The sequence below is a fragment of the Flavobacterium humi genome, from assembly GCF_004745595.1.
GTDB lineage: Bacteria > Bacteroidota > Bacteroidia > Flavobacteriales > Flavobacteriaceae > Flavobacterium > Flavobacterium humi.
This window is the reverse complement of the sequence record NZ_SRLH01000004.1, coordinates 1-56,198: the sequence shown is the minus strand read 5'-3', so window position 1 is coordinate 56,198 and position 56,198 is coordinate 1. Positions and strand designations below refer to the sequence as shown.

The window sequence follows — 56,198 nt, the reverse complement described above, 5'->3', positions numbered from 1 at the left end:
AGGATTATGAATGGTGTCTATCAGTAGGTTATTGCCGGCTTCGATGTCTTTTCCTAAAAAAGTATACAGCAATCCTATCAACAACCCGCAAATAGGCAACAAAGCGATCAGCCAGAGATGGTTTTCCCTAAAATTTGTAACCCAATCCAGGGAAACTAAAAAACCGGCAGAAGCCGAACCTACGCAAATACCGATAATAGAACTGATTAAAATCCATTTTACAATATACGGTACGGCAGGATATTTCCTGACAAAGGATAAAAAACGGATTTGTTTTTTAGAGCTGGACGATTTTTTGTGTTGATTGTAAGACATACCTATCCCGATTAAATGAATTCATTTATTAATCAGGCGTCATCAGCTTTTTAAGGCGGTTGGGTTAGGAAGAGCACCATTTCCTATTTGGATTACAAAGCTATGTTTTATTTTTACATTGGCAAAAAAATTAAAGGATCAGTTTTTTGGGGTTTCTTTTTTTGCTTGCTTCACGATCTTGTTCTTCCCGATCTTGAGCGCGTGTTTCTGATGGGCTTCATCAATGGAATGCGAAGTCTGGAGTTTTATTTCCTTTTTGGAAAGCTCACTGAGTTTTTGATAGTATTTGTGTACGATCATCATTTCCTCTTCTGTCATGCTTTCGATATCTACGAGCCTGTTGCTGGCATATTCGTGGGAAGCGACCAACTCGTTGAGTTTAAGCTGTATGGCAAGCGAATCTTTGTTTTGGGCTTTTTGGATTAAAAACACCATCAAAAAAGTAACAATGGTCGTTCCGGTATTAATGACCAGTTGCCAGGTTTCGGAATAATCGAAAAAAGGCCCGGAAACGGCCCAGATCAAAACAATGCAGAAGGCACAGGCAAAAGCAGTGGTGCTTCCTGTGGCTTTGGTAACACGTGAGGCAAATTCCTCGAACAATCCTGCGAGATTCTTATCTTTTGTTTTCATTGGATCTAAAAATTAGGTTCTGTATGTAAATTAGAGGCCAAAACAATGGCAAATCATGTGCTAAACCTAAAAAAAGGAAGCAACTATAACGTCATTTCCTTTTTTTATGCCTGTACCGAAATACGTGGGTTAATGTCTGACATATAACTCAATGTTTCCGTTTGAATCTTTAAGTTTCAATTCATTTACGGTAAGGTTCATAATGTCCTGAACGGTAGTCCCACCGTCAACAACTCGTGTTAGGTTATTATGTGACCTGGAGTAAATACCCTGGTTAACAGTTAAGGCGCAAGCAGTTACAGCCGAACTGTAATCTCCTTCATTTACTGTATTGTCCAGTTTAAGCTCCATATAATCCCTTGAACAGCCGCTTTCGTTTTGTGGGGCATCAATTAGTGTTTCGGTTCCGTTAACAAGAGTCCCTACTTTACTAATGTCCCATTTTCCTGATATAGGCGCCAGGGTTTCTCCTTCGTTACTGTCATTATCGCAAGAAGATGCCAATAATCCGAGAGTTAATCCTAGTACCAGTAAAAAGCTTCGATTTCTCATGACTTTGTTTTTAAAAATTAGTATGCTCTAAAATTAAAAGTAATGGCTTGGGGACGTGTTACAGGATTTCGGGTTTTAGTTGCATAATTAGCAGGGATACCGTGTAGAGGGCTTGTGGAGATTTCTTTTGCAGGTGGTAATTCTAACGTTGCGGGTGCGAGTTCTACCGTTGCATATGGTAGTTTTAACGTTGCAGGTGCTAGTTTTAACGCTGCAGGTACGAGTTCTACCGTTGCAGACGCCAATTCTAACGTTGCAGGCGGTAATTCTACCATTGCAGACGCTAATTCTAACGTTGCAGGTGCTAGTTTTAACGTTGCGGGTGGTAATTCTAACGTTGCGGATACGAGTTTTACCGTTGCAGGTGGTAATTCTAACGTTGCGGATGCGAGTTCTACCGTTGCGTAATCTTGTCATGTTGACGAAGGAAACATCTCCGTTGGTTTTTCTTCTTGTACTTTGCCTTGATGAAAACCGAAGCATGAGGTTCAGTGAACACCGATGAAAATAAATGTTTGGTGAACTAAAGTACCAAAAATCAAGCCTGATTGTTTTTTACATAAAATCTACGGAAGGATTTTCTTCTTGTACTTTGCCTTGATGCAAAGTACCAAAAATCAAGCCTGCACATCACAATCCTGAAAACTACCAAATCATTCCACTCCGCGTTCCGAGCCGCTCGTCATGCTTCCTCGGCTAAGCGGAACGCTGCCGCTTCATGATTTGTTGTTTTCTACGGATTATGCTGTGAGGGCGATGTGGAATGCTTGGAAAGATCGGGGAGGTTTACTTCTTGACTCTTTGCTCTTTGCTCTTTGCTCTTTGCTCTTTGCTCTTTGCTCTTTGTTCTTGCCTCTTGCTTCTTGCCTCTTGCTGCCTCACAACACGTATTAGTACGTAAAAATTTCCACACAGGGGTTTATTATATTTGCTTTACAAACAAACCATCTAGTAACTAAAACCGAATTTGTATGCCAGCAGGAGGCCGTGTAACAGGTAGAATTTTAAATTGTGTTCCTTCTTTTGATAAAGAAAATGACTGGACGCTTGATAAGGCAATTGCCGAAGGGCTTGTAAATATGAACTTTCCCCAGAGTTTTGACCTGCGGGAAGATTGGTGGGAAATTGGGGACCAGCTAGATACTTCGGCCTGTGTTGGCTGGGCTTCGACGCACGGATTGCTCCGATGGCACCTTGTGAAGGCAAACAGGATTAGTAAAGAAGACCAATTATCTTCCTGGCTGACCTGGATGGCTGCTAAAGATACCGATGCGGATGAGACCACTACTTCTGCCGATATTTATACCGGTGTATGCCTGAAGGCGGCCCTGGATGTATTGCGGAAATATGGAGCGGTCCATGAAAAAGACCTGCCGTTGGATCCTGAGGAATTCAGCGTGAAATTCCAAACTACAGAATTCTCCGATTTGGCTTCCCAGTTGAGGATCAAAGGATATTACCGGGTTATCAATAATGACGACTGCAACGTGGATTTCCTGCGCATGTGGATATCGAGCCAGGGGCCTGTACTGGCTTTGGTAGATACGGACAGCCAATGGGTCAGGACTTCGGAGCATAAATTTGAAGTGTATGACACGGAAAGTGTAGACGGCGGCCACGCTGTTGCTATTGTTGGGTATACCGAAGATTATTTTATCGTACGTAACAGCTGGGGCACGGATTTTTGCGACAACGGGTATGTGTATTGCTCTAATGAGTATATTACAAAGGCTTTTTGTGAGGCGTATGGAATAGTTGTTTAGAATAGGTTTTTCCTTTGTACTTTGTCTTGATGCAAACCGAAGCATGAGGTTCAGTGAACACCGATAAAAATAAATTCACAGTGAACTAAAAGAAACAAAAAATCAAGCCTGATTGTTTTTTACTTAAAATGTACGGAAGGATTTTCTTCTTGTACTTTGCCTTGATGCAAAGTACCAAAAATCAAGCCTGCACATCACAATCCTGAAAACTACCAAATCATTCCACTCCGCGTTCCGAGCCGCTCGTCGTACCTCCTCGTCTTCGCGGAAAGCTGCCGCTTCATGATTTGTTGTTTTCTACGGATTATGCTGTGAGGGCGATGTGGAAGGCGTGGAAAGGTTGGGGAGGTTACTTCTATGTTCTATGTTCTATTCTCTTTGCTCTTGACTCTTCTACTCTCATTTACTATACTGCGTTTTCAAATCGTATATGTCCCGTTTGAGTTCCAGGAACATTTCTTTGACGCTTTCGGGTTCGGGGGATTGCTGTTTGCTGTCATCACGCCCGATGTGGGCTACATATTCCCAAATTTCCAGGATATCCGAAAGCTTGATTTCATAGGGAGAATATACGATGTTGTCGGGTTCGACCAAAACGGCTTCAGCATTTTTGCTATGCAGGCGCTTATAAGTAATTCCTTCGCTTAAGGTAATCAGTATGTAGGTTTTGTCTTTTTTTATCTCGCCCAGGTTCTCGATATATTTCCCGACAATAAAAGTGGAATCCGTGTGGGGTGGCATCGAATCGCCCCCGATAGGAAACGCCCTCATTTTTCCCGGCCCTAAAAAGGGTAATGAGATTTGCTGCAGGTTTTCTATGAATTCGGCATCGGCATAACCGGTTAGGTATCCCGCCCGGGCTTTATGAGGGATTATCTCGATTAGATTGTCCCCGTTTTGGTCTACGGTTATCGGCAGGACAATCCGGTTGTCTTCCAGCTGGAGCAGGTTGTCTATGGAAATTTTCCGTAAATCTATGGTAAGGAGCAAATCAATGCTGATATGGTAATAACGGGAAATGAGCAGTAGTGTTTCTGCCGGCGGGACATTTTTTCCATATTCATACTTCTTGTACCGGTCTACGGGCAATTTCATCCCGTCAGCCACTTCCTGCTGCGACAAATTCCGCTTGTTCCTTAGCCATTTCAAATTGTCAGAAATATACAACATATGTTAAAGGGATTTTAAGTCACTACAAAAATACTTATTTTAAGGATGCAACGTCCTAATTTTGTAAAATATATTCATCATCAACATTTTAAAAGAGCGATTGCCGTCATTTTGTATGAAAAAACAGGAATATGCGATAGTAGATATTGAAACCACGGGAGGCAACGCCAGTGGCAGCCGCATTACGGAAATTGCCATTATCATCCACGACGGGACAGAGGTGATTGACCGCTGGGAAACATTGGTCAACCCGGAAAAAGAAATACCACTTCCTATTTTTGCCCTGACCGGCATTAATAACGAAATGGTACGGGATGCACCTATATTTGATGCTGTTTCGGAAAAAATAATGCAAATGCTTACCGGCAGGGTATTTGTGGCCCATAATGTCAATTTCGATTATTCTTTTGTAAGGCACCAGCTGGAAGAAGCCGGTTTTAAGTGGACGGCGAGGAAACTCTGCACCGTGCGGGCGGCAAGGAAAATAAAACCCGGGCTGGCTTCGTACAGTTTGGGAAAACTTTGCCATTCCCTGGATATCCCCATAAAAAACCAGCACCGTGCCGGAGGTGATGCCGAGGCTACAGCCATATTGTTCTCGCGGTTGTTGGAATGGGACAGCGAGGACGAGATTGGGAAAATGATTAAAAAAACCGCCCAAGACCAGCGCCTGCCTCCTAATTTGCCTCCCGAAGATTTTGAACAACTGCCTGAAAAACCAGGTGTATATTACTTTCATGACCAGGTAAAAAAAGTGATTTATGTAGGCAAGGCGGTCAATTTAAAAAAGCGTGTGGCTTCGCATTTCAGCGGGCATAACGTGAAACCGCAACGGCAACATTTCTTACGGGAGATACACGGGATTTCCTTTGAGGTTTGTGCCACGGAACTCATGGCCCTTTTATTGGAATGTTCCGAAATCAAGAAATTATGGCCCGCCTATAACAGGGCGTTAAAACGCTTTGAACCGAAATACGGGCTTTACGAATACGAAGCTCGCAGCGGTTACAAACACCTGGCCATTGGAAAGCTGGGTAAGTTCCATTCCTGCCTCGAGTCTTTCAATACGCTATATGATGGGATAAACCTGCTGCGAAGCCTGGCGGAACAATTCAAGATAGACAACCGGTTCTGCAGTTACGGCAGTATAAGCGAAGGCGAAACCTTCCAAAACAATACCCTTGCCGATTTGCCGGAAGTAAGCCATCATAATACGCAAATTGAAAACGCCATTGATTTTTTGCGGCATAAGAGGTCCAGTTTTGCTATTATTGATAAAGGACGGTCTGCGGAGGAACGCAGTTGCATCTGGGTGGAAAAAGGCCATTTTTACGGTATGGGCTATATTACTTCAGATGACGGGTTTGCCGAACCTTCGGCGGTAAAGGACTATGTTACGCCTTACAGAAGTAATCAATACATCATGCATTTGATCAATAATTATGCTGAAAAACATCCCGGAAAGGTAAAGAACATGCCGTTTGAAAAATAAAAGGACATCGCTTCCACAGACAAGGCATTCGTAAGACAAAATAAGGAAAATATGATATTATTTGACGACACAGCACTATTTACGCAAGGGACCGGTGGCAAAAAAACATTCGACCTTCCCGATGCCGACCTGATGCTTATTGACAACTTTTTTTCCAAAGAAGAGTCGGATCGTTATTACAACAGCTTGCTCCACAATACGGTTTGGCACGAATATGAAATGCCCATGTACGACAAAGTAGTGACCGCTCCGCGCATGGTAGCCTGGTATGGGGCTAATGACAAAACCGGTAAGGAGTGGCCGGCGGAACTGCTTGAGATCCGGGAGCGTGTCCAAAAAGAAACACAGATACAATTCAACGCGGTTTTGCTCAACCTGTACCGCAATGGCAAAGATGGCGTGGCGTGGCACAGCGATAAAACGCCCAGCAGCAACAAAAACATGATTATTGCCTCAGTTACTTTTGGGGAAACCCGGCTGTTCCGTTTGCGCCATAAATCCCTGAAAAACATACCGCAGGTAGAAATTCCCCTGCACCATGGCACTTTTTTATTAATGGCCGGAAGCACAAACAGTTTTTGGGAACATCAGGTACCTAAAACCGCCAGGGATGTATTGCCGAGGATCAATTTGACTTTCCGCCAGGTGGGCGGGCCAAACCTTGTTTTATGAACCTTTTTCGGGCATAAGACAGAAAACAAAACAGCCCATCAAAAAAATCCGCTGGAAAACCAAAAGGGCATTTTCTTCCAATCTTTTCGGTATATTTGCGAGTGCCCATCATTAGGCATTAAACCGATGCGACTAACTTTAATAATCAATAAAACAATTTAAAAACATGGGGATTTTCTCTGCACTACTTGGAAACGCCGGAGCTGTCAATCCGGACGAGCTTAATAAAAAATACAACCAGCTGCTTGCTGACAACGAACAGATCGAACTGGGCTTCAAATTGATCCGCGATACATTCATCTTCACCAATAAAAGACTGATATTCATAAACGTACAGGGAATTACTGGTAACAAAACGGAATACAAATCGATTTCTTATAAAAGCATTTCGAGGTTCAGTATCGAAACGGCCGGTTCTTTCGAACTTGATGCGGAACTTAAAATCTGGATTTCCAGCGAAGCGCAGCCGAGTATCCGGGCACAGTTCAACAAATCAGTGAATGTATATGAAGTGCAGAAAGTCCTGGCACACCATGTCCTGTAAACGCTACTAAAAATACGTGATCCCGTTTTGATTCTGATAATCATCGGATGCAAGTCAAAACCCGAAAGAGATTCCTCATGAAGAAAATCGAAAAAAAAGAACTCCCATACGAAAGGGTATTGTTTTTTAGTGATGCAGTGGTGGCCATCGCCATAACGTTATTGGCACTGGACTTGAAGATAGACATTCCCGCCGGGCAACCGTTCAATTTTACGGACCTGATCAGACCCTGGCATAAATACCTGGCCTTTGTGCTTTCGTTTATTAATATTTTAGGGTTTTGGAATACACACCACCAGCTCTTTACCTATATCAAAAAAATGGACGGGCGCCTTATCTGGTACAACCATGCCTGGCTGTTTTTTATTGTTGTATTGCCTTTCTCGACCAGTATATTGAGCGACCATATAACCGATACCGCCGCGGTGTTTTGCTATTCTTTGAATATTTTCCTGATCTCGATTTTGCAGAATTTCCTTTGGGATTATTCGGTTTTGGACAGGAAGGGTTTTATAGATCCCGAAGATATAGACGAAGAACACCAAAAGCGTTACCAGGTGATGTTCAACCTGGACATGCTAAACGGGCTGGTTTCGGTGATTGTTTGTTTTTTCGCTCCCTTGACTGCATTCATATTGCTTTTCTTTAAAATACCATTGCTGATATTTGCCTCTTTTTATATTGCTTCGAAGAGAAGAAAGGAAAAGAAGAAACGGTAAATTAGCATTAAAATTTAATGATTAAATGAGTTTATTTTAAAATTTACAACAGAAATGACAATACATGTACTCCTGGTTTTTATCATTATAATAGCGAATGGCCTTATTTCTTATAAAGGTTTTAAGGAAAGGTCGTTTTTAGAAAAATACAAGTTTGAAGTAGATTCCATTCTGGTCCGCAAAGAATATTTCAGGCTGGTATCATCCGGGTTCCTGCATGTTGATTGGATGCACTTGCTTTTAAACATGGTGACATTTTATTCCTTCGCAGAATTATTATCGGTCACAATTGGGGTTTTCCCTTTCCTGCTGGTATATTTCGGAAGCTTAATTGGCGGCAACCTGTTCTCTTTATTTATCCATAAAGCATATGGTGATTATTCCGCTGTTGGTGCTTCGGGAGCGGTATGCGGGGTTATTTTCGCCACTATCGCAATGGTACCGGGAATCGAAACGAGTTTGTTTATTTTACCGATTTATGTTCCCGGCTGGCTGTTCGGATTGCTATTTGTCGGGATTACACTGTACGGGATTAAATCCAAAAGAGACAACATTGGCCATGAGGCACATTTAGGAGGCGCGTTCCTGGGAATGATTATCGCAATTATCCTTAATCCCGGCGTAATTTCCGTAAATTACATTCCCATCCTTGTTGTTACGATACCTACTTTGTTATTTATCATACTGATTATCAACAAACCCCACCTGCTTCTTATAGAATCTGATATTTTCTTTAAGACGAAGAAAAAATACTATTCCATTGAGCATCGGTACAACGAACAAAAAGTAAACCAACAAAAAGAAATTGATGAGATACTAGAAAAAATCGGGAAAAAAGGAATAAACAGCCTTACGGCAAAAGAAAAAGAAAAACTAGAGGAATTCTCTAAATAAAACAAGCAATTACAATGGACAATACAAGAGTATACAAAATGGTATTTGCCAGCGTTTATCCACTCTACATCGCCAAGGCAGAGAAAAAGGGCCGTACCAAAGCAGAAGTAGATGAGATCCTGTTTTGGCTCACCGGCTACGATACCCAAACCTTGCAGCAGCATATTGACAATAAAAGCGATTTTGAAACCTTTTTTGCCCAAGCACCACTGCTTAATCCTAATGTTTCCAAAATTACCGGTGTCATTTGCGGATACCGCGTAGAAGAAATCGAGGACAAACTCATGCAAAAAGTCCGTTACCTGGACAAACTGATTGATGAATTGGCCAAAGGAAAAACCATGGATAAGATTTTAAGGAAATAAGCAGATACTTGGAGTCACCATACTTCCTTTTTTCAAACCTTCCCTTCCAAACTTTCCGTATATTTGTAGGTATCATCCCATTGGTTACCACGATTAAAAAGGAATACTAACTATAAAATCGATAATCATGTCAACAAACAGTGTAACATTACACCGGGTCATCAAAGTAGCTCCCGGGAAAGTTTACCGGGCGTTTACAGAAGCCGGTGCTATGGCTTTCTGGCTCCCGCCGTATGGTTTTTTATGCACGGTGCACAGCATGGATGTCAAAACAGGGGGAAGTTATAAAATGTCTTTTACCAACTTCTCTACCGGTAACAGCCATTCGTTTGGCGGGGAATATCTTGAGATCAAACCCAATGAATTTATAAAGCATACCGACCGGTTTGATGATCCGAACCTGCCGGGAGAGATGCTAACATCGATCTGGTTTAAAAAAGTGTCCTGCGGCACCGAGCTTACCATCATCCAGGAAGGCATCCCGGCAGTTATCCCAACCGAAATGTGCTATTTGGGATGGCAGGAATCTTTAGAGAAACTGATTAAATTGGTAGAACCTGAAATCCCGGATGCGTAAAAACGTGGCAATACTATAACTTGTAAAAAAATGAAAAAACACAGCATACTGCTACTTACTGTTTTGATTTCTTTCGGTTTCGGTTTTGGGGCCAAGACCATAATGGTCAATTCGGCTGCGGAAGAAGAAACGTTTAAAAAAGTGACGGGAATCGGAGGGATTTTCTTCAAATGCAAAGACCCTAAAAAAATGCGGGAATGGTACCAGGCACACCTGGGGCTCAAAACAAACCAGTATGGAACAGTCTTCGAATGGAGGCAAGCCGCTGACAATACCAAAAAAGGCTATTCCCAATGGAGCCCTTTTTCGGAAAAGACAAAATATTTTGAACCTTCCGTCAAAGAATTCATGATCAATTACCGAGTGGCAGATTTGGAGAGGCTGATCGGGCAGCTTAAAAAAGAAGGCGTTACCATAACTGATAGCATTGAAACGGTCGAATATGGCAAATTTGTCCATATCATGGATATCGAAGGCAATAAAATCGAGCTTTGGGAACCCAACGATATCGAATTTGAGAAACTTGGCAAAAAAATAGGCAGCAGTACGACAAAATAAAAGGTTTCGGTACCAATCATATAACCATCAATACAAAAAACGCCTTTGTATAACCCAAAACTATGAAACATTTCTTATTACTTTTCACGCTATTCATTACAACTCTTTCTATTGCCCAAAACAACCGGAAGGCTTTTACGTTACACATTGCGGCAAATGAAACGCAAGATTATAAAGCTGAAATCCCAGAGAGCCCTTATTTTGTCAAGGAAAAAATACTACAGATTTATTGTGGTGAAAAAATATATGTTGAATGTGAAATTACCGCAGATACTATCTCAAAAATGAAGGTTGTGGAGCAAAATATCAACCCAAAAAGAACAATCGAAATTGAATTTACCCAAGATGCAGAAGACAGGAAAAACATCACTACAATGCTTACCGTACAAAATCCATTTGAGAAAAATTTAAATTATAATGCATTGATGTTCACTCCAAAAGGCCAAACCTGGACACCTACAAGCATAATCCCCATTAGTGCAAAATTATTGAACTTTGAAACCTGGCCTCATGCCATCATCACGCTTGTTTTAGATCAATGGCGTTTTGAAAAATAAATAGTAACAATCCTCAATACAAAAAACACCATGGCCTTCAATGAAGATACAGTACAACGGATCCGGGAGTTTTTCCAGCAGAAAAACGCCAATTTCTACGAGAAGAAAATGTTCAAAGGCATTTGTTTTATGGTCGATGACAAAATGTGCTGTGCTACCCATATCGACAAAAAAACCGGTGAAGATTTCCTGCTTTGCAGGATTGAGGACGAAGCCTATCTCAAAGCCCTTACTATGCCTCATGTCCTTCCGATGGAATTTACCGGAAAAGCAGCTATCAAAGGGTATATTTTTGTAACCGAAGAAGGCCACAAAAGCACAAAAGACCTGTATCATTGGCTGCAGCTCTGCCTTGATTTCAATCCGATGGCCAAAGCCGGAAAAAAGAAATAACCCTCTATTAGAAGCCCTTAAATCTTATAAAGATCCTTATTAATCCTGTAACGGGTTCTTTATCAAAAACCATACATTTACCTGATATACAAAGAATAACGTTTTATCAAAGTAAGTAACCATGGCCAAAAAAATCATCATAGCCGGAGGTGGATTCGCTGGGCTGAACCTCGCGAAGAGATTATCGCATATGCCTCAATTTGAAGTAACACTTGTGGATGTGCATAATTATCATTTTTTCCCTCCTTTGCTTTATCAGGTGGCAACGGCTTTCATTGAACCTTCCAATATCAGTTATCCTTTCCGGAAGCTTTTCCAAGGCTACCAAAACGTCCGTTTTTTTATGGCGGATTGACAAATGTTATTCCGGAAACCAATACGATAGAGACACAAAACGGCAACTTACACTACGATTACCTGGTACTGGCCATGGGAACGGAAACCAATTTCTTCGATAATGACAATGTCATGAAGAATGCATTGCCTATGAAAACCATTGAGGATGCCCTAAATATCCGCAACCATATTTTACTGCAGTTGGAAGAAGCCGTCAGGGCCGACACTGTAAGCGACCAGGAAGAATTAGCCAATATTGTAATCGCAGGAGGCGGTCCAACCGGTGTGGAAATGGCCGGAATGCTGGCTGAAATGGCACTCAATATTACTGTTAAAGACTATCCTGAAGCCGGGGCCAAATTAGGAAACATCTACCTGGTAGACGGGCTTCCTGCCCTGCTTGGCCCCATGAGTACCAAAGCTCAGGAAGAAGCCTGCAAAGTGCTGCTGAAACTCAATGTCAAGATAAAACTCAATACGCTGGTCAATGACTATATCCATAACGAGGTCATTCTTTCCACCGGGGAAAAAATAAAAGCCGCAACGCTTATCTGGACCTCCGGGGTCATCGCAAGAAAAGTGCCCGGATTATCCCCGGAAACCATTACAAAAGGCCGCCGGATTTTGGTAGATGAGATCAACAGGGTAACCCAATACGGCAACATCTTCGCTATTGGGGACCAATGCCTGCAGGAAACGGACAAAAACTACCCCAAAGGGCATCCGCAGCTGGCCCAGGTTGCCATTCAGCAGGCGCGGCAGCTGGCCGATAACTTAAACTATCTGGAACAAGGAAAACCGGTACAAGCGTTTGCCTACAACAATAAAGGCAGTATGGCCATCATCTCAAAATATAAAGCTGTCGTTGATTTGCCGAAAGGTTTTTTCAGCGGTTTTTTGGCCTGGGCAGTCTGGTTGTTCATCCATATTATCCCACTTGTCGGTTTTCGGAACAAATTAAAATTGGCCTTCAACTGGTTCTATAGTTTCATTACCAATGATCCTACGTTGCGGTTGATCATCAAATCCGATAAAAAATAATCTTTCAGCAATATTCTTACAACTATAGCATTAGCGTTTCTTTTTGTAACAAACAAAGACATCTATCGTCTTATGAAAAAAGAGGGATGGCAAACGATTTAAAAGACTTCAAAATTAATGTGCGGCTAAAGCTGGCTTCCTTATGGACAGCAGTTATGTTTTGCTATATATACGGGGATTATTTCGAATTATATGTACCCGGCAAGACACAAGGACTGCTAAACGGACACAATATGCTGGACAGCCCTACCAAATTATTTATGGCCACTTTTATATTGGCTATCCCGGCTATGATGATTTTCTTATCGCTGATACTCACACCCAAATGGGCCAAATGGCTTACTATTGGCATCGGTATTTTCTTTACGCTATTTACTTTATTGGTGGGTATATCTTCTCTATCGGAATGGAAGACATTTTATGTATTTCTCTCTTTCCTGGAAAGTATTATAACAGCCATCATTGTTTTCCAGGCATGGTCCTGGCCAAAATTGACGGGAAAATAACCCCGAAAATCAAATAATCCTAAACTCCATATGGTTCAATTGGGGAGAGAACCAATCGATTTGCAATACTTCTTGAATGAATGATTTCAGCCCATGGAAAGAATTCGGCTTGACCGCATAAAATGTAGCGCCAAGTGCCAGTGCTTTCTTTATGGATTCCGGATTGTCGCAGGTAGAGAACATGATTACTTTCAGCTCTTTCAGGTCGCCTTCATGGGTCCGTATTTCTTCCAGGCACTCAAATCCGTTTTTCATTGGCATATTGATGTCCAAAAGCACAACTTCAGGCATCGGATTGGGCTGGACTTGCAGCATATCCATCAGTTGTTTCCCGTTTTCGGCCTGAGTTAAAACAACGGTGCCGTCCACTTCCGTCAACGCATCAGCAAACATCGCCCTATCGTCTTCATCATCATCAACTAAATAAATATTTCTCTGGAAATTTTGGTCTTGGGTAATCATCGCTATCCATTTTTATATTGCATAAACATAAGACAAGAATTTAAAAATCTGCAAATGCTTATTAGGTATAAACTTCTGTAAATCGATAAACGATCGTAGTACATCCGTGTAATTAGTTCACTTCTATAAATATAACTCTTTTATGGCAGAAACAGGCATAAAACCGGGTTTATTTGCCTTTGGATAAATCCCATCAGCCAGATTGGGTTGCTATCAGTAGCATTTTGTAACTATTTAAAATCCTGGTTTTATGCCTTTCTCGACAAGTTTTCGGTATATTTGTTATCCATCTGTAAACAAAAACAAGCAATCATGGAAGAATCCAAAAACAAAAATATGGAACCGGCAAACGATGCCATGCCTAAAGTAACGGGAATTGGCGGAATTTTCTTTTTTTCAGAAAATCCAAAAGAAACAAAAGAATGGTATGCTAAAAACTTGGGGCTAGAGGTAAACGACTGGGGTTCCACCTTCCAATCCAGGGACTTCAATAACCCCGAAGAGGTACATTCGCTGCAATGGGCTCCTTTTAAAAGCGGAAGCGATTATTTCGCACCCTCAAAAAAGGAATTTATGATTAACTACAGGGTTCATGACATGGAAGGGCTTGTGGCCAAATTAAAAGAAAACGGAGTGACAATCTTAGATGAGATGCAAACCTTCGAATACGGAAAATTCATCCATATTATTGATTCCGAAGGAAATAAGATCGAACTTTGGGAGCCGGCATAGCAAAACACTGCTATATTTTCAGTATCCGCACAGCAACCGATCAAGATTTAGTATCGAAAACTTAATTTTAAATTCATTGCACTTCGGTAAAAAGATATAGCTTTGCAGTTCAAAAAACAGGTATGATAAATGCTTCGGCCCATGGTTGGATTGATAAGTTTTTCTTTGAGCAGAACGCTCAGCAGCAAGCGGTTATCAATGACTCGAAGGTATTCTATGAAAAAACCAGGCAAACCGGTTTTTTGGTAGGGTATACCACCCATTTTGTGACGGGAAAACCGATGGCAACCAAAGGATGGACCACCGAGGAATTTTCGAAAATAGCGCTTTTGAATACCTTGTTCGGTGTGTACCAGCTTACGGAAAACAACCGGGACCATATGCAATTCCTGCAGAAATGTGTGGCTTTTTACAATGACCTGCACCCTAAAAGCTCTAATTTCCTGTATAAGATCCTTCCGCAGGATTCGCTTTCGCATTCGCTGGAAAAAATCATCAGTTCCCGGGTGCAAACCAATGACAACATCATCAGCAAGAATTTTTCACACATCCTGACCAATGCCTTGTTGTTTATAGATGTCCTGGCGTTCAAAAAATATTTGAAAGAAGGGAATATCCCGGAAAAATACCTCAAGAAAACCGAAGAAATCATTGTAAACATCGTCTCGCTTGCTTTACAAACCAAGGAAACCAAGACGAAATACGACGAATTGCTCCAAAAATTATTTGAATCTTCCGTCCGTTATACCAAATTCAGCAAACTGGGCATTGTGTCCCTTGAGAATTTGGACCTCTCCTATTTTAACGACGATTATGAGAAATTTTATCTTATCGATATGGCCGGAATGGCGATGTGGAATGATGAAAAGATAGAAAAGACGGAAGAGCACTTCCTGTACAAATTGGCGGAGAAACTGGATATTGAACACTCTTTTGTGCAGCAGAGCATTGCCGATATCGATGTGTTCCTGACCACAAACAAGGAACAGATTCCTTATTTTAATTTTTCAAATCCTGTCAAGCATTTTTACGACCAGACCACACAAAGTGTTCACACATTGATTTCCAGGAATAAGAACAGGCTGCTGCTTGAAATTTCACAAAGCCGGGAACTGATGGTCTTACTGGCCAAATCCACCACCCGCGACCTGAATCCGGAAGAAAAGAAAAAAGTACGCAACCAGATCCTTGATATTTGCAAAACCATTCCGTCACTGACCATTTTCCTGGTTCCGGGCGGCAGTTTGCTGCTTCCGATCTTAATTAAGTTTATCCCACAGATGCTTCCTTCCGCGTTTAACGAAAACCTTGATTTGGAGCAGGAATAATTATATTTCCTCTTCCAGCCAGGCTTTCATCATCCATACGGTTTTTTCCTGTTCTTTTATGAAATCGCTCATCATTGAGTTGGTTCCTTCATCATTGATATCAGCGGCTTGATTCAAGATAATACGCTCTATTTTAAGCAATTGCGACAAAGAACTGACAATTAAACCAATAGCTTCCTCATCGTTGTGGATGTTTTTGCCAACGGCGAGTTTGTTCATTTTGATGTAATCCTCAAAAGTATGCAGCGGCACGCCACCCAGCGTCAGGACACGTTCTGCAATCAGGTCGATTTTCAACTGGCTGTCGTTGTAGAGTTCTTCAAACTTCAGATGCAGGTCAAAAAAACGTTTCCCGCGGATATTCCAATGCAGCCCGCGCAGGTTTTGGTAATACACCTGAAAATTCGACAATAAGATATTCAATTCCGTTACCAGGATTTCAGTTTCTTCAACAGGAAGACCTAAACTATTAATTTTCATAACTTTACTTTTAATACTACAAAATTATCGTAAAATAAGAAGCATTTAGCATAAATTAAATTGATAGTTTTTATATTTGTATAAAAATTTACTATCTGATGACCATTACTCAACTTCAATATGTCCTGGCTGTTGCGGAATATAAAAATTTTACGCTTGCCGCCGAAAAATGCTTTGTCACACAGCCTACACTGAGCATGCAGATCCAGAAAATCGAAGAAGAACTTGACATCCAGATTTTCGACCGAAGCAAAAAACCGATCCAGCTTACCGAAATCGGGCAAAAAATAGTGACCCAGGCCAAGAATATAGTGAACGAAGCCGACAGGATACAGGATATTGTCGATTTGCAGAAAGGATTCATTGGCGGGGAATTCAGGCTGGGGATCATTCCTACGGTCATGCCGACGCTTTTGCCGATGTTCCTGAACAATTTCATCAAGAAATACCCAAAGGTAAAACTCATCATTGAAGAATTGAATACCTCCGAAATCATTACAAAACTTAAGAACGGGCATCTTGATGCTGCTATTGCCGCGACTCCTTTGCAGGAAGAAAAGATCAAGGAAATTGTATTGTACTACGAACCTTTTATGGTGTATGTCCCTGAAAACCATGCTAAATTTTCGAAAAGCGAATTGGAAGTGGATGATTTGAATGTAGACGAAATCCTGCTTTTACAAGACGGGCATTGCTTTAGGGATGGTATCCTAAACTTATGCAAACGCAATGCACAGAGCCACGAAAACAAATTCCAGATTGAAAGCGGCAGTTTTGAAACCCTGATAAAACTGGCCAATGAAGGTTTGGGAATTACACTTTTGCCCTACCTGCATACATTAGATTTAAAGGAATCCGACAGCCAGAAACTAAAACATTTCACAGAGCCCAAACCGGCGCGTGAAATCAGCCTGATTTTCCCTAAAAACGAACTTAAAATCCATATTATTGAAGCATTGCGGCAAACCATATCGGGTGTTTTGAGAGGTGCCATCGCTTTCCAGAACGTCGAGATCATCAGCCCGCTGCATAAAAAATAAAAGGAACCGCCTGGCTCCTTATTTTATAGTTTAGTTAAACAGTTACATTAATCGTTAACAATGTACAGGCATTGTTTGAGTTCGGGTTTTTCATCTGTAAAAAACAACAGCCATTTCTTGAGGTGTTCCATTTCATAAGGCAATAGGTTCTTAACCGCTTTTTTCAGCTCTTTCATAAAAAGCTTAGAATCAAAACTTACTTTTTCAAGTATTTTTTTGGTGTAGTCATAGATCATTCTAGGCATATTAAAAAAATTAAAGTGAGACTATTTGAATAATAACGCCTGGTAAAAATAAAACAAAAAGTGGTAAAAAAATAGCTAGAATAACGACAAAATGCACTTTTTATCGACGAAATGCATTTTAAGGTCTTTTTTAAAAGTAAAGTCTTACTGCATTCAAAAAATATTTTTTAAGAATGTAATCCATTGATTACCAAAATGTAAAGAGTACACAAAAGAAAAGGAGCTATACAGCTCCTTTTCTTTTATACATTCAGGTAAATTTCACATTTTTTAAGTTCCGGTTTCTCTTTGGTAAAATTCAGAACCCAAACCGTTAACTCTTCCAGTTCATAAGGTAAAAGCATTCTTATGGCTTTTTCTAACTCCTTACAAAACAATACAGGATCAAAACTAACTCTTTCAAGAATTGATTTTGTGTAACTAATCATTTGTCTTGACATTGGCAATAAATTAAAAGTTGTGGTATTATTTGTTCTCTCAAATTTAAGATAATATAATGTATTTAACGAATAATTTATCATAAAATTGTCCTAAATGTTCTTAAAGGCAATCATCATTTCCCTTTTGCCGGGAGGCCCGGGCACTTTTTTGACCACAAAACCTACGGCTTCCATGGAGCGTTTGATAACGCCCCTGGCGGCATAGGTAACCAAAATACTATTGTTTTTTAAGGAATCGTACATTTTTTGGAAGATTTCCGTGCTCCATAATTCAGGCTGCACCTGATAACCGAAAGCATCAAAATAAATCAGGTTGAACGCTTCCTTATCCTCAATATCCTGAAAAAACTGGCGTCTTTTTGTTAAGGAAAAATAAGGATTGAAATGTGTTTTTTCTTCCCAAGGGCATTGGTGCATTTTCCGGAATTCCGCTTCCTGGGAAACCGCCTGCAGCTCTTCGAGGTAATTCATGGCAAAAGCTTCCCCTTCTTCTACAGGATAGGCTTCGACACCCGTATACTCTATGGTCAGCTTGTTTTTCTGAGCCTCCAAAAAGGTAATGAAAGCATTCAGCCCGGTTCCAAATCCTATCTCTAAAATGGAAACGGACTTTTCCCCGAGTAAGGAAAGCCCGTTTTGTATAAATACGTGGTACGCTTCCCGGATGGCTCCGTTTTTGGAATGGTAACTTTCGTTCCAGTCTACCAAATGAATGGTTGTGGACCCGTCACGTGTTTTTATGATTTCTCTTTTCAAGTATGCTATTTTATGTATAGTTTTTTGATCCTGGCGATCGGCCCGCCGCATTTCACTTGGTGGCATTGGATACAAGCATCAACACTTTCGTTAAAATGGGCTTTGGCATTTTTCGGGTCCTCGTAAATCAGTTCCTGCGCTTTGATGAAAGCAGCCGCATGCTCTTTGAAAAAAGCATCGTTTTCCTGCTTATCGGTCATAACAGCCTTGTGGATTTTTAGAAAATGGTTTGGGAATTTCCCGATCGTATCCCCTTGTATGATCCTTTGTTTCAAGCGTTCGTTATCAGCGTACATCTGTTCCATTAGCATTGACATCTCCGACATCTCGTACATTTCGAACTTCTTCCCTCCGGAAGATCCGGTTTCTTTTTCCTGTACTTCTTCCTGTTTCTTATTGCAGGAAAAAGCCAATAGCGAAACAAGGCATAATACTATTGTTTTCCTCATGATTTTTTGATTAAAACACCTGTAGCCTGAAATGCGTAAGTAATTTTCGGTTTCGTGATCTTATTGATCTCCTCTTGCGATTTCCCGGCATCTTTCGCATAATGCCTTAATTCTTCAATCGATACCACATCAATATAAGCAACACCATTTACGATGGCTTCTTCATTATCGGCATTCAAAGGCACAAAAAAACCGTAATCTTTAAATCGTACAAAGGACTCATTGCTGTCAGTCAGGTCCATAGACATCCAGCAGCCTTTTTTCTTGCATACTTCCTTGATGCTTGATTTGAATTGCACTTTTATGGTATCCCCTTTTTTCAATGATTTGTATTTTTTCAGCATTTCTGCATTAGTCAACACTTTTGAAGCGGTAAACTTATCGCCAAACAAAGCATAATCTTTAGTATTGACAGCTGCAGTACCGGCTTTTACTTTTTTGGAAGAAACCTGTGAATGGGCACCGAAGCTTATAAAAAGTACCATCAGGAAAGCAAATACGTTTATCTTTTTCATTTTTTTGGTGTGTTTAAAATTATTAAGGGCAAATCTAATAAGAATTTATGGAGTTTGTAAATTTCCTGTAACAGAAATCAAAAAATATTAACAAATATGTAATATTCCCTATTAAGTTTTATTTTTTTAAAAAAAATTAAGAATAACATGTCAGAAATTAGGCAGAATATAAATTTTTGCCATGATTTTTACTAAATTAGCAAAAAAATATTGTCTGTAATGAGTTTAAATATTCAAAGCGAAATCGATATAATGAAAGTAGCTTCTTCAAAAATCAATGAGGTAGATTTTGAAAACCTTACTTTTGGTAATGTTTTTACAGATCACATGTTAGTATGTGATTTTAAAGAAGGCGCCTGGCAAAAGCCGGCCATAAAGCCTTACGAGCCATTTTTACTGGATCCTTCTGCAAAGGTTTTCCATTATGGCCAGGCTATTTTTGAAGGTATGAAAGCGTACAAGACAGAAGACGATTCGGTTTGGCTGTTCAGGCCGGACGAGAATTATATCCGCTTCAACAAATCGGCAGAAAGGATGTGCATGCCGGAAGTTCCCGAAAGTGTTTTCCTTGACGGATTGAAAGAACTTCTGAAAATCGAGAAAGACTGGGTAAAAAAAGGCAAAGGGAATACCTTATATATCAGGCCGTTTATGATCGCTATCGGGTCAGGTGTGGTGGCACAACCTTCCACACAATACAGGTTCATGATCATTTTATCTCCTGCAAGAGCCTATTATTCAGGCGAAGTGAAAGTACTTGTGGCAGATTATTACAGCCGTGCCGCAAACGGAGGGATTGGAGCTGCAAAAGCGGCCGGTAACTATTCCGGGCAATTCTACCCGACCAAATTAGCCAATGAGCAAGGGTTCCAGCAGGTTATCTGGACAGATGACTCGACGCATACAAAACTGGAAGAAGCCGGTACTATGAATGTGTTCTTTAGGATCAACGATACCCTATATACTGCTCCGACAAGCGAACGTATTTTGGACGGAGTAACCCGTAAAAGCCTTATTGACCTGGCCAAACGTGAAGGAATCCATGTAGATGTCCGTCCTGTTTTGGTTTCGGAATTAGTGGAAGGCGCCAAAAACGGTACCCTGAAAGAAATCTTCGGAGCCGGTACCGCAGCAGTCGTAAACCCGATTGTGGGCTTTTCATACCAGGACACTTATTATGAGTTGCCAAAAATTGAAAATTCGATGGCTTTGGCCTTAAAAGAAAAATTAACCAATATCCAATACAAACTGGCTGAAGATACTTTTGGCTGGACGGTTAAGGTCTAGTTTTCAATAAAACAATACTATTTTAAGGAGAAATGAGCCAGTCTTATTTCTCCTTTTTTATAGAAATATTTTAGGGTGCTAAAATTTCTTCAAAATTAGGCTTGAAATAATGAGGGCCTTTGAGCACTTTGCCGTCTTCACGGTAAATCGGTTTTCCGTCTTCGCCCAACTTGCTCATATTGCTTCGCTGGATTTCATCAAAAACCGCTTCCATTTTATGTTGCAATCCATGCTCGAGGATCGTGCCGCACAAAATGTAAAGCATATCGCCCAGGGCATCTGCAATCTCAACAATATCATCGTTCCGGACCGCTTCGAGGTATTCTTCGTTTTCTTCCTTCATCAGGTTAAAGCGAAGCAGGTTTTTATTTTCGCCTAAATCCCCGGTAGGCTCATTATTGATTCCAAGCCCGAAAGCACTGTGGAACTCATGGACGGCTTTAATCTGTTTTTGCATAATTCTATTCGATTAATTTAGAATGCAAAGTATTAAAATGAAATTACAAATGATTATTTTTACAGAAAAAATTTATGTTCAGTCAGGGTCAGCTTATTTTCGCGGCGGTTTTTGTCGTTTGTTTTATTGCCATCATTGTATTTTCCTACCGGAAAGATTTAAAACTCCACAAACAATACTATAAAGGCAGCGTATGGATTTTAATTGCTTTTTTGTTATTTATTGCCATTTTATTTGCGATTAAATCAATCATGAAAGAATAATTGAAAATTAGAGGTGGATGAATGTTTTTAATTAACATTTTTTTATAAATTTACATACCTACTATCTACAAAACATGAGAATTGCAAAATATCTTTTTTTACTGCTGCTCCTAATTTGCGGGACCGTTTCGGTTTTTGTCGCTACTAAAGATGGAAAATATACCGTCGAAAAAACCAAAATCATAGATGTTCCCAAAGACATCGCCTTCAAGTACACCGCCGATTTGAAAAACTGGGACAGCATCAATCCCTGGAAAAATGAAGCCACAAAAATCAATCATACCGAAAATATTGATGGGGAAAAGATCCTGCAGAACATTTCCATCAACAATATTGACAATGAGATGGTCCTTACCTTCAAAGATACGCTCGGCAAAAAAACGGCCGTTACCTGGACAAAAGAAGGAACACTTGATTTTAAGGACAAATTCCTAAACATTATCAATCGAGGGACGCATCATAATTTTGACAAGATGTTCGAATTGGGTTTGTCTAACCTGAATGCCGCCCTAACTTCGGAAGTGAACAGTTTCAGCGTGAAAGATATTGCCTTTGTAGACCGGGACACGGTTTTTTACATCCAACGCCCCTTGAGCTGTAAAGTCGATGAATTGCCGGCCAAAATAAAAAAGATGCTTCCAAAGCTCAACCAACTGCTTAAAAACACCAACACTCCTTCAAACGGCGCACCGTTTATCATTTACCATTCCAGGGACACCCTTAACAATACCATTACATTCTCTGTGGCAATCCCAACAAAACAAAAAGTATTTACCACTCCTGAAAGTGATATTTTCAATGGCCAAACCAATCCGTTCCAAGCGGTAAAAGCAACTCTTATCGGGAATTATTCGCATAAAAAAGAGGCTTTGTCCAAAATCTTCGCCTTTATGGAAAAGAATAAACTGGAGCAAAGCCCTATTCATAAAGAGATCGAAATCATCCCGGTAAATAGCTTAAACAGCCATTCGGCGGCAAAATGGACCACTGAGATTTTCATTCCGGTACGGCCTAAAAAGCCGGTGGTAAAAGCGAAACCTGTCGGGAAAGATTCCTTAAAGGTCGCTACAGCCACTCCTTTGAACAAACCAAAGGTTTCCTAGCCTATTCGCCTTTTTTCAGCAAATACCTTACAACCGTTTCAGCGGCATGGAGCCCAAACAATCCCGGCATCCAGCTGTTGGTACCGTAAAATGATTTTTTGAAGTTTTTGCCATCGGTCATTTTCAAACTGGTTTCATCTGGTTTTTCTACGGAAAAGACAGCCTTTACCCCTGAAGAAATGCCTTCTTTTTTAAGGCGTTTCCTGATGGTTTTCGCCAAAGGGCAAACATCTGTTTTACTAATATCTTTTACCACAACCTTACTGGCAAGAAGCTTCCCTCCTGCTCCCATGTTGCTTATGATTTTGACTTTTTTGCGCTTGGCGGCAAGGATCAGGTTGAGTTTTGGGGTGATACTGTCAATACAATCCAGGACGTAATCATAATCCGGGGTAACGAGCTCGAATGCTCTTTCCGGGGAAAGGAATTCCTCAATCCTTGTCAGTTGCAGTTCCGGGTTTATGTCCATCAGCCTGTCGCCTACTATCTTTACTTTCGGCTGACCTACAGTTGAATGCAACGCCGGCAATTGCCTGTTTACATTGGTAATATCCACCACGTCACCATCAACAATAGTCATTTTCCCCACGCCTGCCCTGGCAATGAATTCGGCAGCAAATGAACCTACACCGCCCATTCCCACAACCAATACATTCGATTCTTTTAACCTTTCCAGGCCTTCTTTCTTAAATAATAATTCGGCTCTTTCTGTCCACTCTGCCATAGTATGTTCTATTCTTAATTAATTTATTTTAATGGATATTGAAGATGGTTCTAAAATTAGCCTGAACATTCTCTTCAATATTTATTTTCTTGATGGACGCCGCTTTTTCATACACGTCAAAAATCGTTTCTTCAATCGTATCGGTTTCCAGCAAAAACCTAGAATTGGGCACTTCTTCAAAAACCGAAGCCAATTCCGGGTTCCTCAATAAGTATTTTCCAAAAGACAAATAAAAGCCATTGTCCAAAAGTGATTTCGCCACCTGGGCGTTTTTTGAAAATCCGTGAATGATCATCGGGACTTCCATTTTGAGCCGTTTTTTAATTTCGATGACTTCCTGATAGGCTGAAACGCAGTGCAAAATTACAGGTTTTTTATACTTTTTGGCAAGTGCCAGCTGTTTTTCGAAAACTTCAATTTGAACGGCCAGCGATGTTTCAATGCGTTTATCCAGGCCGCATTCGCCCAAAGCCAGGCAATTCCCTAATGGAAGTTTTTCTTCCAGGACCGCCAAATACTCGCCGGTTTTCTCCACATTAATATGCCACGGATGGATTCCAATAGAAAAATAAGCCGCCTCAGGATCAAACGCATCCGGATACTGGTTTACAATTTCCAGGACATTTTCCTGAAAGGTACTTTTGTGTGTATGAAGATTATAAAACATCGGCTTATAAAATTTTGGCAAAATTAGTTTAAAAGTTGGAAAGTGGCAAAGCTGTAATTTCGTAACTTTGGAAATCACTCTACTTTTTTATGCTTCAACACGCTTTTAACCGCTACATTGACAGTTTCAGGGGTTTTTCGAGAGAAATCTGGATCCTGACACTCATGACTTTTATCAACCGCGCCGGAACGATGGTTTTACCTTTCCTGTCAAAATACCTGAAAGAAGACCTTCATTTCAGCTATAGCGAAATCAGCTGGATCCTGGTTTGTTTCGGGGCCGGTTCGATGATTGGTTCGTGGTTGGGCGGGAAACTCTCGGATAAGATCGGTTTTTACCGGATTATGATTTTCAGTTTGTTTACCAGTGGTATTGCTTTTTTCATACTGCAGTTTATAACCAGTTTCACAGGATTATGCATCAGCATGTTCGTTATTATGGTCATTGCCGATATGTTTCGCCCGGCGATGTTTGTTTCCCTCGGTGCTTACGCCAAAAAGGAAAACCGTACAAGAGCCCTGACTTTGGTACGGCTGGCCATTAACCTGGGGTTTGCCGCCGGTCCTGCTATGGGAGGTTTGATTATTATGAATATTGGTTATAAAGGACTGTTTTGGGTAGATGGCGCTACCTGTATTTTAGCGATCCTGATCTTTTGGCTGAATGTGAAAGAAAAGAAAAAATCAAAATTCACAGACAAAGAGCACCCGGGAGAAATATTGACCCATTCGGTATTTAAGGATAAGCCTTTTTGGATATTCTTAGGATGCTGCACCATTACGGGGATCCTTTTTTTCCAGTTGTTTACCACCATCCCTTTATATCACAAGGAGCAATTCAACTTAACGGAATTCCAAACCGGGCTGCTGTTGATGATGAACGGCCTGCTTATCTTTTTCCTGGAAATGCCCATCGTAAGTTATGTGGAAAGAAAACACCTGAATAAAGTCCGAATCGTTATATACGGTGCATTGTTTATGGCAATCAGTTTGTTTTTAATGCTCATTAATACCTGGGCCGGGATTTTGATCATCATGATGTTGTTTATGACTTTTGGGGAAATGTTCGCTTTTCCATTTTCGAATTCATTTGCCATGAGCCGCGCTCCAAAAGGGCACGAAGGCCGGTATATGGCTATTTTTACCATGAGTTACAGTTTGGCGCATATTGCCAGTGCTAAAATGGGCCTTGAGATCATTGGTTATTTCAACCGTAAATACGAACATATATATGGCCACAACTTTGGCTATGAGGTGAACTGGGCCTTTATGGGATTCCTGGGGATCGTTGCTGTATTTTTAGGTGTTTGGGTATATAATTTGACCAATAAGGAACCGGAAAATCATTTGGGCGAGGCAGCTTAAAAACTTCTTTTAATAACAAAAGCGATACTTTACCGTATCGCTTTTTTTTTAAAATCATGCAAGCTTTATTTTATTTTGGCCATACTGATTTTTTCCAGTGTTACTTTTGCATCGCCAATTCCTTTCTTCTTTATAATAATTTCGAAGTCATTATCCGAACGCAACAAATCATCTGAAATATAATAGGAGAAATTAAGTTTTACACCAGTTTCCGCTATTTCATGGTTTTCACCGGTCCCGTGATCGTGGCTCACACCAAAGAATGTCATCACTCCCACATATTGGTCTTGTTTGCCCGGATAACGAAGATAAATGGTATAATAGTCTTTCGGTTCTTTGTACACCACAACATCCAAATTCAATACGATCTTAGCATTGGCTTCGCTTTTAAATGATTTATTAGTGTTTTTGGCCAACTTCTCCGTTACTTTATGGACGAAGGCATTTTCTCCGATTATTTTCCCTACTTTTTGTTCCCAAATAACTTCCTTATTCGAATCCTGGAATGAAACTTTACTTTTCGCAGCAGCTAAAGCCGGAGTTTCCGATGATCCGTAAAGCAGGTTATCGTATTTGTAATCCAGGTTGAAAACCATGGCGTACATTTCTTCCATAGTATAAGTAATATGGTCTCCGTTTGGCGCTATAAACTCATACGGCCACGGGTTTGCCTTGAGTTCTTCTAACGTAGGGCGCTGGCCATATGAGGAAAGGTCCCAGGATTCCCAAATACGGTCAACCATACTGTGGTGCAGCCAGAAGATTGGGTCGAATCCTGCCGACGGCACATTGGCCATTAAACCTGAATATTCCTTTTGGTATATTTGATTGTAATACGACTCGCTCGGGTTTGCATATTCACCTCCTATAAGATCGTGCATATACCCGTGTGGTGAGCCTTCCAGTTTTTTGCTGAATCCCGCGGCTCCTGCAAAAGAAGGGTTTGTCTGCAATTCCCCAAGGGCCAATTGGATTTGTTCCACCTGATCGGCAAGGATTGGTTTTCCGTTATTAAGGATACTGTATCTTGCCGATTCATACAAAGAGCTTGATTTGTCCTGCATTTGTTTCGGCATGATATTTTCTGCCTCTTCTTTGCTTCCGTAATTCCAATACGGCAAGGCAAAATCATCTTTCCCGGACATTTCCCGGACAATTTTCTCTAAGAACCAAGTGTACATCCTGTGCCACAAAAGAAAATTCAGGGAAGCGCTTTCCGAACTTTTATGAGTACAATCGCCCCAGGCCCATAATTTATCCTTACTGGTCTGGTACTTTTCGCAAAGCTTGTTTGGCCCGTTAATAACATCCGGGATATTGTGCACGGCCCCTTGATAGTACCAGGATTGGCCCATGTCACAACCCATTTCCCGCATTTTCTTAAAGGCCACATTCATGGCGTCAAGATCTGCCTTTGCCTCTGGTGAGCTGGCATTTTTACGAATGTACTTCGTCACTTTCTTATCCTGGCTGTAGGCCATGCCCGTGAGCAGGATCGCAAATAATAAAAGAATGCTTTTTTTCATTTTAGTTTTGGTTTTAAGTAGTTATTAAATTAGTTAGTTATAGTACTTCCACTTCAAAAGTGAGTATTTCCGTATAGGCCGGATTGGCTTTGTCGTAGATTTTAAATTTTACAGTCCCGGTACCTATTTTGTTGGCCGGAATTACATGGATGGCGATAAACCCTTGCTGATCAGCATTTAATTTGCTAAAAGCAGAGCCTTTCGGGATTCCTATCTGGCAGGCGCCGTGCTGGCACATGGAACAATCCCATTCTTTGGGGAATGTATTGCTTACCGTTTCCCAGACCAGGTATATCGGTTTGTCCGAAATATTTTCAACTTTGATTTTGGAAAGGTCCAACCGTTTGCCTTTGAGCAGGCTTTCCTTATTCGTAGCATTGCCCACTACTGAAAAAGTAGGCTTCTTCTGCGCAAAAGAGCAGGAAAAGGAAAAAAGGACAATGAGGTATAAAAATGATTTTTTCATAATGCTTTTTTAACTGTTAATACAAAACCGGGATAGCGGCTCTATGATGCTCTTTTTTGGAAACAGGGTCTATAAAATGGTACACAATCCGGTCTTTTTCTGTTGTTTTGTCTAAAAAAAGAAGCATTTCCAGGCATTCGCCCGGATGCAAGGCAACTGTATATCCTTTGTCCGAACCTATAGCTCTAGAATCCTTTGTATGGATTAGCTGAACTGTCGCTCCAGGCGGAAAATCTACCTCATGGAGGTACAAACCGGCATTAACCAAACGAAGCAGTATTTTTTCCTTTTTATGCGCGAATGATTGCAACCCCTTTGTTTTCAAGGCCATTTTACCATTAATCAGAAAATAACCCGGCTGGTATTTGGGGAAAGCTACCGGTTTGTTTTCGCTATCGTATTCTGTTCCCATCAGGGTATCGGTATGCCATTGGGTATCAATTTCATAACTGCACCAAAGCGCTTCGTTAGAAGGTCTAACCACTAAAGTATCCTCTTCCTTTGCCCGTATAATGATGGTGCCAAACATGCCGGCCTGAAGGTTAAAAGGATAATTTTCAGGGCTGTAGTAAAGATATGTCCCGGCTTTTTTGGCCCAAAAAGAATAAAATCCGTGTTCCATATGATGGACAGGCTCATTCTTGGCCATGATTTCCTTTTCTTTATTCCGCTGTTGGAAATCAATTCCTTTGCAATACAACGAAACCGGATTCCCTTGCGAAATGTTCCAAAAATCAATAGCCAGGCTATCCCCTTCCTTAAGATCAATGGCTGATCCGGGCAACGCAACCTGGCCGGAAAGCGAATTTGTAAACCCGAAAGTCCTTATTTCCAGATTGTTTTTAATCGCGAGCTTTCCCGTTGTCCTTCCAATAATTAATTGCTCCTTTTGAGAAAACAACAATGTGCTCGCCAGGAGAAAAGAAAACACCCATATGTTCCTGTACCTTTTCATTTATACCCGATTACCCTTTAAAATATGCTTTTTTTAGTATTCAAATGTAAAACTATCCTACGCCAAAAAATAGCGTAAAAACACCTGTTTTGTAGTAAAAATACTAATATTTCATATGTCATCAAAGTATTCAAACTAAATTCATTTCATCGCAAATTTCCCACTTCTTTCACTATCTTTATAACTTCCAACAACTTACACCCAAACAAGTCTACTATTACCGTAATAAAACTTAAAAATTAGTTAAATAACTATAAAAATAGTTGTGTAACTAAAAATATAGTTATAAGTTTGGGATATAAATGTAAGTCATGCAAAAGTTAACGAATAAAGAAGAAGAGGTAATGCACATTTTATGGAAGCTCAAAAAAGCTTTCGTGAAGGATGTCCTGGCTGAAATCACTGAAGACCAGCCGCATTACAATACACTTTCGACCATAATAAGGAACCTTGAGGAAAAAGGGTTTGTGTCGCACAATGCCTACGGGAACACGCACCAGTACTTCCCTGTTGTCGCCATGGAGGAATACCGCAAGCGTTTCATGAATACGGCTATTGACAATTATTTCAACAGTTCTTATAAGAGCCTGGTTTCCTTTTTTGCGGAAGAAGAGAAAATTTCAGCCGAAGAATTACGCGAAATATTAGACATCATCGAAAAAAAGAAATAGTATGGAAACACTTTTCATATATTTATTAAAAGCAAGTGCGCTCATCGCAGCTTATTTTTTAGCCTATCATTTTTTACTGAGGAAAGATACTTTTTTCAATACAAACAGATGGTTTTTGCTGGCCGGGCTTATCACTTCGGTTGTCATGCCTTTATTATTTATCCGAAAAGTGGTTATCGTAGAAAAACCCAAAATTGCCTTAGACGACCTGGTGCAGTACGCCAACCAGGCCGAGCTTCCGGCAGAAACCGCTATAGATTGGTCACAACTGGCCGTTATCGGTTACACGCTCATCTCGGTCGTATTATTGGGACAAATCATAACGCACCTGATCTCCCTTTTCAAGCTCTTGTATAAAAAAGACGTTGTCAAGAAAGAACAGTTCTCCCTGGTAGACCTGAATGAGGACATCGCCCCGTTTTCCTTTTTTAATTATATCGTTTACAATTCCAGTTTTTATACCCATGAAGAGCTGCACAGCATCCTGCTCCATGAAAAAATCCATAGCCGCGAAAGGCATTCGGTAGATATTTTACTGGCGAAGGTATTTTGCATCATCTTTTGGTTCAACCCTTTTATGTGGCTTTACAAAAAAGCCATTACACAAAACCTTGAATATATTGCAGACCAGAAAGCAATACAGCATATTGACGACAAAAAAGTGTATCAAAAAGCGCTTTTAAAGGTAGTTTCTCATCAAAACTGCTTAACGATTACCAATCATTTTTATCAATCATTAATCAAAAAACGAATTGTTATGTTAAACAAAAATCAATCAAGCAAGACAAATTCATGGAAGTACCTCGCTGTGCTTCCGCTCCTGGCGCTGTTCATGCTCCAGTTCCAGGTAAAGGTCCTGGCACAGGAGAAGGCATCCAAAAATGAAAACCACAGGAAAAACAAGGATGTAGTTTCTGTCGTTATCGACAAAAATTCAACCAACGAAGAAATCGACAGGGATGCTGCAATGCTGAAAAACAATCACGGCGTTACCTTGAAAGTTTCCAAAGTAAAAAGAAACGGCAATGGCGAAATTACCGGTATCAAGGTAACTTACAAAGACAAAAACGGCAACACTGGAACCAGCCAGACCGAAAGCGATTCGCCTATCCAACCGATACATTTCTATAAGGAAACCGATTCAAACGGAAAAGGGTCGATTGGTTTTGGAAGATCGAAAACAAGAGGTTTGAACGGATTAGCACAAATCAGAAAGATCAAACATCATGATGACAATGATGATGTTGAAGTAATTGTCGGGGACGAAGACGATTACGGCTTCAACTGGGAAGCTCCTGAAATGCCGGAGATGCCAGAAATGCCAGAAATGCCAGAAATGCCGGAGATGCCGGAAGATGCAATGGCTCCGGTTCCACCAATCCCTCCGCTTCCTCCAAATCCGCCGAGAACCCGAAAAATTGTGGTAAAACATGACGGAAACAAAAAAGAAGTATGGGTAAATGGTGAAAAAATTGCCGAAGATATTATTGGCGATATGGATTTTGGCGATTATGAAAGATCATTCGTATACGATACCAAAGGACCAAAAGGGCCAAAGGGTTCAAAAAGAGCCAAAAGGATTGTTCTTGGGGACGATGTTGAAGTACAAACCATCCATGAAGGCGACGGCAAAGTCATTGTCGTAACCAAAAACAAAAACGGGCGAAGAACAGAAAATATAGAGCGCATCAATATCCGCAGGCAAGCAATGGAAGATGCAAGGGAGGCCGCTGAAGACGCAAGGGAAGCCATAGAAGAAGCGCAGGAAGAAGCCCAGGAAGCTCGTAGAGAAGCCATGAGAGAAAGCAAAAAAGCAATGATCGAGGCCAAAAAAGCCATGAAAGACAGGGAAAAAGACATGATCGAAGCCAAAAAAGCAAGGGAAGAAGCTGCAAAAGCAAGGGAGGAAGCCCAAAAAGAAAAAGAGAAGAGAACTAATTAAAACAAAAAAGGCTGCCAAACCCAAGGCAGTCTTTTTTTTATACCTTTGTCAAAAATCACCGGTATGTACAAAATTTTAGCGCAGGTAAACAAATTGATCTTACCCAGTTTTTCCAAACAACAACTGGATTTGTCCAAAGCCAAAAAATGGCAAATGGCTATTATCGGCTGGCGGTATTATGTAACATCAAGAGCTTTAAGCAATTAATAAAGCCTTCAAGGAATTAATTATTTATTTTTTATTTCTTGTTTGCATTTTAACCAAATATGACTATATTTGCACCCGCAAACAAGTTCACTGAACGCTTTAGCGCTCCGTATTTGCTAGCAACGGCCTCGTGGCGCAACTGAATAGCGCATCTGATTACGGCTCAGAAGGTTACTGGTTTGAATCCAGTCGAGGTCACAAAACAAGCCTATTTTAGGCATTTTTTAAAGGTTTTAGTCAACATTTAGTCAACAACAGTTGTAAAATGAAGATTAAAACCTTTTTTATTGCGATTGTTTTTATGAATTCAACTAGAACAAAAGAAATTATTAATATACAAATGCAGAGCGAAAAAAAATTTAAAACTAAAACTGGTTTTTGCCACATTCTCCCAGACAAAATAATATTGACGAGAGATGGAATAATAGGAAATGTTTCCGAAATAACTGCGGAAAATGGAATTTCGAGAATCTTAATAATTTATTCTTTGATTTCAGTTTACTTCCTTTACAATGCTTTTACAAATTATCAAACAGGAAAAGTTTTTTCTGCAATCTTTTATAGTTTGTTTGCCATCTTTTTAATTTACGGAATTGCAAAAAGCTTCAATAATTCTACTACGCCTATAATTGAAAGAAATAAAATAAAAGCAGTTAGATTTACCAATGCTAAATTTGGTCTAACCCGTTCACAATTTGAGATGATGTTTGAAGATGATCATGGAAAATTAAAAAAACGATTAGTTATGCTTCCTGGTTCATTGAATGATGGGCAAAATGAAACGAAAAAAGCACTGGAGATAATGAAAAGCGAGGGAATAATAATATCTTAAATAATAACGGCGGCTAACAGCGATTTCGCGCAATTGCTGGTTTTTATCTTTACACGTTCACGAAAAACATTTATCTTTAACAGAAAAATTTAAAGCCAAAAATTTCTTATACTCAGGTTCGCTCGTGTCAATAGTTAGCGGAATGTATTTTGAAATTAATATGTAACAGTACTTGTCTAACACTTGCTTCAACGTTAACACCCAGATTGCGCATAAATTCTTAAATAATCAATTAGATGACAGAAGAAGATAATAAATTAATTTTGAGTAGCATTAGAGCATTACAAGGAGAAATTACATCTTCATTACGTTCTGTATCGGTAGAGTTGCGTGAAAAAAAAATAATTTGGCAATGTTTATTTGATTCTGATGCGACAGAAGATGATTTTGAACTTATGTCTGTGGCATGTACTGAAGTTATAGCAGATTATCCTTGGGGTTACGGTTTAGAGGAAATTATTAAATATGTTCCCGCTCCGGAAAATATGAAGCATTTGGAAAATTTGATTTACTTACGACACGAAAAAAATTATTATAAATAAAATTCACTACTGCTAACACTTGCTACAAGAGATTTAGGCAATTGGCTTAATTTAAAAATAGGATCTTGTATTTGGGACGTTTAGGCAAATCCGAAGATAAGGCTTAATTTAACCCCAAACCACTTGTAGTAATGGGACGTTAGCATCAATGTCTCCTGCCGACGAAAAAACGTCGAGTTGAAAAAAGTCCTGAATACGACTTCCGAAATTTCGTTGCGCAAAAGATTCGTGAAAACCGAACCGAAATAGATACAGAAAAGAATGCGAAAAATAACAGTCAAAAATTAACGCAACAAAACACAATTCGAGCTTCGCTCGATTTTTTTTATAATTAAGTTTAGAACTTCCGAAAACGATAAGCCAAAACGTTACGTAAAAGAAGCAGAATAAAATGAGGCAAAATATTCGTTCTTCCCTTTATGTGTCGCCACCAATCCTAACATCAGCTACAATCAATTACTGATTTTCTAGTAAATAGAACGTTTATTTTATTAACTTCGTTTTTTCCTAATGGGAAAAATCAGTTTCAAAGCCGCAACTGAATCGTAGCCGCGAGACGTTATAGGAAACCCTTTTTCACGTGTACGGTATAAAAGACATAAACTCAAGTTTGTGGAAAAGTTTAGTAATAAATTCTAAATTTTAACTTTCATATTTAATTTATAGTACCTAAATTAGCATACTATAATTAGCAAATAATATGAGTGCTGGGAGAAACGTAAATACACAAAGTCAAAGTTGGGGAACTCCAATAAAATATGTTAGGGCTGTAAAGGAATTTTTTGGAGGCTCTATTTCATTAGATCCATGCTCCAACCCATATTCTATTGTAAAAGCAGAAGTTGAATTTTCTTTACCCGAAACTGATGGGCTTAAACAAACATGGGATTTTCCAACAATTTATGTAAACCCTCCATACGGCTCCGATAAAGAAAGAAAAACAACAATAAAAAATTGGCTTGCTAAGTGCGCATTAGCTAATGAAAAATATAACTCAGAAGTTCTTGCATTAGTACCCGTAGCAACAAATACTGGTCATTGGAAACAGAGCGTATTTGGTAATGCAAAAGCAGTATGTTTCCTATATGATACTAGACTTAGGTTTTTAGAAAATGGCTTAGATGTGGGTAGTGGTGCGCCTATGGCGTGTTCAATTATTTATTGGGGTAATAACTATCAAAGATTTTTTGAAGTCTTTATCGAGTTTGGCGCGGTAATAGATTTATCACATTTGCAAAATGAAGAAATCGGAATTGATAGAAAAAATTTAAGGTTAGAACTATAGTTCTTCAACTATTAATCTATTTCCATCATTGTTGAGATGTTTGAAAACAACAAAGTTTCCAATCTCCATTTCATACATAACCTTTCTTTCGAAATGCTCAATGATTTCTAAAATCAATTTTCTAACTTCAACATTGTTTTTATAGCTAGTTTTCGTAATTCTATCTTGATAATTTTCACCAAATTTTTCTTCAAACTTTTCAAAAAGATGAATCAAAATTACATCAGGTATAATTAAATTATAATCGTTACAAAGTCTAATCATTGAACGACTTTTATTTTCCCAATGCGAAGCTTCACCAATTACTAAAATTGAAATAAAGGATTTATCGTCTGTTTTGTCAAAATGCCCAAGCACTTTTTTTCTCACATCTAAAGATACAAATGAAGCTTGCTTCGCTTTTTCTGGAGTTTGCGGTCCAGGCAAAGATTCATTGACATTAATTTTAGAGACATTTAAACCATCAAGTTCTTTAATTTCTATTACAATACATTTTGTAATGTGATCCTCAATTTCAGAAAGTTTTTGATCAGGAGCTAATACAAAAATATTATTATTAACATCAACTGCAACTAATGCCTGACTATTAAGATTACAATTAAATCGATAAATATCAGTTGATACAATTTGTTGCGCTTGTATTTTATCAACTCGTATTTTTATGTTATTTTCTCCATTAACTTCACCGCTGACATGAGTAAGCCACTTATAATCAGTATTGCCCGGAGAAATTATAAAACTATATCCATCAGTCTCGTAAAAACTGTTTTTATTTGCAGGTATAGCTTTCCATTTTTTAAAATTTGCTTTTATAGTTTGCTCAACACCGACTTTTTTACACTCAATAATTCCGAAAAGGTCTTCCGATTTTTTCGATGGTTTGTGTGTAGCATTTACATGATAAAACGAAAATTCAACTTTGTGTTTTGCGCTCGTCGCTCCTTCAACTCCATCTTCTACAACTAGATAATTTACTAAATTATCTTCTAACTTAATCATTCCTAAAGTTAATAATTCAATTGCATCTCCTACTTTTCTCCCTATTTGATGGCCCTTTTGTCCTAAGCCCTGGGTAAATTTAAACACATCAGATAAATTCATTTTTCCAATTTTACAATAGCTCTTTTAAATCCACACCTAAAGCGCTAGCTATTTTATTTATATTTATTAGCGTGATGTTTTTTTCTGCTCGTTCAATCATTCCGATATAAGTTCTATGAACATCGGCAAGGCTTGCCAATTGTTCTTGTGAGAGTCCTTTTTGAGTTCTTATCTCTCTAACTCTATCTCCAAACTTTATTAAAATTTCAGATTTATTTTTCATTGCTAATTAAAGTATGCTAATCTATATTTAATAAAAGCTTTTAACAACATACTAAAGTTAGCATTATTCAAAATCAGTACTTATAACTCTAATGAATTTAATATTCGAAGAGCAGAAAGAACATTGTTGACAACTGTATTCTGAGAAAAGCGTTAACGCAAGTAGTAAGGGCTTCCTATAACAGCGGTTTGGATTTATTGCTCCGTTAGTATGTGTTTGGAGTTTTCGGAAAGTCCGGTTTACTTAAAACTCTTCGCTAAATTAGCCGCAACCTCGCAAATCCGAAAAACGTTAGCATCGATGTCTCCTACGGACGGAAAAACATCGAGTTGAAAAAGCCCTGAATACTACTTCTGAAATTTCTTTGCGCAAAAAGATTCATGAAACCCGAACCGAAATGGATACGGAAAAGAATGCGAAAAATAACGGTCAAAAATTAACGCAACAAAACACAATTCGAGCTTCGCTCGATTTTTTTTATAATTAAGTTTAGAACTTCCGAAAACGATAAGCCGAAACGTTACGTAAAAGAAGCGGAATAAAATGAGGCAAAATATTCGTTCTTCCCTTTATGTGTCGCCACCTATGCTAACATCGCCTACAATCAATTGCTGGTTTTCTAGTAAATAGAACTTTTATTTTATTAACTTCGTTTTTTCCTAATGGAAAAATCAGTTTCAAAACCACAACTGAACCGTAGCCGCAGAACGTTAACCGTCAGTTTGGGGGACGTACAAAAATCGACCCAAAAACCTAAATAAAAATGAATGAATTTGACGTGAATTCAGATGTTGAAGAAAGAGAGCTTGAAAAGCAACTCCAAAAGTTGCCTAAAGAAAAATGGAAAATCTGGAGATTAATTGCTGTTGGAATTATTATGCCTTTTGTTGGTCCATATATTCCAATGAGAAAAGGAACTTTGGCAGAAAGAATGGGTTATAGCGATGCCGTATTGTTGTTTGGTGCTATTTTAGTAATTGTTGTTCCTATTGGTTGTTATATGCATTTTCAAAAAATCAACAACCAAATATTTGAAGCTGAATGTGACCTAGAAAATCTTAAGCGGAAAAATAAACAGAAAATTGAAAGCGGAATAACAGAATAGGAAAAAACCGAACGGCTAACACACGTTTGGAGCAATTACGAATTTTGTGATAAGTTCACGTTCGCGTTTCACAAGAAATTTTATCTTTAACAGAAAACAATTCGTTCCGAACTTCGCGACTGACGAGAGGCGGCGGAACATTAGCGGTAAGCTTAAAAAAATAGTTTTATGAAGAACAATTGGATTAATCATCCTATAGTATTAAAAGGAGCTGAAATAAAGCTACTCCCATTAGAAAAAGAACATTTAGAAGATTTATTTGTTGCTGCATCCAATAAAGAAATATGGGAACTAACATCTGTAGATTATTCAGTTGAAGAAATATTTTATCCGAATTTCAACAATGCAATGAATGATAGAGAAAAAGGAACAGCGTATCCTTTCATTATTGTTCACAAACATTCAAACAAAATTATTGGAACTACTAGATTTCTTGAAATATACCCTAATGACAAAAAAATAGAAATAGGCGTTACTTGGATTATGAAAGAATATTGGGGAACAACTGTAAACCTAGAATGTAAACTATTACTACTCAAATATTGTTTCGAAAATTTAAAAACGAATAGGGTTCAATTTAGAGCAAAAGATAATAATTTACGTTCAAGAAAAGCAATTGAAAAAATTGGTGGAACATTTGAAGGAATTTTAAGAAAAGATAAAATAGAACCAAATGGAATACCCAGAAATACCGCTTTTTATAGTATTTTGGATAGTGAATGGAAAAATGTAAAACAAAGTATTAAAAACCAAATCGAGATAAAAGCCTACCGCTAACAGTCGTTTCAAGAAATGTTGAAAGATGTGGTAAATTCACATTTTCATTCGCAAGAAATTTTATCGTAGCCGAAAGAAATCAGCTCCAAACTTCGCAACCATCGCCAAGCGTCAATTGTCTTCAATCGGCGCTTTTTTTGTGTTTAGGACAAAAACAATTAAAGTAATCATACAATTTTCTGTAATTTGTCTTTTCCTAAAACTCTTTAGCAACTTAAAATCCTTACATTTACCCGCTGGCTAACCAAATTTCGCTGTATAATTAATCAATTTTGCAGCGTCAGGTCAATTAATTTTAAGCAGTCAAGATGGAAAAACATACTGTATCAGTAGCATCGTTACCCTTAGACGATCATATACTATCGAATATTCAAATCAAGAAAGCCAATTTGTTACCAGGTCTGCAATCTCGGCTAGATTCTATGGAAATGAAAGAAAAACCGATAATGGATCCTTCCATTCCTTACAGGGATATGACAGATACAGCGAGTAAAAAAGAAAGTATTGCCCGAATAATTGATAAACTTGACGTTGAAAACAGTTTAAGATATCAAAGAACTGTAGAAGACACCTATTGCAATGTATACTCTTATGATTATTGCTATTTCGCTAAAGTATATCTTCCAACCGTTTGGTGGACTCCCGAATCCCTTGAAAAAATTATACGGGGACAAGATGTAGAAGCTGTTTTTGAACAAACCGTAGACCGTATCTATTCCAGTGCTATACACGACTGGTTTTTAGAATGGGGACCAAATTTTGGATGGGAAAAAATGTTTACAGCTGAAGAAATCCAACAGAAGGTAAATGCCCATGGCGGAATTGGAATAATCTGCGCCAAGAGAAGAGAAAAAGGCCTCTCCGGACACATTGTTCCCGTGGTTCCTGAAACAGAGCTGCATAAAGCGTACCGCGAAAATGGCGTTGTCATATATCCGCTGCAGTCACAGGCAGGAAAACTGAATTACAATTACTTTTCGGAGGTGAGGAAAGACTGGTGGAATGATGATTTGTATTCCTCTTATGTGTTTTATTATCACGAATAAAAACGCAATTCGCCCTATCGTTAAACATTCAAAAAAATATTGATTATCAACGAGATAACCACTTGGAAATACGATAATAAAAAACTACTTTTACAGCTTAGAAAAAATAAGAACAGCAAAAATTGTGATTTAGCCGTTCCTTTGCTTAAATTATTGATACAAAAGCGATTAATAACACTGGTAATTTTATAACACCATTATAAAATTTTACTCCGTATTTGATCTTTCCTTCGATAAAAAGTGCGAAATATCTAAAATACAAATTCCTATTATTTTTAAAAGTAAACAAAAACTTTTATGCTGGAGGCAAGAATGTGCTTAATCCATTATAGGTTTCCTGTCACTAATGGTAACACGCCGAATTTGTGTCTTCAGATGAAATAATGCTTTAAAAATTATAATTAACCTTAAAAAAGAAAATAAGTATAAATGAAAGACAATCAGACAAAAAAATACTATTGGGGAATAGGATTGGAAAACGAAACCTACATGCAGTTTGAAGAACCCCTAATAGTTTCTGGTGAATTTATACAAGAAAAAATTGGCTTTGAGAAATATAGTATTGATTACAGGAAATGCTATAAACCTGAAAGCCTGGCTCCTATGCTCAAAAAAGCTTTTAACCTGACTAAAAACTATAAAGTAAGCCGAATGATGAACAGTCATTCGCTGGAAAAGCTCGATATCAATTATCAGCACAAGACATTATCGCCAGTAAAAACATTAATTGGTACGGAAGCCGGTGAGGCGGTCTCAGAACCGATTGAAAATCCGGAATATCTCGGCAAATCGATCATGGAACTTTTCCTTGAAGATCAGCCATACAACATTCAGAGTATGATTACCCAAAGAAACAAAACGATGGGATCTGTGCATTTTGATGGTGATTCCATTGAATTTGTAACCAAATATTTTGAAAACAGGACAATTACTGATTCCTGCAAAGAATTGAAAGCAACCAAAAAACTGTTTTTGGATAAAATCAACGAATCGTCTGTGTTAAACGGAAAATTAAATTTTCCGGATTACAACAACGGCCTTAATATGTTTATGACCAATCAGGAAAACCTGGTTTTGTTCAATAACGGAACCTACCATTTTCATATCACCTTACCGTCATTGACAGAAGACAGCAGAATTGTGGATTACAATGATTTTGAAAAAACACATGCTAACGCTATTTACCTATTACAGTGGTTTGAGCCTTTTTTCATATCCACGCTCGGAAGTCCTGATATTATGGGCGTGATCAGTGATAAATACAGTTTAGACAAAAAATTTACTTTGGGTTCAATGCGAAATGCCATGTCCCGTTACATAGGTGTTGGGACCTATAACAAATCAATGCCAAAAGGTAAAATCCTAACCTATAAGGTAGACAATTTTAGAAAACTACTGAAATTTACAAAAGAAGAAAACATCTGGTGGCGCGATCAGATTGAAGCCGACATGGAATATGAAATGCTTTCAGAGGTGGGGCTTGATTTTAATCAGGAAAAAATGTACCAGAGCGGTTTCGAATTCAGAAGCTTTGACGAATTCCCGGCGGAGTATTTAAATGATGTTCTTTTTTCTATTATTCTCATTTGCGAACATTCCCTAAACCTGCCTGATGTGCCATGGGGACATGACAGCAAAGCCTGGAATAACCTGGTCTTTAAAACCTTAAAAACGGGTTATGCCACTGAAATCAATGATGAAGAAAAGAAAGAGCTTTTAAATTTACTGCAGCTATTAAATCCTTCAGATTCTAATTATAGTACACTAAAATCAGAATTTGAGGCCATCATCATGCTGGATGAATTTTTCTTTAAAATTTTGGCTGTTTTACATGACAAATACAAGGACAACAACATTTGCCTGGATGCTATGTACGGACAAAAAACAAGTACCGCTCCAAAATGGGATAACTTTAATAAATACCAGGCCGAAAGGCATTTAAAGCAAATTGGTTCGTTCTGCGATAATTAAAAAAGTATATCAAAATGCAAAATGGGTGCAAATTCTGGTAAAAGCGGGACAATTTTTACGTTAAATCCCCAACAGGGCATCCAAAGACATATAAGCCAATCTCTTCAAATCTTCCATAAAATTTATAGAAATTTGTCCAGTCGAGGTCACTCTTAAATCCCTAAATCAATGATTTAGGGATTTTTTTATGCTTTTTTTCTAATTCCCCCTAACAAATCAACAACAATCGGTATTCCCCTTCATTTTCTATCGGTGCTCTATGGATACAAGGCAGTACTTGTTGTTTTGGATGGTCTACAGCCAGGCGCCAAATGTGTCCTAAACCTAAATTAACAGGTGATGCATCCCCATGTGCCTGATAATGCAAATCAAAGTAATTCTCCTTCAAAAAGTTTTCGAATCCTTCTTCTGGCCCAGTATGCAGTTCTTTTAGTTTTGCCCGGATTTCCGGAATGAGGATTTTTTGCTCTGCCTGTGAGTTAGGTATAATATCACTCGCCGCTCCGTGATAGGTACATAAAAAAGTGTCTGTTGCAATGGGAGAACGGTCAACATGAAACGAATATACATCGGTGGATATGAAATCAAATTCCTCATCACGCTCATAACACTTCAATAAATTAAGAGACGGCGAAGCCCCAAAACCCGTTAATAATTGTAAATCATGTAAGATTATGTCCCGCGCCATATTGCCTTTTTCTGATAATTGAAGTGCAATCAAATCTTCAGGGTAAACTTCCGTTATATTTTCTTTTAGACATAATTGGGTTACAATCTCGTTAAAATTGCCATCCAAATTCCTATACCAGCATAGCGCGTTTATTCCTCCCTTAAAATCAGTATGTACAAGCTCAGGGAAAGTAGATACCATTCCAATTTGGTTGCTGTCAGAAAATGAATTGTTCATAGTATACTATTAGAAAATTAGCTACTTCATGCATTGCAAAATTATGCAATCCTATTTTACTCTTCAAATCTTCCATAAAATGTTGTGGAATTTGTCCGTCAGCGGTCAACCAAATCAATAATTTCGGGTTTTTTTATACCTTTTTATTACCAAGGGATCTCCCCTGTTTCAGGATTGTTTTCTTCGCTGAAAAATTTTCCTGTCGGACCGTCTTTATCCGTCAAAGCATATTTTACAATGCGTTTTCCTGCTACTTCTACCGCTCCAGTCCCGCGGTGCCCGTTAAAATCTGTCTTGGTATAGCCGGGGCAAACTGCATTTACTTTAAAATCAGTATCCTTTAATTCGTACGCCAACACAACGGTATACATATTCAAGGCTGCTTTTGAAGAAAGATAAACGATACCTTTGTAATCGTAATATTTGTAAGCAGGATCGCTGTGCAACGTAATGGAGCCCTGGCTTGAACTTACATTTACAATACGCGGCTGAGGAGATTTTTTCAACAAATCAATAAACGCTTGTGTGACTCGTACTACGCCATACACATTGGCATCATAGGTTGCTTTGAACTGTTCCACTGTTACATCAAATGCGGATTGCGGATAACCGCCGTAAATCCCTGCATTGTTGATAAGGATATCCAATGATTTTGTTTTCCTGCCTATTGCTTCACGGGCTTCCTGTACCGATGCATCATTTGTTACATCAAGCCAGATGCATTCCACATTGTGTATCCCTTCTGCCTTTAATCTGGCAACGGCTTCCCTCCCATTTTCCAGATTCCGGCTGCCGAGATACACATACAGCCCTTTTTGCGCAAGTTGCTTTGCCACTTCAAAGCCAATGCTCTTATTTGCCCCTGTTACTAATGCTGTTTTACACTGATCTTTAGCAGTGTTTCCTTCGGAGTGTGTAATTACTTCGCCATTCATTTTTTTACTGTTTTAAATTCATGAAGCAAAAGTAAAACACCAAAAAACGGTAGGAATGGACAAATCGTTCTATTTCCCCTACAAATCCTGATTGTTCAAAAAGTCACTGACACTTTTCCCGGTACTTTTTTTAAAAAGCCTTGAAAAATAATCCGGATCATTAAATCCTAATTCATAGGCTAGTTCTTTTACGGAAAGATTCGAATAACGCAATTTCCGCTGGGCTTCCATCATCAGGCGGTTAGTGAGGAAATCCTTTGGCGATGTGCCGGAATATTCTTTTACGAGCCGGTACAAACTATTGGAAGTTAACGATAATTTCCCGGCAATTGCATTTATGGACGGTTGTTCCGTAAGATGTGTTTCCACCATTAATTTGAATTCTACAAACTTTGATAAATTAGTATTTACAGTAGCAACCGGTTCATTTTTAAAATACGCATTGTTCAATTCCGACAACAGCAAATTCAAGTAGGCCAATGTTATTTCCGAATCGGTCGAATGGCTATCAGTATAAAGTATCTGATTTAAAATCTCAAAAACTTTCCTCACCCGTTCCCTTGCAGGGCTCTCTAAAGTTATCGTTTGCGAATGTAACGGATTGACTAGAAACGAAAAGCGTTGCGGCAGCAAAGCCAGCGTATTTTCATCAAACAAAACCTTATAATATTGTAGAGGGCCCGTTTGGGCAGGTGGCACAAAAATCTGGTTGGGCATCGCAAAAAGCAAGTCCCCGGCAGTAATGGTAATATCTTGCAAGTCCAATTGGTAAGTAACGGAACCACTGTCAATCAATACAATGAAATAAGAAGCCAACCTACGGGGCTCAAGCTGTTTTTGTTCCATATCAGCAGCAGCGTAAGGATTCTCATTGGAGTTAACCCTAATCTTCAGCTTGTCGTGAGTTTCTTCTTGCATTGGTTTGTTATATATGGTAAATTTCATCATTTTTCCATTAAAAATCATCAAAAGGGTTTTTAATTTGTTGGATGCTTGATATTTACATGCATTTGTTTTAAGTTGGAGAAAGTTTGTTTTAAGTTGGTGAAGGTTTGTTTTAAGTTGGCGAACATTTGTTTTAAGTTGGCGAACATTTGTTTTAAGTTGGCGAACATTTATTTTAAGTTGGTGAACATTTGTTTTAAGTTGGCGAACATTTGTTTTAAGTTGGTGAACATTTGTTTTAAGTTGGCGAACATTTGTTTTAAGTTGGTGAACATTTGTTTTAAGTTCGAGAAGGTTTATTCTAAACAAAAGGGCATTATTTTTAAAATAAGGAATGTTTCCTTTTAAAACAAAGGATATGACTGGCTCCAAACCACTAACTGAGGTTGCTTATGGGCTGGGATTTGAGCACCCGCAGTCTTTTACCAAATTATTCAAGAGCAAAACCAAGTTGTCCCTTACCAAATTCCGGGTTGCTTTCAATTAAACTTAATAAAGTGATTTTCTGCTTTCCTTAAATTTTTAATTATTTTAAAAATCATTACTAATTTGCACAGTATATAGATTTAAACTTATGTTTACTGAAAAATCATACCCCTTGTTTAATTAAATATTTATAATGAAAAGAATTGTTACATCATTTATCACATACTTGTTTTTGACCAGCTGTAGTTTCCCAACCTATATATTAGACAATAAAGCACAAACCACCGGTTTGGATTTTAAAAATGGAAAGTGGCTCCTTAATGAAATTCAGGCTCCCTATGAAGTGAAACAAAAATTAACGGAGCTGGCATTAAAAGATTTCTCTTCAAATTTAAATGACAGATTAAGTTATGTTCACACTACTAAAGGATTACTGCTACCTAAAAATATTGCACTTAATCCAAACAAGAATGATTTAAGCAATTTAAAAAAAGGAACGGGTTTTGATTATTTCATTAATATTAAAGCTTCCACTATCAAAGATGAATTTGGCAGTCTCGACACTACCCCTCATAAATTTAATACAGGGAATAAGCAGAAAGAAGGTACCATCGTTGTAGAAGTATATGATTTAAATTTGTTAACCATCATCTATTCTCAAAAAGCTGTAGGATCAATAAATTTGCCTCAAGACAATCAGGATGTCCATTTTACTAAAACAGCCAGTAGCCTAATTTTAGGAGGCTATGGAAAGATAATAAATGATATTAATAGTAAATCGATTAAATAATAAAACTATTTCCTTTAATCATAACTAACAAATTCAAAAGGCTTTTGAGTAATTTTGCTGAAGTGCCTCGTCATCTACAAACCAATCTCTGTTGCCTTGAAGCTACCCTACTCCTATTACCTCAATCCAGACGCTGTTTTTTTAGCCAAAGACCTTTTGGGGAAAGTCCTGTTTACCGAACTGGATGGCGAAGTGACAGCAGGCATCATTGTCGAGACCGAAGCGTATTTTGGCATACAGGACAAAGCTTCCCATGCCTATGGCGGGCGGCGTACCGACAGGACGGAAATCATGTACAGCCCCGGAGGCGTTTCGTATGTATATTTGTGTTACGGTATCCATCACCTGTTTAATATTGTGAGTTCTGTCCAGGACGAGCCGCACGCAATACTGATAAGGGCCATTGAGCCGTTGGTCGGGAAGGAAATCATGGAACTCCGCAGGAATATGCCTGCCACCAAAGCCGCTATTTCATCCGGGCCCGGTTCTGCAGCCAAAGCATTAGGAATTGACCGTTCTTTCAATAAAAAGGATTTGACCGGAGACGAAATCTGGTTGGAAGACCACCACATCCGTTATGCCCCTGAAGAAATTGCAGCCACGCCACGCGTTGGTATTGCCTATGCCCAGGAAGATGCGTTTTTGCCCTGGCGTTTTTTTGTAAAGGGCAACAAATATGTAAGCAAACCGAATAAAATCTGATACGGGCACTAAAACTACAATCGCAAAGCACCGTATTTCAGGATGCAATAAATAGCGTGGCATCCGTCTTTCCAGTTGATTTTCTTGCCTTCATGATAGGTCCTTCCGTAATAGGAAATACCTACTTCATATATCCTTATCCTTTTGATGCGGGCTATTTTGGCCGTTACTTCAGGCTCAAAACCGAAACGCTTTTCCTTCAGCACCAATGATTGCAACATCTTGGCATCAAACAATTTATAACAGGTTTCCATATCGGTCAGGTTCAGGTTGGTGAACATATTGGAGAGGAAAGTGAGGAACTTGTTACCTATTGTGTGCCAGAAAAACAACACGCGGTGCGCATTCCCTCCCATAAAACGGGAACCGTAAACCACATCGGCATAGCCATCCAATACGGGCTGCAAAAGGATATTGTACTCATTAGGGTCGTATTCCAGGTCCGCATCCTGGATAATGATGTAGTCGCCTGTCGCCTGCCTTATCCCGGTATGCAGGGCCGCTCCCTTTCCTTTGTTTTTCTCATGCCTGAAAAAAGACATCCCCAACTCCGGGTTTTGGTGCCTGTAATTTTCAATCGCTGCTGCCGTGGCATCTGTGGAACAATCGTCTATTATAATGATTTCTTTGGCCATACCGCCCGATAAGACAGCTGCTTTTATTTTATCCAGGATTAAATGAACGGTCGCGGCTTCATTGAAAACAGGGATAATTATGGAAAGTTTTTTCATTACGGATTGGATAATAACAGGTTGTAAAAGTGTCTCAAGCTGTAAATATCAGGTTTTTTATAGGAACTGAAAAAAGAATATAAGGATATCTGTGCAAAATTTTAGAGGACCTGCCCACTCCCGGTTTTTTTTCTTTAATTTAGTCCACTGAGCTGTTAACGAGTAAAACAGGCCCGATCAGAATAATAATCCTTATGCAACGCCAATGAAAACCAATTCCAAAAACAACAACCAGCAGCCGGAGGCATCCTATGCTACCTATCTTCCTTACGTTCTTTTAGTATGCTGTTTTTTTGTGTATTGCAACTCCATAGGCCATGGTTTTGTATTGGATGACGAAGCGGTAATTACTAAAAACCTATTTGTTAAAAACGGTTTTGCAGGTTTTGGGGATATCTTTACGACCTTTTACTGGAGAGGTTATTGGGATTTGAACAGTGGTTTATACCGGCCGTTATCCCTGATTGTTTTTGCCATTGAATGGACGCTGTTCCCGGACAAACCCGGCTTTTTCCATTTTGTGCAGGTTGCTTTGTATACCGTTACGGTCTTGGCCCTTTACAATATGCTGAAGCGTGTATTGGAAGGCACCAACAAATGGTTGCCTTTTGGCATTGCCCTGTTGTTTGCCTTGCACCCGCTGCATACGGAAGTCGTAGCCAACATAAAAAGTTTAGATGAAGTACTGGCTTTGCTTTTTTTCATCCTTTCCACCAATTGGCTTATTAAAAAAGACGGTTACAGCTGGCAGGGATGCGTGTTCTTTTTCCTGGCTTTGCTTTCCAAGGAAGGGGCTATTGCTTTTATACCGGTTTGGTTTTTGCTTTTGGTACAGATCAGGAAGCAAAACGCCAGCCATGCTTTTAAGGCCATATTGCCTTTGGTCCTTACCGCAGGCCTCTGGTTATTGATCAGGACTTTGGTCATCAACAGCGGTTCCCCGGTTGTGGGATACACCTATGCAGACAATTCCCTTTTGGCTTGCAGCGATTGGATCAGCCAAAAAATGACAGCCATTACCGTTTTGGGGATGGGCTTGCTACACGTTTTGTATCCGGCGGGCTTGTCTTATGATTATTCTTATCCGCAAATACCATGTGCTACTTTTGCCAGTACAGGCTTTTGGGCCGCTTTGGTTGTTTTATGTGCTTTATTGGCTGTTGCCATTTATTATTTTAAGAGAAAACCGGTTGTCAGTTTTGGGATCCTGTTTTTCTTTGCCACTTCTTTCCTGACCAGCAACCTCCTATTCCCTATTGGTGCCACTATGGCCGACAGGTTTATGTTTGTCCCTATCTTGGGATTATTCCTGGCCATTTGTTATGTGGGATTTGAATTGACCCATGACATGCACACCCGCAAGGCAGGCACCGCAGCTGTTGCAATTTTAGGTATTGCACTGGTTTTCGGGATGATAACCCGCAGCAATAACACAGACTGGAAAAGCAATGATACGCTCTTTGCCAGCCATGCCAAAAAAGTACCTCACAGCGCCCGGGCCCAATACAACTACGGAACCGTGCTCCTGACTCATTCCTTAAACCACAATAACGACAGCCTGAACAGAGCTTTTGAAGCCTTAAGCCTGGCCCATACACTGGATCCCAAAAATATGGACGCTATATCCAACCTGGGGATTGCCAATTACCATCTGCAAAACTATGATGTTGCCGGCCGCTTGCTAAAGGAAGCATTGCTTGCCAAGAAAAACGACGACCAGATCAGGCTGAACCTTGCCGATACCTATGTCAAGTTAAAACAGATTGACAATGCCGTTGCCTTGTACAAAGAGGCCTTGCAAAACAACCAATATAATGAGAATTCGCACGGAAGGATTGGGGGTTCTTTTTTTGCCGCCAAACAATTTGGGGAAGCAGCTGCCATGTTCAAGTTAGGGACAATAGCGTATCCTGACAATGCGGAGCTTTGGATGAATTATGGCAACGCTTTGGCTGCAGGCTCGAACTACAAGGAGGCAATACCGGCTTTTGAGCAGGCCCTCCAGCGGAATCCTTCCCAAAGGATGGTGCTGTATTACCTGGCGCTTACCTACCACAACATGGGCAATGACAACAAGGCCAATGCTTATATGCAACGGTATCAAACCGGTGGCTAACCGGCTTTGAAGCCTTGGTTATTGCCAATGGCCGGCAAGCGGGATTTATCCGACACAATTCATAATGAATCATAAAGACCATGGTAAAAAAATTGAACCTGATTATTATTGTCCTTTTGCTGGCAGGCAAAACCTTCGGGCAAAACAAACCGATAGATAGCCTAAACATCGACAATATCAAATTCAGGCAGCAGGCTTTAATCCTGCCGATAGCCTTGATTGGATATGGAGTCATTAGCCTGGAAAGCCATACGCTGAAAGATATTAATGCTGAAACAAAGGAAGAATTTAACGAGCACATAGACGAAAAGCTGTCCCTGGATGATTTTTCCCAATACAGCCCGTTCGTATCGGTGTATGTCCTGAACAATGCCGGCATCAAAGGAAAAAACAACCTGAAGGACAGGACTATTATATTGGGCACCGCTTATCTGATTATGGGGGCCACGATAAACATCATCAAAAACACCGGAAATGAATTAAGGCCTGATGGGACCTCCTACAACTCATTTCCCTCCGGCCATACGGCGACCGCTTTTATGGGTGCCGAATTTTTGTACCAGGAATATAAAAACGTATCGGTTTGGTATGGTATCTCAGGCTATATGGTGGCCGCCGGGACCGGTTTTTTCAGGATGTACAATGACAGGCATTGGCTAGGCGATGTTTCTGCCGGAGCCGGGATTGGGATCTTGAGCACCAAAATTGCCTATTGGATCCATCCGTTGTTGAAAAGAACGATTTTCAAAGGAAAGGAAAACCTCAACGGGATGATTATACCCGTTTATAATGGCAAGCAGCTTGGTTTGAGCATGGCCGTAACTTTTTGATGACGGCCTTATAATTATATAACATAAAAGAGGGTTTTTAAAACCGATTTCCATTCCCCGGGCGTAATTTTATCAAGTTACACTTAAACAATAGGAACCATGGCAAAGCAAACCGAAAAACAGCAAAGCAAAATCGAAAAGGTGATGCACGAATTTAAGGAAGGCGACCTAAAATCCGGAAAGGACGGAAAAGGAGGCACCGTAAAAAACCGGAAACAGGCAATAGCCATTGCCTTGAGTGAAGCCGGAGTGAGTAAGAAGACTTCTAAAAAGAGTTGAATCAAGAAAAGAACATGGAGAATGGAAAATAGAAAATAGAGGAAAGAGAATAGAGAATAGAAAATGGAGAGATGGATTTGCAACTAAAATGTTATTCCTTACCTCTATACTACCGTCTATGCTCTTTCCTCTTTCCTCTTTCCTCTATCTTCTCTTTTTGTGTCAAAAAAAATCATTTGAAAAATTTTGCCACAAAAACTGTTGCAAAATATTTTTTTTAAAAAATTTGAAACAATTTTTGTTGCAAAAAAAATATTTTGAAAAATTTGCAACAGGAAAACCATAGTTGTTGAATATCAGATTTACATCCATAATCCATATCTGAGATAGTATCAATGTTTTTGTTTAGTTTTGCTTTCATATAAGCATATTAGCAACAATCCATGAAAAATCTATACTTACTATTCCTTTTTACTTTTTCCTTATCAATTTCAACCTTTGCCCAAAATCTAAAACTGCCAATACCTACTAAGTCATTTTTATCCGAAAGCAAAAAATACGATAATGCCGATGTGGAATACTTCACAAAATATTTAGGAAAAGGCTCCAGGAAAATTTTAAAAAGGTTTGATGAATCAAACGAAATCTGTTCTTCCATTTATACATTTAAAAACGGAATAGTAGTAAAGAACAATTCATGTTCTGAAGCAGGAATCGAAACCCAGATAATTTTTAAAGGTTATGATAAAAACGAAGTTGTGAAATTTGTGGAATGGTTTTTCAAAACCAAAGACAATCAATGGAATAAATCAAAAACCAAATACGAGCCCTTTGAAAACGATGCTGGCTGCTATTTCGAGATTAAAACAACTAAAAATCAAATAGTATTACATTATTATTGTGGTTGTTAAGTTGGCGTATTGCTAACAGTGGCTCCATCAGTACTTAAAGAGATTTAAAAATGGATAAATTTGAAACTTGGAAAAAATATGAAATATTTGATCTGTTTAATGATTTAGAACAAGCTGAAGAAGTTTTAAGCAAACTAACAGGTGGATATTCCAATAATTTTAATTCGGTTGAAGATTTTCATAACGCTTTTGTTGAAGAATTATATGATTTAAAAGGTCAAAATATTCCTGATTTTAAGCACATACGCTTGTGGTTCGCACCGACTTCCGCTTGGGATGATTTTGTGGGGCTGGCCGGAATGGAATTGGCAAATAGGATTTATGAAAGGGCAAGCAATTGGAACAAGAATGAGCTATGATGCCCATCCCATTGAGTGCGTTTTAATGCCAAATGCCATTGGAAACAGATTAAGGATTTTGAATAATTATTATATTAGCTAGTGAATGTAGTTTTTGTCATACATATCTACGAAAAACAGAGGTGTATGTATGACGTTATCAAACATATTAACAAGTTATAGGCAACCAAAATGAGACACTGTATTAACATAACAATTTTACTTTTTTGGACGACTTTCTCGTTTGGACAAATAGAACTTCTGCCACGAAAAGACAATGAGACCGCTGAGCAATTTGCTGAACGACAAAAACCAGAAAACGCTACTTTGACACATAAGGTTTTAGAAACAAAATGGAACGGAAATTCCACGATAATTTCGCTTTACGACATAACATACAAATTACCAGAACAGAATGACCCAGACCAGCAGACATATCATAAAATTGTTGGATCTGTATTTTCTGAATTGGATAAAAACACTTACAGTAAAATAACTTTTGGAACAATAGATACTGAAGGTGGCAATCCGTCAATTGAAACCGTCTTCTTTGCAAATGCTGACAACGACAAGGCAAAAGAGTTAATAATAATAGCTTCTTGGGAGCAACGACATTATGATGTTAATGGAACGCTCTACGGTACTTACGTTTTTGATGACGAAACTATTGAGAAAACACTTGATTTGAAATTTCTTGAAGAAATAAGCAAAAAACTTGACGGAGGCTGTGAATGCAATTGGAGTGACGGAACAAATAAGAAATCAAAATTTAAAACAGCATTAGAAATTAAAAAAGAATTAGTCAGACTCGGTTATAAACAATAAATCAACTTTTTTATAAAAAAGCTACAACGTCATGTTATAGCTTTTGTTTTACTATGGCTCAAAGTCGGGAGACTTTGCGCAGCGGGGTATTCTTTTTTAGGAGCTATTTACTTCGTCAGTTCGCTTCGCTCGTGCCCTGCTATCCGTTTCAATCTTTTTCTCTCGTCTGAAACGAGAGAAAAAGGATTTCCACTACTATCAGGGCTAGGGCAATCATTTTCAAAAGACATTTTTATTCTGATAAATACATAAAAAAATCCTAACCATTACAGTTAGGATTCTTCTATCTTATTTCTCAATTCGCTTTTATTATTTTTACAATTTAGCTTTATAAAAATGTTATCATTTACATGTTATATATCCCGTATAAGCCGTGCATTTGTCTAAAACAACTTTTTTTATCTCGTTCCAATTTGTAAGCAACCGTAATAAAGAATGACCATTCCAAACGCCACAGTCTCAACGACAAACTGTCCTTATCAATTAAACAGCAGTCAATTAAATTCTTCATGGATTGGTTTTCTTGACGTAATAGCTTGTTCTCATCAAACATTATTTCGCTGTCAAAATATCTTGCATGGTCGGTTGGAAATACTCTTTTTCCACTTTTCATTTTTGCTTCTGCAAACAAGTCTTCATTTTTTTTGTAGAATCTGTATATTTTGCTTTTACTGCATTTAGTCGTGATTATAAATTCTTTGATATTTTCATATTTCATTTTGTTAATGTGTTACTACTCATGTTATTTTTAGATACAGGAATCCCATACAAGGGTATTAATCAAGCATCATTTACAATAAATATTAAGAAATTCTCAAAAGTGTAGCTTAATTGGGACTTTTTTGGAAATATTTTTTTTCTTAACCAAAATATTTATGTCTCAAAGTGACACAGCTGGAAATGTAACGGCAAAACTCGGAAACAATTTTCGCATACTATCAAGTGAATGCGGGGCAAATTAGCCTAATTGTGTGGCTGAGGCTGATAACTGAAAATGACCAAATCGTGGATTTTGATTTTAAAAATGCGGATTGAGAGGGGGTGGGGTGTCGTTTTTCCAGCTGTGCCTAATTTGATATATAGATGTATTTAGGTGTCCGACACCACTTTTACGGTACATATAAATACATAATAAGAATCTTTGAAAATAAAAAAGGGACAGGCGCCTTACGCCCATCCCTTTACCATATGCTATTGAAACAAATTACCAACAATCATTAAAAAAAGAATATGATTGTCTTAAGTTTTGGGCTATTTTACCTTCATCATCAGAAAACATAGTATATGTTTTGCCCTTTTTCAAAACCCAAGATTTAAGAGATGAATCACTGTATAATGTATCCGTAATCTTGTTATTTTGCTTAATCAGAAAAGAATAATTGACATCCATCATCATATCATTACCTTTATTTTTTAACGATTTAACTTCGTCAAGAATATTGTAATTTCTTATTTTTAAAATAACATGCTCATCTTTAAAAGCCCAAAATGATTTTTCATTCGTTGAAGATGGGTGGGTGGTGACTGTACCCATAAATTTAATAGCTGTTATACTATTCTGTCCAATTTCATCATCATTTTGAAAAGTTTTTTTAGTACTGCATGAGTAAACTAAAGTTAATATCAAAATTATTTTAATATAATTCATTTTTTTCATAATCTTAATTCTTTACTTTATTTGACAATACACCTGTGGTTTGTACACCAGTTGCATAATAATTTCGTCTTGGAAATTCTCCTAAATTAATATTTATCTGCGTGGATAATGTTGTCGCTTTTGACTCTTCAGCATTCCTAAAATATGGAGTTAAATTTCTTGTACTTATATCTGCCTTCCTTTTAAAATATTCTGTCGGGTTTGTTGCAAAATTAAATGCATGCCCTATTTCATGTCCCAAAACAGAAGTTGGTGAATTTACTCTCGTAGTTGGCTTTAATTTTCCGTTGCTGTCATATAAATCAGATATTTTTTTAGCATCATTAGTGTCATTATACATAACCCCTTCTTTTCTGTTGAAATATATCGTTCCTATATTATTTTTTGTTTTAGTGGAACCATCACCAGCATCAGGATAACTTCTACCATCAGAAAAATGAGAGCCACCATCTTCACCACCTTCAACAACTGATAATTCACGTTTATCATCCATTAAAGTTTGCATTAAATTTGTTTGTTTTCCATCAACTTCAATATTTGAATTCTCATAAAGAGCATCTAAGGCTTTGTATGCATCTGCTAAATAACTATCTTTTATTTTAGTATAATCTCTGTCTTTTTGATATCCATACTTAACTTTTTCTTTATTATCTTTTCCATAATAGATATCTATTTCGTTTCCATCTGGGTCAACGAAGAACATTGGATTGTTGAGGGCGTAAGTATATGGAGATAATGGGAGATATTTTTCAGCTTTAGCATCCATATTGCTCCAACGTCCTAAAGCTGGGTCATAATTTCTAGCCCCATAGTCGTAAACATTCAGTCCCAGCTCGTCCTGTAATTCTTTCCCATTAAATTTGAACTGATACGTCTTAGCACAACCGCTGCACGGTTCCAACACAACCTTGCCTCCGTCCTTAATGTACGTTTTCTGGCTCATATTGTAGTTCTTGTGCTTCAGCCCAAAAGGATAATAGTTATTCTCTTCCAATACTTTAAGAACGCCTGTAGCAGGATCTACACCGTAACTCAACCGCACATTGCCCAGGTGGTCGGTGTAATTGAACACGTAGTTGTATACGTTATTGCCGTTTACCACCGTGTTGTTCACATACCCTTCATCATGCGAGAAGAACTGCAATACGCCATCCACATACTGGAACCCGTTAAAGTACTGGGTAGCTGTTACCGTACTGCCTTGGGTTACGTTTTTCTGCAATTTGACACCTGCTGCGTTGTAAAGGTATTCTTTTTCTTTTGTTTTAGGAGCTGTTTCCTGCTATCCGTTTCAATCTTTTTCCCTCGTCTGAAAACGAGAGAAAAAGGATTTCCACTGCTATCAGGGCTAGGATTTTGCTTTTCAAAATTAGCTTTTGTTTTCACCAGGGCATAAAAAAATCCTAACTGTAATAGTTAGGATTCTTCTATCTTATTTCTCAATTCGCTTTTATTATTTTTACAATTTAGCTTTATAAAAATGTTATCATTTACATGTTATGTATCCGTATCCGCTTATCACTAACTTTGATACATTACCAAACCCACCAGTCTTTATCATCATGAAATATGCAAATTTCAGAAATAATTTCAGGGTTATTGGGGTTTATATTTTCAAGAATTTTAGAATCTCCAAAATCAATTGTTATACTTTCATTTTCAATAATAGAAACTTCCTTTACTTTTTTTCCAATAAAATCACATAATTTATTCCGATACTCAACATCTCCAAATTTATAAATCTTATTTTTGATTTCAACAACTGGCCAAATATAAAACGTAAATCCCATTTCAAAGAAATGTAATTGCAAATAATCTTTGACAAATTGTACAGCAATTAAATCTTCATTATTTAATTTATTATTAATGTCTTTCATTTTTAATTGTTATTTATTGGAATATGCCCTGCAGGGTCACTATTAGATATAGGTCGACCTGTTGCAGGGTTAACTGTTTGAGGTGTTGGTGTTGCATTATTCATATAATTAACTCTACTACCTTGATTAGCATTCGCATCCATAATTCTTACTCCCGTTGTTCGAGGATCCATCCCAAATCCTCCTGAACCACCTTGATAAACCATTCCAGTGCCTCGCATAGGCTGTGTTGGCCCAGTAGCACCTTCAGGAATTGGAATTGCATCACCTCCTGTTGTAACTACAAAGTTAGGAGATGTCATATTAGTATTTGAACTATTAGTTGTTTCTGTTGTTACTGGTGCTTTAGGAGTTGAAGCAACTTCAGCTGTTTCAGCAGTTACTACAGCACTTGTGCTACTTTTAGCTGCTTTATGTGTTATTGCTACGACAGTTGCTACACCCGCTATCTCTCCCATAGCTTTAAAATCCCCTTTTAAAGCTTTTCCTCCTGTATTAATCACTGCTGGAATTCCAGTACCATCCACAAATTGTTTTCCAGCTCCTTTTAAATCTCCATTGACAACACTTTTACCCATGCTGTATGCCAATTTTACCTGGCCAATTACTTGATTGTGTAATTGAGCTCCTTCAGCAATATTTTTAACAGATGAAACAAAACCTTTAGCAAATTGTTGAACATTACCCATCCAAGTTGGCCATGGCCACATTCCATCAGGGTCCTGAAAGTAAACAGGATTGTCAAAACAATAATTGTACGGTGACCATCTACGTCCCAATTCTCCTTTAGGGTCCATTTGTAAAAAACGACCATTTGCTGGGTCATAAGCTCTATTATCATAGTCGTACAAGTTAAGCCCTAGTTCATCTTGCCATTCTTGACCATTAAATTTATACTGATACGTCTTCGCACAACCGCTACAAGGTTCCAACACAACCTTACCACCATCCTTAATGTATGTTTTCTGGCTCATGTTGTAGTTTTTATGCTTCAACCCAAATGGGTAGTAGTTGTTTTCTTCCAATACCTTAAGAACGCTTGTGGCAGGGTCTACTCCATAACTCAATCGGACATTACCTAAATGATCGGTGTAATTGAACACGTAGTTATATACATTGTTGCCATTCACGACTGTGTTGTTTACGTACCCTTCATCATGCATGAAGAATTGCAAAACACCATCCGTGTATTGGAACCCATTAAAATACTGGGTTGCTGTTATCGTACTCCCTTGGGTTACGTTTTTCTGCAACTTGATACCTGCTGCGTTGTAAAGGTATTCAATTTTTGTACTGTTATTATTGTTGAACACGATTTTTATAGGCAAATTCATATGGTTATACACAATTTGTGTAATCCCTTTATTGGTATCGGCCGTCATATTCCCATTGGCATCGTAGGTATAATCGTCGGCAGGATCGCTCGTGCCGGTACTATCATCCTTAAACCCGTTGGTGTTGTTAGTGCTGTCAAACACCTTCATCAATTGGTTTTTGTTATCGGCATGGTAGGTATACGCCAGATTGTCCACTTCCAGAGAATAATCCGCATCGTCATACTCTCCCGTGCGGGTTAGAGCAGTAATGTTCCCATTCTTGTCATACGCCAATGTCTCATTGTACGAGTTGGTCGTAGGTGTAGCCGCACCTGGTTTTTGGTACGTTGCGCCTGTCAATCGGTTCAGGTTGTCGTAATTATAACCGTATTTACGCTGCACGTTATCGCTGCTGGTGCGCCAAAACGTTTCACTAATGTTCCCGTTATATAGGGGCGGCACGCTGTACACTCCATAGCTTTGGGTATCGTTGTCCTGGTAATTCACCTTAAAGGCAAACAAATCTACAGGGTTAGCCCCTTGCGTCAGGTTCGCCACATCGTTTATGCCTTTAAGCCAGCCACGGATGTTGTAATTATAATCTACTTTCTGTAGGCCCAACGCT

66 protein-coding genes, 1 tRNA gene and 1 riboswitch (1 of these 68 running past the window's edge) are annotated in these 56,198 nt (G+C 38.8%); of the genes, 39 read left to right on the top strand and 28 right to left on the bottom strand.

The genetic code is table 11. The annotated features are described in order from the left end of the window. The 3 genes from E4635_RS07855 to E4635_RS07845 form a co-directional block, all read right to left on the bottom strand. Positions 1-315: the 5' portion of a voltage-gated chloride channel family protein gene (locus E4635_RS07855; protein ID WP_135526087.1), read on the bottom strand. Its footprint begins 1,002 nt before the window's first position; only the first 315 of its 1,317 coding nucleotides appear in the window; it begins with the start codon at positions 313-315; the stop codon falls past the left edge of the window. A 26-nt stretch (positions 316-341) separates the two neighbouring features. Continuing rightward, positions 342-408: riboswitch (Fluoride riboswitch) on the bottom strand. A gap of 45 nt (positions 409-453) precedes the next feature. Continuing rightward, positions 454-948 (bottom strand): low affinity iron permease family protein, encoded by a 495-nt coding sequence (locus E4635_RS07850; protein WP_135526086.1) that lies wholly within the window; start codon positions 946-948, stop codon positions 454-456. Positions 949-1,077: 129 nt separating this feature from the next. Continuing rightward, positions 1,078-1,500: a lipocalin family protein gene (locus tag E4635_RS07845; protein WP_135526085.1), complete on the bottom strand. Its 423-nt coding sequence runs from the start codon at positions 1,498-1,500 to the stop codon at positions 1,078-1,080. Positions 1,501-2,471: 971 nt separating this feature from the next. Between E4635_RS07845 and E4635_RS07835 the strand changes: the two genes are divergently transcribed. Continuing rightward, positions 2,472-3,263, top strand: coding sequence for a C1 family peptidase (locus E4635_RS07835; protein ID WP_135526083.1), 792 nt, complete (start codon positions 2,472-2,474; stop codon positions 3,261-3,263). A 399-nt stretch (positions 3,264-3,662) separates the two neighbouring features. Here the strand turns inward: E4635_RS07835 and E4635_RS07830 are convergent, their stop codons facing one another. After that, positions 3,663-4,433 carry an XRE family transcriptional regulator gene (locus tag E4635_RS07830; protein ID WP_135526082.1) on the bottom strand — a complete coding sequence of 257 codons (771 nt, stop codon included), beginning with the start codon at positions 4,431-4,433 and terminating at the stop codon, positions 3,663-3,665. A gap of 115 nt (positions 4,434-4,548) precedes the next feature. On the opposite strand from E4635_RS07830, the gene E4635_RS07825 reads away from it, so the two are divergent. From E4635_RS07825 to E4635_RS07770, 13 genes are all read left to right on the top strand, one after another. After that, positions 4,549-5,925 (top strand): exonuclease domain-containing protein, encoded by a 1,377-nt coding sequence (locus tag E4635_RS07825; protein WP_135526081.1) that lies wholly within the window; start codon positions 4,549-4,551, stop codon positions 5,923-5,925. Between the two features lie 51 nt (positions 5,926-5,976). Further along, the gene (locus E4635_RS07820; protein ID WP_135526080.1) at positions 5,977-6,597 is read left to right on the top strand and encodes an alpha-ketoglutarate-dependent dioxygenase AlkB family protein; all 621 of its coding nucleotides are present in this window, start codon (positions 5,977-5,979) and stop codon (positions 6,595-6,597) included. A 166-nt stretch (positions 6,598-6,763) separates the two neighbouring features. Continuing rightward, positions 6,764-7,141, top strand: coding sequence for a PH domain-containing protein (locus tag E4635_RS07815; RefSeq protein ID WP_135526079.1), 378 nt, complete (start codon positions 6,764-6,766; stop codon positions 7,139-7,141). Positions 7,142-7,218: 77 nt separating this feature from the next. After that, entirely contained in the window at positions 7,219-7,860 is a 642-nt protein-coding gene (locus tag E4635_RS07810; RefSeq protein ID WP_169630221.1) for a TMEM175 family protein, read from the top strand. A gap of 54 nt (positions 7,861-7,914) precedes the next feature. Next, the gene (locus E4635_RS07805; protein ID WP_135526077.1) at positions 7,915-8,754 is read left to right on the top strand and encodes a rhomboid family protein; all 840 of its coding nucleotides are present in this window, start codon (positions 7,915-7,917) and stop codon (positions 8,752-8,754) included. A gap of 14 nt (positions 8,755-8,768) precedes the next feature. Then, entirely contained in the window at positions 8,769-9,119 is a 351-nt protein-coding gene (locus E4635_RS07800; RefSeq protein WP_135526076.1) for a DUF2200 domain-containing protein, read from the top strand. Between the two features lie 127 nt (positions 9,120-9,246). Then, positions 9,247-9,696 (top strand): SRPBCC family protein, encoded by a 450-nt coding sequence (locus E4635_RS07795; protein ID WP_135526075.1) that lies wholly within the window; start codon positions 9,247-9,249, stop codon positions 9,694-9,696. 30 nt (positions 9,697-9,726) lie between these two features. Next, positions 9,727-10,254: a VOC family protein gene (locus E4635_RS07790; RefSeq protein WP_317133525.1), complete on the top strand. Its 528-nt coding sequence runs from the start codon at positions 9,727-9,729 to the stop codon at positions 10,252-10,254. Positions 10,255-10,316: 62 nt separating this feature from the next. Beyond that, the gene (locus tag E4635_RS07785) at positions 10,317-10,811 is read left to right on the top strand and encodes a hypothetical protein (protein WP_135526074.1); all 495 of its coding nucleotides are present in this window, start codon (positions 10,317-10,319) and stop codon (positions 10,809-10,811) included. Between the two features lie 30 nt (positions 10,812-10,841). Continuing rightward, positions 10,842-11,204 carry a TfoX/Sxy family protein gene (locus E4635_RS07780; protein ID WP_135526073.1) on the top strand — a complete coding sequence of 121 codons (363 nt, stop codon included), beginning with the start codon at positions 10,842-10,844 and terminating at the stop codon, positions 11,202-11,204. Positions 11,205-11,325: 121 nt separating this feature from the next. Beyond that, positions 11,326-11,559 (top strand): FAD-dependent oxidoreductase, encoded by a 234-nt coding sequence (locus E4635_RS15915; RefSeq protein WP_317133524.1) that lies wholly within the window; start codon positions 11,326-11,328, stop codon positions 11,557-11,559. Next, a complete protein-coding gene (locus E4635_RS07775; protein ID WP_317133523.1) occupies positions 11,556-12,581 on the top strand; it encodes an NAD(P)/FAD-dependent oxidoreductase in 1,026 nt (341 codons plus the stop codon). The genes E4635_RS15915 and E4635_RS07775 overlap by 4 nt, the downstream gene beginning before the upstream one ends. Before the next feature lie 86 nt (positions 12,582-12,667). Further along, positions 12,668-13,087: a DUF6326 family protein gene (locus E4635_RS07770; RefSeq protein ID WP_135526072.1), complete on the top strand. Its 420-nt coding sequence runs from the start codon at positions 12,668-12,670 to the stop codon at positions 13,085-13,087. Positions 13,088-13,096: 9 nt separating this feature from the next. Here the strand turns inward: E4635_RS07770 and E4635_RS07765 are convergent, their stop codons facing one another. Beyond that, positions 13,097-13,549: a response regulator gene (locus E4635_RS07765; protein ID WP_135526071.1), complete on the bottom strand. Its 453-nt coding sequence runs from the start codon at positions 13,547-13,549 to the stop codon at positions 13,097-13,099. Between the two features lie 312 nt (positions 13,550-13,861). Between E4635_RS07765 and E4635_RS07760 the strand changes: the two genes are divergently transcribed. Further along, on the top strand, positions 13,862-14,281 hold the full coding sequence (locus E4635_RS07760) for a VOC family protein (protein WP_135526070.1): 420 nt from the start codon (positions 13,862-13,864) through the stop codon (positions 14,279-14,281). A gap of 122 nt (positions 14,282-14,403) precedes the next feature. Further along, positions 14,404-15,609 carry an LETM1-related biofilm-associated protein gene (locus tag E4635_RS07755; protein WP_135526069.1) on the top strand — a complete coding sequence of 402 codons (1,206 nt, stop codon included), beginning with the start codon at positions 14,404-14,406 and terminating at the stop codon, positions 15,607-15,609. Here E4635_RS07755 and E4635_RS07750 read toward each other — a convergent pair whose 3' ends face one another. Further along, on the bottom strand, positions 15,610-16,089 hold the full coding sequence (locus tag E4635_RS07750; protein WP_135526068.1) for a Dps family protein: 480 nt from the start codon (positions 16,087-16,089) through the stop codon (positions 15,610-15,612). Between the two features lie 98 nt (positions 16,090-16,187). Here E4635_RS07750 and E4635_RS07745 point away from each other — a divergent pair, with 98 nt between their 5' ends. Further along, a complete protein-coding gene (locus tag E4635_RS07745) occupies positions 16,188-17,129 on the top strand; it encodes a LysR substrate-binding domain-containing protein (protein WP_135526067.1) in 942 nt (313 codons plus the stop codon). 47 nt (positions 17,130-17,176) lie between these two features. On the opposite strand, the gene E4635_RS07740 is transcribed toward E4635_RS07745, so the two are convergent. The 5 genes from E4635_RS07740 to E4635_RS07720 form a co-directional block, all read right to left on the bottom strand. Beyond that, the gene (locus E4635_RS07740; protein ID WP_135526066.1) at positions 17,177-17,374 is read right to left on the bottom strand and encodes a hypothetical protein; all 198 of its coding nucleotides are present in this window, start codon (positions 17,372-17,374) and stop codon (positions 17,177-17,179) included. 242 nt (positions 17,375-17,616) lie between these two features. Then, complete coding sequence (locus tag E4635_RS07735) at positions 17,617-17,814, bottom strand: hypothetical protein (protein WP_135526065.1); 198 nt, start codon at positions 17,812-17,814, stop codon at positions 17,617-17,619. A 90-nt stretch (positions 17,815-17,904) separates the two neighbouring features. After that, positions 17,905-18,570: a tRNA (5-methylaminomethyl-2-thiouridine)(34)-methyltransferase MnmD gene (gene mnmD, locus E4635_RS07730; RefSeq protein ID WP_135526064.1), complete on the bottom strand. Its 666-nt coding sequence runs from the start codon at positions 18,568-18,570 to the stop codon at positions 17,905-17,907. Positions 18,571-18,575: 5 nt separating this feature from the next. Further along, the gene (locus E4635_RS07725) at positions 18,576-19,019 is read right to left on the bottom strand and encodes a hypothetical protein (RefSeq protein ID WP_135526063.1); all 444 of its coding nucleotides are present in this window, start codon (positions 19,017-19,019) and stop codon (positions 18,576-18,578) included. Next, entirely contained in the window at positions 19,016-19,534 is a 519-nt protein-coding gene (locus E4635_RS07720) for a DUF4920 domain-containing protein (protein ID WP_135526062.1), read from the bottom strand. Before E4635_RS07720 ends, E4635_RS07725 begins: the two co-directional genes overlap by 4 nt. A gap of 219 nt (positions 19,535-19,753) precedes the next feature. Here E4635_RS07720 and E4635_RS07715 point away from each other — a divergent pair, with 219 nt between their 5' ends. Continuing rightward, on the top strand, positions 19,754-20,821 hold the full coding sequence (locus E4635_RS07715; protein ID WP_135526061.1) for a branched-chain amino acid aminotransferase: 1,068 nt from the start codon (positions 19,754-19,756) through the stop codon (positions 20,819-20,821). 70 nt (positions 20,822-20,891) lie between these two features. Here E4635_RS07715 and E4635_RS07710 read toward each other — a convergent pair whose 3' ends face one another. Further along, complete coding sequence (locus E4635_RS07710) at positions 20,892-21,278, bottom strand: pyrophosphohydrolase domain-containing protein (protein ID WP_135526060.1); 387 nt, start codon at positions 21,276-21,278, stop codon at positions 20,892-20,894. A 337-nt stretch (positions 21,279-21,615) separates the two neighbouring features. Here E4635_RS07710 and E4635_RS07700 point away from each other — a divergent pair, with 337 nt between their 5' ends. Continuing rightward, complete coding sequence (locus E4635_RS07700) at positions 21,616-22,644, top strand: GyrI-like domain-containing protein (protein ID WP_135526058.1); 1,029 nt, start codon at positions 21,616-21,618, stop codon at positions 22,642-22,644. Position 22,645: 1 nt separating this feature from the next. On the opposite strand, the gene E4635_RS07695 is transcribed toward E4635_RS07700, so the two are convergent. Continuing rightward, positions 22,646-23,368 (bottom strand): tRNA threonylcarbamoyladenosine dehydratase, encoded by a 723-nt coding sequence (locus tag E4635_RS07695; protein ID WP_135526057.1) that lies wholly within the window; start codon positions 23,366-23,368, stop codon positions 22,646-22,648. 28 nt (positions 23,369-23,396) lie between these two features. After that, the gene (locus tag E4635_RS07690; protein ID WP_135526056.1) at positions 23,397-24,035 is read right to left on the bottom strand and encodes a TatD family hydrolase; all 639 of its coding nucleotides are present in this window, start codon (positions 24,033-24,035) and stop codon (positions 23,397-23,399) included. 89 nt (positions 24,036-24,124) lie between these two features. Between E4635_RS07690 and E4635_RS07685 the strand changes: the two genes are divergently transcribed. Next, complete coding sequence (locus E4635_RS07685; protein WP_135526055.1) at positions 24,125-25,399, top strand: MDR family MFS transporter; 1,275 nt, start codon at positions 24,125-24,127, stop codon at positions 25,397-25,399. 65 nt (positions 25,400-25,464) lie between these two features. Here the strand turns inward: E4635_RS07685 and E4635_RS07680 are convergent, their stop codons facing one another. Genes E4635_RS07680 through E4635_RS07670 form a run of 3 tightly spaced genes read right to left on the bottom strand, consistent with a single transcriptional unit; the run spans position 25,465 to position 28,346 of the window. Then, a complete protein-coding gene (locus E4635_RS07680) occupies positions 25,465-26,925 on the bottom strand; it encodes a tyrosinase family protein (RefSeq protein WP_135526054.1) in 1,461 nt (486 codons plus the stop codon). Between the two features lie 37 nt (positions 26,926-26,962). Then, positions 26,963-27,391 carry a hypothetical protein gene (locus E4635_RS07675; protein ID WP_135526053.1) on the bottom strand — a complete coding sequence of 143 codons (429 nt, stop codon included), beginning with the start codon at positions 27,389-27,391 and terminating at the stop codon, positions 26,963-26,965. 16 nt (positions 27,392-27,407) lie between these two features. After that, positions 27,408-28,346 carry a multicopper oxidase domain-containing protein gene (locus E4635_RS07670; protein ID WP_135526052.1) on the bottom strand — a complete coding sequence of 313 codons (939 nt, stop codon included), beginning with the start codon at positions 28,344-28,346 and terminating at the stop codon, positions 27,408-27,410. Between the two features lie 311 nt (positions 28,347-28,657). On the opposite strand from E4635_RS07670, the gene E4635_RS07665 reads away from it, so the two are divergent. The 7 genes from E4635_RS07665 to E4635_RS07635 all read left to right on the top strand — a co-directional run bounded on the left by E4635_RS07665 (position 28,658) and on the right by E4635_RS07635 (position 33,825). Beyond that, on the top strand, positions 28,658-29,017 hold the full coding sequence (locus tag E4635_RS07665) for a BlaI/MecI/CopY family transcriptional regulator (protein WP_135526051.1): 360 nt from the start codon (positions 28,658-28,660) through the stop codon (positions 29,015-29,017). 1 nt (position 29,018) lies between these two features. Next, positions 29,019-30,959 carry a M56 family metallopeptidase gene (locus E4635_RS07660; protein WP_135526050.1) on the top strand — a complete coding sequence of 647 codons (1,941 nt, stop codon included), beginning with the start codon at positions 29,019-29,021 and terminating at the stop codon, positions 30,957-30,959. 63 nt (positions 30,960-31,022) lie between these two features. Further along, positions 31,023-31,166: an SsrA-binding protein gene (locus E4635_RS07655; RefSeq protein ID WP_135526049.1), complete on the top strand. Its 144-nt coding sequence runs from the start codon at positions 31,023-31,025 to the stop codon at positions 31,164-31,166. A 124-nt stretch (positions 31,167-31,290) separates the two neighbouring features. Next, a tRNA-Arg gene (locus E4635_RS07650) sits at positions 31,291-31,364 on the top strand. 67 nt (positions 31,365-31,431) lie between these two features. After that, positions 31,432-31,998, top strand: a complete 567-nt coding sequence (locus E4635_RS07645; protein ID WP_246020727.1) for a phosphoribosylaminoimidazolesuccinocarboxamide synthase — start codon at positions 31,432-31,434, stop codon at positions 31,996-31,998. Between the two features lie 236 nt (positions 31,999-32,234). Then, positions 32,235-32,540, top strand: a complete 306-nt coding sequence (locus E4635_RS07640; protein ID WP_135526048.1) for a hypothetical protein — start codon at positions 32,235-32,237, stop codon at positions 32,538-32,540. A gap of 700 nt (positions 32,541-33,240) precedes the next feature. Beyond that, a complete protein-coding gene (locus E4635_RS07635; RefSeq protein WP_135526047.1) occupies positions 33,241-33,825 on the top strand; it encodes a DNA N-6-adenine-methyltransferase in 585 nt (194 codons plus the stop codon). On the opposite strand, the gene E4635_RS07630 is transcribed toward E4635_RS07635, so the two are convergent. Together E4635_RS07630 and E4635_RS07625 are read right to left on the bottom strand one after the other, a co-directional pair. After that, positions 33,820-34,926, bottom strand: coding sequence for a hypothetical protein (locus tag E4635_RS07630; protein ID WP_135526046.1), 1,107 nt, complete (start codon positions 34,924-34,926; stop codon positions 33,820-33,822). The genes E4635_RS07635 and E4635_RS07630 overlap by 6 nt on opposite strands. Positions 34,927-34,936: 10 nt before the next feature. After that, a complete protein-coding gene (locus E4635_RS07625) occupies positions 34,937-35,149 on the bottom strand; it encodes a helix-turn-helix domain-containing protein (RefSeq protein WP_135526045.1) in 213 nt (70 codons plus the stop codon). 763 nt (positions 35,150-35,912) lie between these two features. On the opposite strand from E4635_RS07625, the gene E4635_RS07620 reads away from it, so the two are divergent. From E4635_RS07620 to E4635_RS07605, 4 genes are all read left to right on the top strand, one after another. Next, positions 35,913-36,254, top strand: a complete 342-nt coding sequence (locus E4635_RS07620; RefSeq protein WP_135526044.1) for a hypothetical protein — start codon at positions 35,913-35,915, stop codon at positions 36,252-36,254. Between the two features lie 168 nt (positions 36,255-36,422). Beyond that, complete coding sequence (locus E4635_RS07615; RefSeq protein WP_135526043.1) at positions 36,423-37,031, top strand: GNAT family N-acetyltransferase; 609 nt, start codon at positions 36,423-36,425, stop codon at positions 37,029-37,031. Positions 37,032-37,459: 428 nt separating this feature from the next. Beyond that, the gene (locus E4635_RS07610) at positions 37,460-38,077 is read left to right on the top strand and encodes a hypothetical protein (RefSeq protein ID WP_246020726.1); all 618 of its coding nucleotides are present in this window, start codon (positions 37,460-37,462) and stop codon (positions 38,075-38,077) included. A gap of 429 nt (positions 38,078-38,506) precedes the next feature. Beyond that, positions 38,507-40,048 carry a hypothetical protein gene (locus E4635_RS07605; RefSeq protein ID WP_135526041.1) on the top strand — a complete coding sequence of 514 codons (1,542 nt, stop codon included), beginning with the start codon at positions 38,507-38,509 and terminating at the stop codon, positions 40,046-40,048. 208 nt (positions 40,049-40,256) lie between these two features. On the opposite strand, the gene E4635_RS07600 is transcribed toward E4635_RS07605, so the two are convergent. The 3 genes from E4635_RS07600 to E4635_RS07590 form a co-directional block, all read right to left on the bottom strand. Beyond that, positions 40,257-40,955, bottom strand: coding sequence for a DUF1826 domain-containing protein (locus tag E4635_RS07600; protein ID WP_135526040.1), 699 nt, complete (start codon positions 40,953-40,955; stop codon positions 40,257-40,259). Between the two features lie 146 nt (positions 40,956-41,101). After that, positions 41,102-41,890, bottom strand: a complete 789-nt coding sequence (locus tag E4635_RS07595) for an SDR family oxidoreductase (RefSeq protein ID WP_135526039.1) — start codon at positions 41,888-41,890, stop codon at positions 41,102-41,104. A 78-nt stretch (positions 41,891-41,968) separates the two neighbouring features. Then, positions 41,969-42,808, bottom strand: coding sequence for a helix-turn-helix domain-containing protein (locus tag E4635_RS07590; RefSeq protein ID WP_135526038.1), 840 nt, complete (start codon positions 42,806-42,808; stop codon positions 41,969-41,971). Between the two features lie 646 nt (positions 42,809-43,454). Between E4635_RS07590 and E4635_RS07580 the strand changes: the two genes are divergently transcribed. Together E4635_RS07580 and E4635_RS07575 are read left to right on the top strand one after the other, a co-directional pair. After that, entirely contained in the window at positions 43,455-44,051 is a 597-nt protein-coding gene (locus tag E4635_RS07580) for a hypothetical protein (protein WP_135526037.1), read from the top strand. 96 nt (positions 44,052-44,147) lie between these two features. After that, complete coding sequence (locus E4635_RS07575; protein ID WP_135526036.1) at positions 44,148-44,753, top strand: DNA-3-methyladenine glycosylase; 606 nt, start codon at positions 44,148-44,150, stop codon at positions 44,751-44,753. Positions 44,754-44,767: 14 nt separating this feature from the next. Here E4635_RS07575 and E4635_RS07570 read toward each other — a convergent pair whose 3' ends face one another. Next, positions 44,768-45,484 carry a glycosyltransferase family 2 protein gene (locus tag E4635_RS07570; RefSeq protein WP_135526035.1) on the bottom strand — a complete coding sequence of 239 codons (717 nt, stop codon included), beginning with the start codon at positions 45,482-45,484 and terminating at the stop codon, positions 44,768-44,770. Positions 45,485-45,689: 205 nt separating this feature from the next. Between E4635_RS07570 and E4635_RS07565 the strand changes: the two genes are divergently transcribed. From E4635_RS07565 to E4635_RS07540, 6 genes are all read left to right on the top strand, one after another. After that, positions 45,690-47,600, top strand: coding sequence for a tetratricopeptide repeat protein (locus E4635_RS07565; RefSeq protein ID WP_135526034.1), 1,911 nt, complete (start codon positions 45,690-45,692; stop codon positions 47,598-47,600). 80 nt (positions 47,601-47,680) lie between these two features. Continuing rightward, positions 47,681-48,430 carry a phosphatase PAP2 family protein gene (locus E4635_RS07560; protein WP_135526033.1) on the top strand — a complete coding sequence of 250 codons (750 nt, stop codon included), beginning with the start codon at positions 47,681-47,683 and terminating at the stop codon, positions 48,428-48,430. A 99-nt stretch (positions 48,431-48,529) separates the two neighbouring features. After that, entirely contained in the window at positions 48,530-48,709 is a 180-nt protein-coding gene (locus E4635_RS07555; protein WP_135526032.1) for a DUF6496 domain-containing protein, read from the top strand. 383 nt (positions 48,710-49,092) lie between these two features. Further along, positions 49,093-49,560 carry a hypothetical protein gene (locus tag E4635_RS07550; protein ID WP_135526031.1) on the top strand — a complete coding sequence of 156 codons (468 nt, stop codon included), beginning with the start codon at positions 49,093-49,095 and terminating at the stop codon, positions 49,558-49,560. 50 nt (positions 49,561-49,610) lie between these two features. Next, positions 49,611-49,919 carry a hypothetical protein gene (locus E4635_RS07545; protein ID WP_135526030.1) on the top strand — a complete coding sequence of 103 codons (309 nt, stop codon included), beginning with the start codon at positions 49,611-49,613 and terminating at the stop codon, positions 49,917-49,919. A gap of 171 nt (positions 49,920-50,090) precedes the next feature. Then, positions 50,091-50,723 carry a hypothetical protein gene (locus tag E4635_RS07540; protein WP_135526029.1) on the top strand — a complete coding sequence of 211 codons (633 nt, stop codon included), beginning with the start codon at positions 50,091-50,093 and terminating at the stop codon, positions 50,721-50,723. A gap of 346 nt (positions 50,724-51,069) precedes the next feature. Here the strand turns inward: E4635_RS07540 and E4635_RS07535 are convergent, their stop codons facing one another. The 5 genes from E4635_RS07535 to E4635_RS07515 all read right to left on the bottom strand — a co-directional run. After that, positions 51,070-51,441, bottom strand: a complete 372-nt coding sequence (locus E4635_RS07535; protein WP_246020725.1) for a hypothetical protein — start codon at positions 51,439-51,441, stop codon at positions 51,070-51,072. Between the two features lie 486 nt (positions 51,442-51,927). Next, entirely contained in the window at positions 51,928-52,380 is a 453-nt protein-coding gene (locus tag E4635_RS07530) for a hypothetical protein (protein WP_135526028.1), read from the bottom strand. 4 nt (positions 52,381-52,384) lie between these two features. Beyond that, the gene (locus E4635_RS07525; protein WP_135526027.1) at positions 52,385-53,602 is read right to left on the bottom strand and encodes an RHS repeat-associated core domain-containing protein; all 1,218 of its coding nucleotides are present in this window, start codon (positions 53,600-53,602) and stop codon (positions 52,385-52,387) included. 313 nt (positions 53,603-53,915) lie between these two features. Then, positions 53,916-54,257 (bottom strand): hypothetical protein, encoded by a 342-nt coding sequence (locus E4635_RS07520; RefSeq protein ID WP_135526026.1) that lies wholly within the window; start codon positions 54,255-54,257, stop codon positions 53,916-53,918. Positions 54,258-54,259: 2 nt separating this feature from the next. Further along, on the bottom strand, positions 54,260-56,198 hold a 1,939-nt coding region (locus E4635_RS07515), incomplete at its 5' end, for an RHS repeat domain-containing protein (protein ID WP_135526025.1).

Coding starts and splice junctions, on each gene's coding strand:
- E4635_RS07815 (WP_135526079.1), top strand. CDS start 6,764: ATGGGGATTTTCTCTGCACTACTTGGAAACGCCGGAGCTGTCAATCCG.
- E4635_RS07580 (WP_135526037.1), top strand. CDS start 43,455: ATGAAAAGAATTGTTACATCATTTATCACATACTTGTTTTTGACCAGC.
- E4635_RS07570 (WP_135526035.1), bottom strand. CDS start 45,484: ATGAAAAAACTTTCCATAATTATCCCTGTTTTCAATGAAGCCGCGACC.
- E4635_RS07700 (WP_135526058.1), top strand. CDS start 21,616: ATGAGAATTGCAAAATATCTTTTTTTACTGCTGCTCCTAATTTGCGGG.
- E4635_RS07765 (WP_135526071.1), bottom strand. CDS start 13,549: ATGATTACCCAAGACCAAAATTTCCAGAGAAATATTTATTTAGTTGAT.
- E4635_RS07750 (WP_135526068.1), bottom strand. CDS start 16,089: ATGAAAATTAATAGTTTAGGTCTTCCTGTTGAAGAAACTGAAATCCTG.
- E4635_RS07645 (WP_246020727.1), top strand. CDS start 31,432: ATGAAGATTAAAACCTTTTTTATTGCGATTGTTTTTATGAATTCAACT.
- E4635_RS07725 (WP_135526063.1), bottom strand. CDS start 19,019: ATGAGGAAAACAATAGTATTATGCCTTGTTTCGCTATTGGCTTTTTCC.
- E4635_RS07665 (WP_135526051.1), top strand. CDS start 28,658: ATGCAAAAGTTAACGAATAAAGAAGAAGAGGTAATGCACATTTTATGG.
- E4635_RS07805 (WP_135526077.1), top strand. CDS start 7,915: ATGACAATACATGTACTCCTGGTTTTTATCATTATAATAGCGAATGGC.
- E4635_RS07605 (WP_135526041.1), top strand. CDS start 38,507: ATGAAAGACAATCAGACAAAAAAATACTATTGGGGAATAGGATTGGAA.
- E4635_RS07540 (WP_135526029.1), top strand. CDS start 50,091: ATGAGACACTGTATTAACATAACAATTTTACTTTTTTGGACGACTTTC.
- E4635_RS07830 (WP_135526082.1), bottom strand. CDS start 4,433: ATGTTGTATATTTCTGACAATTTGAAATGGCTAAGGAACAAGCGGAAT.
- E4635_RS07710 (WP_135526060.1), bottom strand. CDS start 21,278: ATGCAAAAACAGATTAAAGCCGTCCATGAGTTCCACAGTGCTTTCGGG.
- E4635_RS07800 (WP_135526076.1), top strand. CDS start 8,769: ATGGACAATACAAGAGTATACAAAATGGTATTTGCCAGCGTTTATCCA.
- E4635_RS07550 (WP_135526031.1), top strand. CDS start 49,093: ATGAAAAATCTATACTTACTATTCCTTTTTACTTTTTCCTTATCAATT.
- E4635_RS07660 (WP_135526050.1), top strand. CDS start 29,019: ATGGAAACACTTTTCATATATTTATTAAAAGCAAGTGCGCTCATCGCA.
- E4635_RS07595 (WP_135526039.1), bottom strand. CDS start 41,890: ATGAATGGCGAAGTAATTACACACTCCGAAGGAAACACTGCTAAAGAT.
- E4635_RS07850 (WP_135526086.1), bottom strand. CDS start 948: ATGAAAACAAAAGATAAGAATCTCGCAGGATTGTTCGAGGAATTTGCC.
- E4635_RS07755 (WP_135526069.1), top strand. CDS start 14,404: ATGATAAATGCTTCGGCCCATGGTTGGATTGATAAGTTTTTCTTTGAG.
- E4635_RS07720 (WP_135526062.1), bottom strand. CDS start 19,534: ATGAAAAAGATAAACGTATTTGCTTTCCTGATGGTACTTTTTATAAGC.
- E4635_RS07690 (WP_135526056.1), bottom strand. CDS start 24,035: ATGTTTTATAATCTTCATACACACAAAAGTACCTTTCAGGAAAATGTC.
- E4635_RS07630 (WP_135526046.1), bottom strand. CDS start 34,926: ATGAATTTATCTGATGTGTTTAAATTTACCCAGGGCTTAGGACAAAAG.
- E4635_RS07715 (WP_135526061.1), top strand. CDS start 19,754: ATGAGTTTAAATATTCAAAGCGAAATCGATATAATGAAAGTAGCTTCT.
- E4635_RS07610 (WP_246020726.1), top strand. CDS start 37,460: ATGAAAGAAAAACCGATAATGGATCCTTCCATTCCTTACAGGGATATG.
- E4635_RS07535 (WP_246020725.1), bottom strand. CDS start 51,441: ATGAAATATGAAAATATCAAAGAATTTATAATCACGACTAAATGCAGT.
- E4635_RS07740 (WP_135526066.1), bottom strand. CDS start 17,374: ATGCCTAGAATGATCTATGACTACACCAAAAAAATACTTGAAAAAGTA.
- E4635_RS07785 (WP_135526074.1), top strand. CDS start 10,317: ATGAAACATTTCTTATTACTTTTCACGCTATTCATTACAACTCTTTCT.
- E4635_RS07735 (WP_135526065.1), bottom strand. CDS start 17,814: ATGTCAAGACAAATGATTAGTTACACAAAATCAATTCTTGAAAGAGTT.
- E4635_RS07770 (WP_135526072.1), top strand. CDS start 12,668: ATGGCAAACGATTTAAAAGACTTCAAAATTAATGTGCGGCTAAAGCTG.
- E4635_RS07685 (WP_135526055.1), top strand. CDS start 24,125: ATGCTTCAACACGCTTTTAACCGCTACATTGACAGTTTCAGGGGTTTT.
- E4635_RS07670 (WP_135526052.1), bottom strand. CDS start 28,346: ATGAAAAGGTACAGGAACATATGGGTGTTTTCTTTTCTCCTGGCGAGC.
- E4635_RS07620 (WP_135526044.1), top strand. CDS start 35,913: ATGAATGAATTTGACGTGAATTCAGATGTTGAAGAAAGAGAGCTTGAA.
- E4635_RS07835 (WP_135526083.1), top strand. CDS start 2,472: ATGCCAGCAGGAGGCCGTGTAACAGGTAGAATTTTAAATTGTGTTCCT.
- E4635_RS07560 (WP_135526033.1), top strand. CDS start 47,681: ATGGTAAAAAAATTGAACCTGATTATTATTGTCCTTTTGCTGGCAGGC.
- E4635_RS07635 (WP_135526047.1), top strand. CDS start 33,241: ATGAGTGCTGGGAGAAACGTAAATACACAAAGTCAAAGTTGGGGAACT.
- E4635_RS07530 (WP_135526028.1), bottom strand. CDS start 52,380: ATGAAAAAAATGAATTATATTAAAATAATTTTGATATTAACTTTAGTT.
- E4635_RS07760 (WP_135526070.1), top strand. CDS start 13,862: ATGGAAGAATCCAAAAACAAAAATATGGAACCGGCAAACGATGCCATG.
- E4635_RS07590 (WP_135526038.1), bottom strand. CDS start 42,808: ATGCAAGAAGAAACTCACGACAAGCTGAAGATTAGGGTTAACTCCAAT.
- E4635_RS07810 (WP_169630221.1), top strand. CDS start 7,219: ATGAAGAAAATCGAAAAAAAAGAACTCCCATACGAAAGGGTATTGTTT.
- E4635_RS07555 (WP_135526032.1), top strand. CDS start 48,530: ATGGCAAAGCAAACCGAAAAACAGCAAAGCAAAATCGAAAAGGTGATG.
- E4635_RS07845 (WP_135526085.1), bottom strand. CDS start 1,500: ATGAGAAATCGAAGCTTTTTACTGGTACTAGGATTAACTCTCGGATTA.
- E4635_RS07695 (WP_135526057.1), bottom strand. CDS start 23,368: ATGGCAGAGTGGACAGAAAGAGCCGAATTATTATTTAAGAAAGAAGGC.
- E4635_RS07565 (WP_135526034.1), top strand. CDS start 45,690: ATGAAAACCAATTCCAAAAACAACAACCAGCAGCCGGAGGCATCCTAT.
- E4635_RS07545 (WP_135526030.1), top strand. CDS start 49,611: ATGGATAAATTTGAAACTTGGAAAAAATATGAAATATTTGATCTGTTT.
- E4635_RS07780 (WP_135526073.1), top strand. CDS start 10,842: ATGGCCTTCAATGAAGATACAGTACAACGGATCCGGGAGTTTTTCCAG.
- E4635_RS07820 (WP_135526080.1), top strand. CDS start 5,977: ATGATATTATTTGACGACACAGCACTATTTACGCAAGGGACCGGTGGC.
- E4635_RS07600 (WP_135526040.1), bottom strand. CDS start 40,955: ATGAACAATTCATTTTCTGACAGCAACCAAATTGGAATGGTATCTACT.
- E4635_RS07625 (WP_135526045.1), bottom strand. CDS start 35,149: ATGAAAAATAAATCTGAAATTTTAATAAAGTTTGGAGATAGAGTTAGA.
- E4635_RS07745 (WP_135526067.1), top strand. CDS start 16,188: ATGACCATTACTCAACTTCAATATGTCCTGGCTGTTGCGGAATATAAA.
- E4635_RS07680 (WP_135526054.1), bottom strand. CDS start 26,925: ATGAAAAAAAGCATTCTTTTATTATTTGCGATCCTGCTCACGGGCATG.
- E4635_RS07615 (WP_135526043.1), top strand. CDS start 36,423: ATGAAGAACAATTGGATTAATCATCCTATAGTATTAAAAGGAGCTGAA.
- E4635_RS07640 (WP_135526048.1), top strand. CDS start 32,235: ATGACAGAAGAAGATAATAAATTAATTTTGAGTAGCATTAGAGCATTA.
- E4635_RS07795 (WP_135526075.1), top strand. CDS start 9,247: ATGTCAACAAACAGTGTAACATTACACCGGGTCATCAAAGTAGCTCCC.
- E4635_RS07825 (WP_135526081.1), top strand. CDS start 4,549: ATGAAAAAACAGGAATATGCGATAGTAGATATTGAAACCACGGGAGGC.
- E4635_RS07790 (WP_317133525.1), top strand. CDS start 9,727: ATGAAAAAACACAGCATACTGCTACTTACTGTTTTGATTTCTTTCGGT.
- E4635_RS07520 (WP_135526026.1), bottom strand. CDS start 54,257: ATGAAAGACATTAATAATAAATTAAATAATGAAGATTTAATTGCTGTA.
- E4635_RS07655 (WP_135526049.1), top strand. CDS start 31,023: ATGTACAAAATTTTAGCGCAGGTAAACAAATTGATCTTACCCAGTTTT.
- E4635_RS15915 (WP_317133524.1), top strand. CDS start 11,326: ATGGCCAAAAAAATCATCATAGCCGGAGGTGGATTCGCTGGGCTGAAC.
- E4635_RS07675 (WP_135526053.1), bottom strand. CDS start 27,391: ATGAAAAAATCATTTTTATACCTCATTGTCCTTTTTTCCTTTTCCTGC.